General features: G+C 72.8%; 48 protein-coding genes and 2 pseudogenes (1 of these 50 running past the window's edge). 24 read left to right on the top strand and 26 right to left on the bottom strand.

From position 1 onward, the window contains the following. Window positions 1–718, top strand: partial view of an arginine deiminase gene (locus tag RKE29_RS02530; RefSeq protein ID WP_312003330.1) — the 3' portion only. Its footprint begins 509 nt before the window's first position; only the last 718 of its 1,227 coding nucleotides appear in the window; its start codon lies off the left edge, out of view; its stop codon occupies window positions 716–718. A 134-nt stretch (window positions 719–852) separates the two neighbouring features. Continuing rightward, on the top strand, window positions 853–1,854 hold the full coding sequence (gene argF / locus RKE29_RS02525) for an ornithine carbamoyltransferase (protein ID WP_312003329.1): 1,002 nt from the start codon (window positions 853–855) through the stop codon (window positions 1,852–1,854). Here the strand turns inward: argF and RKE29_RS02520 are convergent. Then, window positions 1,820–2,287 carry an ATP-binding protein gene (locus RKE29_RS02520; protein WP_312003328.1) on the bottom strand — a complete coding sequence of 156 codons (468 nt, stop codon included), beginning with the start codon at window positions 2,285–2,287 and terminating at the stop codon, window positions 1,820–1,822. The genes argF and RKE29_RS02520 overlap by 35 nt on opposite strands. Window positions 2,288–3,038: 751 nt before the next feature. Here RKE29_RS02520 and RKE29_RS02515 point away from each other — a divergent pair. Both RKE29_RS02515 and RKE29_RS02510 read left to right on the top strand, forming a co-directional pair. Beyond that, window positions 3,039–3,473 carry a hypothetical protein gene (locus RKE29_RS02515; RefSeq protein ID WP_312003327.1) on the top strand — a complete coding sequence of 145 codons (435 nt, stop codon included), beginning with the start codon at window positions 3,039–3,041 and terminating at the stop codon, window positions 3,471–3,473. A gap of 424 nt (window positions 3,474–3,897) precedes the next feature. Further along, window positions 3,898–6,714, top strand: coding sequence for a hypothetical protein (locus RKE29_RS02510; RefSeq protein WP_312003326.1), 2,817 nt, complete (start codon window positions 3,898–3,900; stop codon window positions 6,712–6,714). 94 nt (window positions 6,715–6,808) lie between these two features. Here the strand turns inward: RKE29_RS02510 and RKE29_RS02505 are convergent, their stop codons facing one another. Then, a complete protein-coding gene (locus tag RKE29_RS02505) occupies window positions 6,809–8,338 on the bottom strand; it encodes a UDP-N-acetylglucosamine 1-carboxyvinyltransferase (protein WP_312003325.1) in 1,530 nt (509 codons plus the stop codon). Window positions 8,339–8,652: 314 nt separating this feature from the next. Here RKE29_RS02505 and acnA point away from each other — a divergent pair, with 314 nt between their 5' ends. Next, window positions 8,653–11,394 carry an aconitate hydratase AcnA gene (gene acnA / locus RKE29_RS02500; RefSeq protein ID WP_312003324.1) on the top strand — a complete coding sequence of 914 codons (2,742 nt, stop codon included), beginning with the start codon at window positions 8,653–8,655 and terminating at the stop codon, window positions 11,392–11,394. Between the two features lie 75 nt (window positions 11,395–11,469). Here the strand turns inward: acnA and RKE29_RS02495 are convergent, their stop codons facing one another. Beyond that, window positions 11,470–12,351 (bottom strand): GNAT family N-acetyltransferase, encoded by an 882-nt coding sequence (locus tag RKE29_RS02495; RefSeq protein WP_312003323.1) that lies wholly within the window; start codon window positions 12,349–12,351, stop codon window positions 11,470–11,472. 420 nt (window positions 12,352–12,771) lie between these two features. On the opposite strand from RKE29_RS02495, the gene ngcE reads away from it, so the two are divergent. From ngcE to RKE29_RS02455, 8 genes are all read left to right on the top strand, one after another. After that, window positions 12,772–14,226, top strand: coding sequence for an N-acetylglucosamine/diacetylchitobiose ABC transporter substrate-binding protein (gene ngcE / locus RKE29_RS02490; RefSeq protein WP_312003322.1), 1,455 nt, complete (start codon window positions 12,772–12,774; stop codon window positions 14,224–14,226). A 40-nt stretch (window positions 14,227–14,266) separates the two neighbouring features. Beyond that, a complete protein-coding gene (locus tag RKE29_RS02485; protein WP_312003321.1) occupies window positions 14,267–15,190 on the top strand; it encodes a sugar ABC transporter permease in 924 nt (307 codons plus the stop codon). 54 nt (window positions 15,191–15,244) lie between these two features. Further along, window positions 15,245–16,165 carry a carbohydrate ABC transporter permease gene (locus RKE29_RS02480; protein WP_312003320.1) on the top strand — a complete coding sequence of 307 codons (921 nt, stop codon included), beginning with the start codon at window positions 15,245–15,247 and terminating at the stop codon, window positions 16,163–16,165. 181 nt (window positions 16,166–16,346) lie between these two features. After that, a complete protein-coding gene (locus tag RKE29_RS02475; RefSeq protein WP_312003345.1) occupies window positions 16,347–17,546 on the top strand; it encodes an ROK family transcriptional regulator in 1,200 nt (399 codons plus the stop codon). A gap of 163 nt (window positions 17,547–17,709) precedes the next feature. Next, window positions 17,710–18,810, top strand: coding sequence for a substrate-binding domain-containing protein (locus tag RKE29_RS02470; protein WP_312003318.1), 1,101 nt, complete (start codon window positions 17,710–17,712; stop codon window positions 18,808–18,810). A gap of 63 nt (window positions 18,811–18,873) precedes the next feature. After that, window positions 18,874–19,650: an ATP-binding cassette domain-containing protein gene (locus tag RKE29_RS02465; RefSeq protein WP_312003344.1), complete on the top strand. Its 777-nt coding sequence runs from the start codon at window positions 18,874–18,876 to the stop codon at window positions 19,648–19,650. Beyond that, window positions 19,647–20,906, top strand: a complete 1,260-nt coding sequence (locus tag RKE29_RS02460) for a sugar ABC transporter permease (RefSeq protein WP_312003317.1) — start codon at window positions 19,647–19,649, stop codon at window positions 20,904–20,906. The genes RKE29_RS02465 and RKE29_RS02460 overlap by 4 nt, the downstream gene beginning before the upstream one ends. Before the next feature lie 458 nt (window positions 20,907–21,364). Further along, on the top strand, window positions 21,365–22,087 hold the full coding sequence (locus RKE29_RS02455) for a response regulator transcription factor (protein WP_312003343.1): 723 nt from the start codon (window positions 21,365–21,367) through the stop codon (window positions 22,085–22,087). Window positions 22,088–22,240: 153 nt separating this feature from the next. On the opposite strand, the gene RKE29_RS02450 is transcribed toward RKE29_RS02455, so the two are convergent. Both RKE29_RS02450 and RKE29_RS02445 read right to left on the bottom strand, forming a co-directional pair. Continuing rightward, window positions 22,241–22,897: an antibiotic biosynthesis monooxygenase family protein gene (locus tag RKE29_RS02450; protein WP_312003316.1), complete on the bottom strand. Its 657-nt coding sequence runs from the start codon at window positions 22,895–22,897 to the stop codon at window positions 22,241–22,243. A 124-nt stretch (window positions 22,898–23,021) separates the two neighbouring features. After that, on the bottom strand, window positions 23,022–24,611 hold the full coding sequence (locus RKE29_RS02445) for an MFS transporter (protein WP_312003315.1): 1,590 nt from the start codon (window positions 24,609–24,611) through the stop codon (window positions 23,022–23,024). 135 nt (window positions 24,612–24,746) lie between these two features. On the opposite strand from RKE29_RS02445, the gene RKE29_RS02440 reads away from it, so the two are divergent. The 3 genes from RKE29_RS02440 (at window position 24,747) to RKE29_RS02430 (ending at window position 27,711) form a co-directional block, all read left to right on the top strand. Next, a complete protein-coding gene (locus RKE29_RS02440) occupies window positions 24,747–25,211 on the top strand; it encodes a MarR family winged helix-turn-helix transcriptional regulator (RefSeq protein ID WP_312003314.1) in 465 nt (154 codons plus the stop codon). A gap of 684 nt (window positions 25,212–25,895) precedes the next feature. Further along, window positions 25,896–26,819, top strand: a complete 924-nt coding sequence (locus tag RKE29_RS02435) for a VOC family protein (protein WP_312003313.1) — start codon at window positions 25,896–25,898, stop codon at window positions 26,817–26,819. 448 nt (window positions 26,820–27,267) lie between these two features. Continuing rightward, a complete protein-coding gene (locus tag RKE29_RS02430; RefSeq protein ID WP_312003312.1) occupies window positions 27,268–27,711 on the top strand; it encodes a Clp protease N-terminal domain-containing protein in 444 nt (147 codons plus the stop codon). Between the two features lie 553 nt (window positions 27,712–28,264). On the opposite strand, the gene RKE29_RS02425 is transcribed toward RKE29_RS02430, so the two are convergent. The 13 genes from RKE29_RS02425 to RKE29_RS02365 all read right to left on the bottom strand — a co-directional run bounded on the left by RKE29_RS02425 (window position 28,265) and on the right by RKE29_RS02365 (window position 40,904). After that, window positions 28,265–28,501: an acyl-CoA carboxylase subunit epsilon gene (locus tag RKE29_RS02425; RefSeq protein WP_312003311.1), complete on the bottom strand. Its 237-nt coding sequence runs from the start codon at window positions 28,499–28,501 to the stop codon at window positions 28,265–28,267. A 302-nt stretch (window positions 28,502–28,803) separates the two neighbouring features. Beyond that, on the bottom strand, window positions 28,804–30,228 hold the full coding sequence (locus RKE29_RS02420) for an MFS transporter (protein WP_312003310.1): 1,425 nt from the start codon (window positions 30,226–30,228) through the stop codon (window positions 28,804–28,806). Between the two features lie 222 nt (window positions 30,229–30,450). Further along, complete coding sequence (locus tag RKE29_RS02415; RefSeq protein ID WP_312003309.1) at window positions 30,451–31,215, bottom strand: SDR family oxidoreductase; 765 nt, start codon at window positions 31,213–31,215, stop codon at window positions 30,451–30,453. Window positions 31,216–31,295: 80 nt separating this feature from the next. Next, on the bottom strand, window positions 31,296–32,798 hold the full coding sequence (locus tag RKE29_RS02410; RefSeq protein WP_312003308.1) for an FAD-dependent monooxygenase: 1,503 nt from the start codon (window positions 32,796–32,798) through the stop codon (window positions 31,296–31,298). A gap of 2 nt (window positions 32,799–32,800) precedes the next feature. Further along, window positions 32,801–33,739, bottom strand: coding sequence for an aromatase/cyclase (locus tag RKE29_RS02405; protein WP_312003307.1), 939 nt, complete (start codon window positions 33,737–33,739; stop codon window positions 32,801–32,803). Window positions 33,740–33,798: 59 nt separating this feature from the next. Continuing rightward, the gene (gene fabG / locus RKE29_RS02400; protein WP_312003306.1) at window positions 33,799–34,593 is read right to left on the bottom strand and encodes a 3-oxoacyl-ACP reductase FabG; all 795 of its coding nucleotides are present in this window, start codon (window positions 34,591–34,593) and stop codon (window positions 33,799–33,801) included. Between the two features lie 53 nt (window positions 34,594–34,646). Beyond that, window positions 34,647–34,916, bottom strand: coding sequence for an acyl carrier protein (locus RKE29_RS02395; protein WP_312003305.1), 270 nt, complete (start codon window positions 34,914–34,916; stop codon window positions 34,647–34,649). A 54-nt stretch (window positions 34,917–34,970) separates the two neighbouring features. Beyond that, the gene (locus RKE29_RS02390; RefSeq protein ID WP_312003304.1) at window positions 34,971–36,185 is read right to left on the bottom strand and encodes a ketosynthase chain-length factor; all 1,215 of its coding nucleotides are present in this window, start codon (window positions 36,183–36,185) and stop codon (window positions 34,971–34,973) included. Continuing rightward, on the bottom strand, window positions 36,182–37,450 hold the full coding sequence (locus RKE29_RS02385) for a beta-ketoacyl-[acyl-carrier-protein] synthase family protein (protein WP_312003303.1): 1,269 nt from the start codon (window positions 37,448–37,450) through the stop codon (window positions 36,182–36,184). Before RKE29_RS02385 ends, RKE29_RS02390 begins: the two co-directional genes overlap by 4 nt. Further along, the gene (locus RKE29_RS02380; RefSeq protein ID WP_312003302.1) at window positions 37,447–37,773 is read right to left on the bottom strand and encodes a TcmI family type II polyketide cyclase; all 327 of its coding nucleotides are present in this window, start codon (window positions 37,771–37,773) and stop codon (window positions 37,447–37,449) included. The genes RKE29_RS02385 and RKE29_RS02380 overlap by 4 nt, the downstream gene beginning before the upstream one ends. Window positions 37,774–37,805: 32 nt before the next feature. Further along, window positions 37,806–39,329 carry an FAD-dependent monooxygenase gene (locus RKE29_RS02375; RefSeq protein WP_312003301.1) on the bottom strand — a complete coding sequence of 508 codons (1,524 nt, stop codon included), beginning with the start codon at window positions 39,327–39,329 and terminating at the stop codon, window positions 37,806–37,808. A 310-nt stretch (window positions 39,330–39,639) separates the two neighbouring features. Beyond that, entirely contained in the window at window positions 39,640–40,080 is a 441-nt protein-coding gene (locus RKE29_RS02370; protein WP_312003300.1) for a MarR family transcriptional regulator, read from the bottom strand. Between the two features lie 161 nt (window positions 40,081–40,241). Then, entirely contained in the window at window positions 40,242–40,904 is a 663-nt protein-coding gene (locus RKE29_RS02365) for a response regulator transcription factor (protein WP_312003298.1), read from the bottom strand. A gap of 526 nt (window positions 40,905–41,430) precedes the next feature. Between RKE29_RS02365 and dxs the strand changes: the two genes are divergently transcribed. Together dxs and RKE29_RS02355 are read left to right on the top strand one after the other, a co-directional pair. Then, window positions 41,431–43,368 (top strand): 1-deoxy-D-xylulose-5-phosphate synthase, encoded by a 1,938-nt coding sequence (gene dxs / locus RKE29_RS02360; RefSeq protein WP_312003297.1) that lies wholly within the window; start codon window positions 41,431–41,433, stop codon window positions 43,366–43,368. A gap of 344 nt (window positions 43,369–43,712) precedes the next feature. Continuing rightward, the gene (locus tag RKE29_RS02355; RefSeq protein ID WP_312003342.1) at window positions 43,713–45,152 is read left to right on the top strand and encodes an amino acid permease; all 1,440 of its coding nucleotides are present in this window, start codon (window positions 43,713–43,715) and stop codon (window positions 45,150–45,152) included. Here RKE29_RS02355 and RKE29_RS02350 read toward each other — a convergent pair. Further along, window positions 45,149–45,562 (bottom strand): NTP pyrophosphohydrolase, encoded by a 414-nt coding sequence (locus RKE29_RS02350; protein WP_312003296.1) that lies wholly within the window; start codon window positions 45,560–45,562, stop codon window positions 45,149–45,151. The two genes, RKE29_RS02355 and RKE29_RS02350, sit on opposite strands and share 4 nt — an antisense overlap. Window positions 45,563–45,629: 67 nt before the next feature. Between RKE29_RS02350 and RKE29_RS02345 the strand changes: the two genes are divergently transcribed. Continuing rightward, window positions 45,630–46,664: a hypothetical protein gene (locus RKE29_RS02345; RefSeq protein ID WP_312003295.1), complete on the top strand. Its 1,035-nt coding sequence runs from the start codon at window positions 45,630–45,632 to the stop codon at window positions 46,662–46,664. A 31-nt stretch (window positions 46,665–46,695) separates the two neighbouring features. On the opposite strand, the gene RKE29_RS02340 is transcribed toward RKE29_RS02345, so the two are convergent. After that, the gene (locus tag RKE29_RS02340) at window positions 46,696–47,442 is read right to left on the bottom strand and encodes an AAA family ATPase (protein ID WP_312003294.1); all 747 of its coding nucleotides are present in this window, start codon (window positions 47,440–47,442) and stop codon (window positions 46,696–46,698) included. A gap of 116 nt (window positions 47,443–47,558) precedes the next feature. Further along, window positions 47,559–48,182, bottom strand: a complete 624-nt coding sequence (locus RKE29_RS02335; RefSeq protein ID WP_312003293.1) for a hypothetical protein — start codon at window positions 48,180–48,182, stop codon at window positions 47,559–47,561. A 241-nt stretch (window positions 48,183–48,423) separates the two neighbouring features. Here RKE29_RS02335 and RKE29_RS02330 point away from each other — a divergent pair, with 241 nt between their 5' ends. The 5 genes and pseudogenes from RKE29_RS02330 (at window position 48,424) to RKE29_RS02310 (ending at window position 51,177) form a co-directional block, all read left to right on the top strand. Next, the gene (locus RKE29_RS02330) at window positions 48,424–49,281 is read left to right on the top strand and encodes a helix-turn-helix transcriptional regulator (RefSeq protein ID WP_312003292.1); all 858 of its coding nucleotides are present in this window, start codon (window positions 48,424–48,426) and stop codon (window positions 49,279–49,281) included. After that, on the top strand, window positions 49,268–49,519 hold the full coding sequence (locus RKE29_RS02325; RefSeq protein WP_312003291.1) for a DUF397 domain-containing protein: 252 nt from the start codon (window positions 49,268–49,270) through the stop codon (window positions 49,517–49,519). The genes RKE29_RS02330 and RKE29_RS02325 overlap by 14 nt, the downstream gene beginning before the upstream one ends. Beyond that, window positions 49,519–49,749, top strand: a complete 231-nt coding sequence (locus RKE29_RS02320) for a DUF397 domain-containing protein (RefSeq protein WP_312003290.1) — start codon at window positions 49,519–49,521, stop codon at window positions 49,747–49,749. The genes RKE29_RS02325 and RKE29_RS02320 overlap by 1 nt, the downstream gene beginning before the upstream one ends. 47 nt (window positions 49,750–49,796) lie before the next feature. Beyond that, window positions 49,797–50,324, top strand: a pseudogene (locus RKE29_RS02315) (GntR family transcriptional regulator); the annotation flags it as partial. A 274-nt stretch (window positions 50,325–50,598) separates the two neighbouring features. Continuing rightward, complete coding sequence (locus tag RKE29_RS02310) at window positions 50,599–51,177, top strand: HD domain-containing protein (protein ID WP_312003289.1); 579 nt, start codon at window positions 50,599–50,601, stop codon at window positions 51,175–51,177. A gap of 93 nt (window positions 51,178–51,270) precedes the next feature. Here RKE29_RS02310 and RKE29_RS02305 read toward each other — a convergent pair whose 3' ends face one another. The 5 genes and pseudogenes from RKE29_RS02305 to RKE29_RS02285 form a co-directional block, all read right to left on the bottom strand. Continuing rightward, on the bottom strand, window positions 51,271–53,403 hold the full coding sequence (locus RKE29_RS02305; protein WP_312003288.1) for a 3-hydroxyacyl-CoA dehydrogenase NAD-binding domain-containing protein: 2,133 nt from the start codon (window positions 53,401–53,403) through the stop codon (window positions 51,271–51,273). After that, on the bottom strand, window positions 53,400–54,617 hold the full coding sequence (locus tag RKE29_RS02300) for an acetyl-CoA C-acyltransferase (RefSeq protein WP_312003287.1): 1,218 nt from the start codon (window positions 54,615–54,617) through the stop codon (window positions 53,400–53,402). Before RKE29_RS02300 ends, RKE29_RS02305 begins: the two co-directional genes overlap by 4 nt. A 396-nt stretch (window positions 54,618–55,013) precedes the next feature. Beyond that, on the bottom strand, window positions 55,014–56,291 hold the full coding sequence (locus RKE29_RS02295; protein ID WP_312003286.1) for a ribonuclease D: 1,278 nt from the start codon (window positions 56,289–56,291) through the stop codon (window positions 55,014–55,016). Window positions 56,292–56,493: 202 nt separating this feature from the next. Continuing rightward, window positions 56,494–57,156: a response regulator transcription factor gene (locus RKE29_RS02290; protein ID WP_312003285.1), complete on the bottom strand. Its 663-nt coding sequence runs from the start codon at window positions 57,154–57,156 to the stop codon at window positions 56,494–56,496. Between the two features lie 382 nt (window positions 57,157–57,538). Next, a pseudogene (locus tag RKE29_RS02285) lies at window positions 57,539–57,671 on the bottom strand (DUF3000 family protein); the annotation flags it as partial.

Genomic DNA, 57,671 nt, shown 5'->3' with positions numbered 1-57,671 from the left:
CATCAACGCCATGCGCTGGCCGGCCCGCTGGCACGAGACGGTGCACTACGAGGCGGTCTACCGCCACCACCCGCTGTTCGCGGGCGGCGGCTTCCACGTCTGGTCGGAGGGGCAGGCCGCCTACCCGTCCACGATCGAGGGCGGCGACGTGCTGGTCATCGGCAACGGCGCGGTGCTGATCGGGATGAGCGAGCGCACCACCCCGCAGGCGGTGGAGATGCTGGCGCGCGGGCTGTTCGCGGCCGGTTCGGCCCGTACGATCGTGGCGCTCGACCTGCCCAAGAGCCGGGCGTTCATGCACCTGGACACGGTGATGACGATGGTCGACGGGGACACCTTCACCCAGTACGCGGGCCTGGGCCAGCTGCGCTCGTACACCATCGAGCCGGGCGCGGAGAGCCAGGAGCTGAAGGTCACCGACCACCCGCCCGAGCACATGCACCGGGCCATCGCGGCGGCGCTCGGCCTGGACTCCGTCCGCGTGCTCACCGCGACGCAGGACGTGCACGCGGCCGAGCGCGAGCAGTGGGACGACGGCTGCAACGTGCTCGCCGTCGAGCCGGGCGTGGTGGTCGCGTACGAGCGGAACTCGACGACCAACACCTACCTGCGCAAGCGCGGTATCGAGGTGATCACCATCCCCGGCAGCGAGCTGGGCCGGGGCCGGGGCGGGCCGCGGTGCATGAGCTGCCCGGTGGAGCGGGACGCCGTCCGGTAGCCGGTAGCCGGTGACCCGTAGCCCTCCGGGTCCTGCGGTCGTATATATGCGGCACTCCGTATACGATTCCATGGTTCGTGCCGCCGGTACGGCCGCCGTCGCGGCCGCCGCCGCTGTGACCTAGGAGCCCCCTCATGGCGTACGACCTGACCGGTCGCCACTTCCTCAAGGAGCTGGACTTCACCGCCGGGGAGTTCCGGCACCTGGTCGGCCTGGCCGCCGAGCTGAAGGCCGCCAAGCGCGCGGGCACCGAGCGGCGGCGGCTCACGGGGCGCAACATCGCCCTGGTGTTCGAGAAGACCTCCACCCGCACCCGCTGCGCCTTCGAGGTCGCCGCCGCCGACCAGGGCGCCTCGACCACGTACCTGGACCCGGCCGGCTCGCAGATCGGGCACAAGGAGTCGGTGAAGGACACCGCGCGCGTGCTGGGCCGCATGTTCGACGCGATCCAGTACCGGGGGCACGGCCAGGAGGTCGTGGAGGAATTGGCCGCGCACGCCGGGGTGCCGGTCTACAACGGGCTCACCGACGAGTGGCACCCGACCCAGATGCTCGCCGACGTGCTGACCATGACCGAGCACGCGGACAAGCCGCTGGACCGCGTCGGGTACGCCTACCTGGGCGACGCCCGGTCCAACATGGGCAACTCCATCCTGGTCACCGGCGCGCTGCTCGGCATGGACGTGCGCATCGTCGCGCCGCGGCCGCTGTGGCCGGACGAGGAGGTCGTCGGCCTGGCACGCGGCCTCGCACAGGACTCCGGCGCCCGGATCACGATCACCGAGGAGGTGGCCGAGGGGGTGCGCGGCGCGGACTTCGTGGCCACCGACGTGTGGGTGTCGATGGGGGAGAGCAAGGAGGTCTGGGACGAGCGGATCGCGCTGCTGCGGCCGTACGCGGTGACGGTGGACACGCTGCGCGCCACCGGCAACGACCGGGTGCGGTTCCTGCACTGCCTGCCCGCCTTCCACGACCTGGGCACGGTCGTGGCCCGGGAGATCCACGACCGGTACGGGCTGACCTCGCTGGAGGTGACGGACGAGGTGTTCGAGTCGGAGCACTCGATCGTCTTCGACCAGGCCGAGAACCGCCTGCACACGATCAAGGCGGTGCTGGTGGCGACGCTGGCAGGGTGAACCACACGACTTTGCCGTGCGCCGTGGCCCGGTAGCCGGAGTCGGCGCTGAGGGTGCGCAGCAGCCGCAGGCCGCGCCCGCGCTCGTTCATCTTCCGCTGCTCCCAGTCGTCCCGCAGGTCCCGGGCGGTGCGGCCCTCGCGGTCGGCGGGCGGGGGCAGGCCGCCGGGCAGCGACGGGTCCGGGTCGTGGACCTCCACCTGCCAGCCGGTGGCCGTGCGCGCCACGATCAGCTTCAGCGGCTCGTCGCCGTCGGTGTGCTGCACGGCGTTGGCGACGAGTTCCGTGGTCAGCAGCTCCGCCGTCTCCCGGTCCACGGCGGCGCCGGTGCGGGACAGGGCGAACCGTACCAGCGCACGGGCCAGGGGGACGGCCGCCGTGGTGTGCGGCAGGGCGAAGCGCCAGTGCGTCGCGGGCGGTGCGGGCTCGGACAACGTGTCGGTCCAGTCGGGCTGCGGGGCCGGCCGGTCACCCGTCGGTGAGCGGGGTGGTCCCTGTGGGTGCATGCTTCCCCTCATTCAACAGTAAAAGGTGCGAAAGGGAGTGTAAGGGGTGGCCGCTGTCGTCGTCGGCCGTACCGGCGTGCGCTCGCGGCGGACCGCCCGCGCCGGAACCCGCTGAGGGCGCGCGGCGGCGCGACACGGGTCGTTTCCGGTCAGCCGCGCGGTGGGGCGCGCGCCGCCGCGCGTCGCGCCGTCGAGGACGCCGCCGCGCGGGGTCGCCGGCGGCGTACGGGCACTCGCGTCCCACCGGCGACAGCGTTCACGGCGGCACCGCCTGTGCCGCCGGGCTCTCGCGGCACTTCCGGTGACCCGTGTAACCCGCGGCCTGCGCAGGGGCGGACTGGGGCGCGCCGGGGGCGAGGCCGGCGATCCAATCGCTTCGACGGGAATTATGACTTTCCGTCAGGCCCGTTCGCGGCGCCGTCCCGGCCTCCGGCCGCGGCCCGTGCACGCGCCCGGCGGGCGACTTCGCGGACGTGTCGGCGGTCCGCTTGTATGTCCGTCGCAGGGACATATTTTATGACCTGATTCCGCGTGGTTCCCGGCCGGTCGGCCCCTGTCGCGGATTTCTCGGAAGTCTTGATTACGCATTGTTTTCCCCGGCTCGGACGGCGGACGCTCGAATTGTTCGGTGCCCCCTTCACCGAACACACTCGACACCCGCACGAAAGAGGAGAGCGAGATGACGCAGGATCTGATCGCCAAGTACAAGCTCAGGCTGGAGGCCCACCGCGTCCCGATGGCCAACGGTTCTCACGAACTGTTGACCTTCGGCGAGGGCAGGATCACCTGCCACGCGGTCTTCATCGAGGTCACCTACCAGTCCCAGATTCTTCCCGACGGCTCGGAGATCGCCACGGTCAACGGCATCCTCCGTGCCAAGAAGAGCTGTGACTTCGCCATTTTCCAGGGCATCCGGTCCTGGCGCTGCGAGCCGTGCAAGAAGCCGCCCCTTCAGCTGTGGCGCGGTGCGGTGGCGGTGCAGAGCCAGTCGCCGAAGTTCGTCGAGCTCAACGCGCGGTCCTTCTGGACGGAGACGAAAATCGTGCCCGAGGGGCCGGTCATCGAGCGCTGGTGGGCCCTGGACGAGGAACTGGAAGTCGAAGAGGACGAGTGACCCCGAAACGCCGGCCGCGCCGCCTTTCGCACGCGTACGGTGCGAAAGGCGGCGCGGCCCGCTTTTCGGGGTCCGGGACATGCCCGTATCGCGGCGGGAAGAATTCCCGCGCCCGGCCCCGGGCCGCCGCACCGCCGCGTCGCGGTGCGGCGGCCCCGGGCCGGTCACCTCTGCCGTCGCCGAACCGCCCTGGCCGCCCTCGTCCCGCGTGACGCCCTCGACCGTACCGTCGCCCTCGACCGCACCGTCCTGGCGGCCTGGCGCGAGGAACCTGACAGAGGGACAGGACACGTGAGGAGTGCGCGGGTCGAGACAACCTGCGGGGCGCAGCCACCGTCCTCCGGTGCGGGACCCTGGCCGTGTTCGGCGCCTGCGGGGTCCTCATGACACGGCCGATCCGAGGCCGATGACGAGGAGGACCACTGTGATCCGTGTCCCGCGCCTGGTGACCGCCGCCGCGGCGGCGGTCATCGCGCTGGCGGTGGGAGCGCCGGGGCCGGCGCACGCGTCGCCGGGATCGGTGCCCGTGCGGCCGTCTGCCGCTTCGCCGCCGCCCGCACCGCCCGGCGGCTCCGACGAGCGGCTTCCGGAGGGCTGGGAGATCTCCGGTACGGGCGCCGGGAGGGAGCTGGTCTGGCACGCCGCGGCCCCGGTGCCCCCCGGGGACGCGCGCGTCGAGTTCCACGCCGGGCACCGGCTGCTGGGCGTGCCGGTGGCCGGAGCGGACCGGCGTACGTTCCGGCTCCGGCTGGGCGGCGCGCGGGTCGGGGCGGCGGCGGGGTTGCAGGTGCGGGCGGGTGGGCGCCGACTGGACGCGGCCGGTTCCGCGCCGCAGGCCCGGCGGCCGGCCGCACCGGTGCGCCCGGCTCCCGCCCTGCCCCCGAACCCGGTCGACCCCGGCCTTCCGGGGCCCTACCGGACCGTCGGCGGGGAGTACGAACTGCCGTCGGAGCCCCTGGCCGGCTACCCCGAACCGCTGGAGATGCGGGCCGCGGTCGTGGGGCCGGCCGATGCGCCGGGCCGCCGGCCGCTGGCGCTCTTCCTGCACGGGCGCCACTCCAGCTGCTACACCCCCGAAGGGCACCGGGCGCGGGAGGCGAGGGAGTCGGAGTGGCCGTGCGCGCCCGGAGACCGGGAGGTGCCGAGCTACCGCGGCTACCTGCACGACCAGCGGCTGCTGGCCTCTCAGGGCTATGTGACGGTGTCGATCTCCGCCAACGCCGTCAACGCCCAGGACTACCTCGACGAGGACGGCGGAGCGCAGGCCCGTTCGTCGCTGGTGCGACTGCACCTCGCCCGCTGGGCGCGGTGGGCGGCCGACCGGGACTCGGCGCCGGCGGCGGTGCGCGCAGTGGCGCGGGCCGACCTCTCCCGGGTACTCCTGGTCGGACACTCCCGGGGCGGGGAGGGGGTCGACCGGGCCGCGTTGGACAGCCTGTCCCGGCCGCCCGCCGGCCAGGACGGGTACCACGGCCCCGTACGGTGGCGTATCCGCGGCACCGTGCTGATAGGCCCCACGCTCTTCGGGCAGAACCCGGCCCCCGACGTACCGTCGGTCACGATACTGCCGGGCTGCGACGGAGACGTCTCCGACCTGCAGGGCGAGCTGTACCTCGACGGCACCCGCGGGGTGAGCCGGGGCGCGGCGCTGCACAGCGCGGTGTACATGACCGGGGCCAACCACAACTTCTTCAACAGCGAGTGGACCCCGGGGCAGGCGCAGGCTCCGGCCGAGGACGACTTCCAGACCGGTGACACGCCCGACGCCGTGTGCACGCCGGGCACGAAGACCCGGTTGACCGCGGCCCAGCAGCAGGCCGCGGGCTCCACGTACATCGCCGCGGCGGCCCGGCTGTTCGTCGCCGGTGACGACCGGGTGCTGCCGCTGCTGGACGGTTCGGGCCGGCGGGCGCCGTCGGCCGATCCCGCGCGGGTGCTCACCCACGCCGTCGGCGGGGGACGCACGCCGGTGGTCGTGCCCGACGACTCCGTCGCCGTGACGGGCGGGCGGCTGTGCGGGCAGGTGGACCGCGACCCGGCCACCGCGTGCCTGCCGCCCGACGGGACCCAGGCGTCGCCGCACTTCACGGCGTGGGAGCCGGCGCCGGAGCCGGGCCGGTACGCGGTGGCGACGCACTGGACGAGGGCGGGGTCCCCGGTGCGGATCCGGCCCGCCCGTCCGGTGTCCGTGGCCGGTGCGCGGGAGCTGGCGCTGCGCGTGATCGTGCCGCCCAACACCGCCGGGACCCGCCTGGACGTCGCCCTCACCGACGCGTCGGGCCACCGGGCGGCCCTCGGCGAGGCCCGCGTCGACGGGCTGCCGGGCACCGAGCGGACCACCTCCTACTGGGCCCGGGAGGTGCGGGTGCCGCTGTCCGCCGCGACCCGCGCCGGGCTGGACCTCCGGCACGTCACGGCCCTGGAGCTGACTCCCCGGAGCCGGTCGGGGCGGGCCTGGCTGATGGACGCCTGGGGATGGCGGCCGGGCGTCCCGGCCGTACGGCCCGCGGCCCTGCCCCGCATCGACATCGGCCGGCAGACCGTCGAGGAGGGCGACTCCGGGACCCGCACCCACCACGTCCCGGTACACGTCACCGGCCCCGGCCACGGCCAGGTCCGGATCTTCCTCTCCGCGCCCGACGCCGACCAGGCCACCTCCCGCGTCGTGACGGTCGGCCCCGGCCATCACGACATCGACGTGCCCATCGAGGTGCGGGGCAACACCCGCTACGGCTACGACGCCTCGTACGACGTGTTCGCCAAGGCCGTACGGGGCACGGTGGTCGGCTCATACCACGGCGGGCTGACCGTCAAGGAGGACGACCCGGTCCCCACGGCCCGCGTGACGCCGGTCGCGGACCGGGTCACCGAGGGGCAGAGCCTGACCTGGCGGGTGACGCTGTCGGAGACGGCCGACACGGACGTGCAGGCGGGTTTCGCCTTCCTGCCGGCCGGCCAGGGCCCGGAGCTGTCCACCACGGACGTCGACAGCACGTGGCTGCGGGACGTCTTCGGTGAAGAACCGACCCCCGCCCGGCCGCTGTCCGCGGTGGGTGAGGAGCCGACCCTGTGGTTCGCGGTCCCCGCCGGCGCGCGGACCGTCGACGTGTCCGTGCCCACGGTCAGGGACCGGGTGAGCGAACCGCCGGAGTCCCTGCGACTGCGGCCCCTCGTCTACGACTGGTCAGGGCAGCCGCACCCGGGACCGGAGTTCACCGGCACGGTGCGCGACGCCGCCTGACGCGGCGCCCGGCCGCAGGACTCCAGGGCGTGCCACCGGTCCGGCCAGGGCCGGTGGCACGCCCTTCGCGGTCCGCCAAGCCCGCGAACGGCGGTCAGATGTCGCGGAACGTCTCGATCTGGGCGCCGATGGAGTTCAGCCGCTCGGCCAGGTCCTCGTACCCCCGGTTGATGACGTACACGTTGCGCAGCACCGAGGTGCCCGGCGCCGCCATCATCGCCAGCAGCACCACCACGGCCGGCCGCAGCGCCGGCGGGCACATCATCTCGGCGGCGCGCCAGCGGGTCGGGCCCTCGACCAGCAGCCGGTGCGGGTCGAGCAGCTTGACGTGCGCGCCGAGCCGGTTCAGCTCGGTGAGGTAGATCGCCCGGTTGTCGTAGACCCAGTCGTGGATCAGCGTGGAGCCCTGGGCGGCGGCGGCGATGGCCGCGAAGAAGGGTACGTTGTCGATGTTGAGGCCGGGGAAGGGCATGGGGTGGATCTTGTCGATCGGCGCCTGGAGCTTCGAGGGCCGCACGGTCAGGTCCAGCAGCCGGGTGCGGCCGTTGTCCGCCGCGTACTCCGCGCCGCGCTCGTGGTCCAGGCCCATCTCCTCCAGCACGGCCAGCTCGATCTCCAGGAACTCCACCGGCACCCGGCGGATCGTCAGCTCCGACTCGGTGACCAGGGCCGCGGCGAGCAGGCTCATGGCCTCGACGGGGTCCTCCGAGGGCGCGTAGTCCACGTCCCGGTCGATGCCGGCGACGCCGTGGACGGTGAGCGTGGTGGTGCCCACGCCCTCGACCCGGACGCCCAGCTGCTCCAGGAAGAAGCACAGGTCCTGGACCATGTAGTTGGAGGAGGCGTTGCGGATCACCGTGACGCCGTCGTGCCGGGCCGCGGCCAGCAGCGCGTTCTCGGTGACGGTGTCCCCGCGCTCGGTCAGCACGATCGCGCGCGTGGGCCGCACCGACCGGTCGACCACCGCGTGGTACATGCCGTCGGTGGCGGTGATCTCCAGGCCGAAGTGGCGCAGCGCGGTCAGGTGCGGCTGCACCGTCCGGGTGCCGAGGTCGCAGCCGCCCGCGTACGGGATGCGGAACCGGTCCTCCCGGTGCAGCAGCGGGCCGAGGAACATGATCACGCTGCGGGTCCGGCGGGCCGCCTCGGTGTCCATGGCGTCCAGGTCCAGCTCGGCGGGCGGCACGATCTCCAGGTCCGCGCCGTCGTTGATCCAGCGGGTGCGCACCCCGACGCTGCCCAGGACTTCCAGGATGCGATACACCTCCTCGATCCGGGCGACCCGGCGCAGGGTGGTGCGGCCCGCGTTGAGCAGCGCGGCGCACAGCAGCGCCACGCACGCGTTCTTGCTGGTCTTGACGTCGATGGCGCCGGACAGCCGGCGTCCGCCGACCACCCGCAGGTGCATCGGTCCGGCGTAGCCCAGCGAGACGATCTCACTGTCCAGGGCTTCACCGATTCGGGCGATCATCTCAAGGCTGATGTTCTGATTGCCTCGCTCGATGCGGTTGACCGCGCTCTGGCTGGTGCCCAGGGCCTCTGCGAGCTGCGTCTGCGTCCAGCCCCGGTGCTGGCGGGCGTCGCGGATGAGCTTGCCGATCCGTACGAGGTAGTCATCGGTCATGATCCGAGGCTATCTCACATATGAGATCGTCGCCTTTTCCGCTCGCCGTACGGGCGTGCCGGGCGGCCCGTTCGAGTGACGGCCGCCACGCCGCCCGCGCCCGGGCGGGACATGACCGTGCGAAGGCGATGTACTAGAGTTATCTCGACATCGAGATATCTGTATGGACGGCGTACCGCCGCCGCGCCGCCAAGGCGGTGAGACGGTAAGGCAAGCCTAAGTTAGCCCTACCTTAGCTCATCGGCTCCGGTGCGCGGCGGCAGGATCGCGGTGGTAGGCGCGTACCCGCGCAGGAACGCATGAAGGAGATTGTCGTGTCGGCGAACAGCTTCGACGCCCGCAGCACCCTGACGGTGGGCGACGAGTCGTACGAGATCTTCAAGCTGGACACGGTGGCGGGCTCCGAGCGCCTGCCGTACAGCCTGAAGGTGCTGCTGGAGAACCTGCTCCGCACCGAGGACGGCGCCAACATCACCGCCGACCACATCCGAGCGCTCGGCGCCTGGGACCCCGCGGCCCAGCCCAGCCAGGAGATCCAGTTCACGCCGGCCCGCGTCATCATGCAGGACTTCACCGGCGTGCCCTGCGTCGTGGACCTGGCCACCATGCGGGAGGCGGTCAAGGAGCTGGGCGGCGACCCGTCCCGCATCAACCCGCTGGCGCCCGCCGAGCTGGTCATCGACCACTCCGTCATCGCGGACCGCTTCGGCACCCCGGACTCCTTCGCCCAGAACGTGGAGCTGGAGTACGGGCGCAACAAGGAGCGCTACCAGTTCCTGCGCTGGGGCCAGACCGCCTTCGACGAGTTCAAGGTCGTACCGCCCGGGACCGGCATCGTCCACCAGGTGAACATCGAGCACCTGGCCCGCGTCGTCATGGTCCGCGACGGCAAGGCCTACCCCGACACCCTGGTCGGCACCGACTCGCACACCACCATGGTCAACGGCCTGGGCGTGCTGGGCTGGGGCGTCGGCGGCATCGAGGCCGAGGCCGCGATGCTCGGCCAGCCGGTGTCGATGCTCATCCCGCGCGTGGTCGGCTTCAAGCTGACCGGCGAGCTGCCGACCGGCACCACCGCCACCGACCTGGTGCTGACGATCACCGAGATGCTGCGGCAGCACGGGGTCGTCGGCAAGTTCGTGGAGTTCTACGGCGAGGGCGTCTCCGCCATCCCGCTCGCCAACCGCGCCACCATCGGCAACATGTCGCCCGAGTTCGGCTCGACCGCCGCGATCTTCCCCGTCGACGGCGAGACCATCAACTACCTGCGGCTCACCGGCCGCACCGCCCAGCAGCTCGCCCTGGTCGAGGCGTACGCCAAGGTGCAGGGCCTGTGGCTGGACCCGGCCGCCGAGCCGGCGTTCTCCGAGAAGCTGGAGCTGGACCTGGCGACGGTCGTGCCGTCCATCGCCGGCCCCAAGCGCCCGCAGGACCGCATCGTGCTGGCCCAGGCCGCCGAGAAGTTCGCCCAGGACGTACGCGCCTACGTCAGCGTCGCCGACCTGGACCAGGCCGGTGTCGAGTCCTTCCCGGCCTCCGACGCCCCGGCGGTCAGCAACGGCGTGCCCGCCAACCCGGTCCCGGTGACCGCCCCCGACGGCACGGTGTACGAGATCGACCACGGCGCCGTCACCGTGGCCGCCATCACCTCCTGCACCAACACCTCCAACCCGTACGTGATGGTCGCCGCCGCCCTGGTGGCCAAGAAGGCCGTCGAGAAGGGCCTGACCCGCAAGCCGTGGGTCAAGACCACCCTGGCCCCGGGCTCCAAGGTCGTCTCGGACTACTACGACCGGGCCGGCCTCACCCCGTACCTGGACAAGCTGGGCTTCAACCTCGTCGGCTACGGCTGCACCACCTGCATCGGCAACTCCGGCCCGCTGCCGGAGGAGGTCTCCCAGGCGGTCAACGACCACGACCTGGCCGTGGTGTCCGTGCTCTCCGGAAACCGCAACTTCGAGGGCCGCATCAACCCGGACGTCAAGATGAACTACCTGGCGTCCCCGCCGCTGGTCGTCGCCTACGCCATCGCGGGCTCCATGAAGGTGGACATCACCCGGGACGCGCTCGGCACCGACAGCAGCGGCAACCCGGTGTACCTCAGCGACATCTGGCCCTCCGAGAAGGAGGTCGAGGACGTCGTCGCCTCCGCCATCGGCCAGGAGATGTTCAGCTCCAGCTACGCCGACGTCTTCGCGGGCGACGCGCAGTGGCAGGCGCTGCCCATCCCGACCGGCGACACCTTCGAGTGGGACCCGGAGTCCACCTACGTGCGCAAGCCCCCGTACTTCGAGGGCCTGACGCTGGAGACCTCCCCGGTCACCGACATCACCGGCGCGCGCGTGCTCGCCAAGCTCGGCGACTCGGTCACCACCGACCACATCTCCCCGGCCGGTGCCATCAAGGCCGACACCCCGGCCGGGAAGTACCTCACCGAGCACGGCGTGGAGCGCCGCGACTTCAACTCCTACGGCTCCCGCCGCGGCAACCACGAGGTCATGATCCGCGGCACCTTCGCCAACATCCGGCTGCGCAACCAGATCGCGCCCGGTACGGAAGGCGGCTACACCCGCGACTTCACCCAGGAGGGCGGGCCGGTCTCCTTCATCTACGACGCCTCGCAGAACTACCAGGCGGCGGGCATCCCGCTGGTCGTCCTCGCGGGCAAGGAGTACGGCTCCGGCTCCTCCCGCGACTGGGCGGCCAAGGGCACCGCGCTGCTGGGCGTCAAGGCCGTCATCGCCGAGTCGTACGAGCGCATCCACCGCTCGAACCTGATCGGCATGGGCGTGCTGCCGCTCCAGTTCCCGGAGGGCGCCTCCGCGCTGTCGCTGGGCCTGACGGGTGAGGAGTCCTTCGAGATCACCGGGATCACGGCGCTCAATGACGGCGAGATCCCGCGCACGGTGAGGGTGAAGGCCGCCCGCGGCGGAGCCGCTGACGAGCAGAGCGTGGAGTTCGACGCCACGGTGCGCATCGACACGCCGGGCGAGGCGGACTACTACCGCAACGGCGGCATCATGCAGTACGTGCTGCGGTCGCTGATCCGCAAGTAAGTCCGCACGTCAGAAGGCCGCCGTCGGGGGCCGCGCCCGAAGCGCCGGGCGCGGCCCCTCGCGCGCAGTCAGACGTCACAGGAACGTGCCCGAGGGGACGTACGGCGCCGGCGGGCGCATCCCGCGCAGGCACACGTACCCCTCGTTGACCAGCTCCAGGCCCGCCTCCAGGCCCACGTCGACCGCCCACTCCTGCTCCGCGGTCAGGTGCGGCACGTACGCCCGGGTGCCCGCCGGCAGGCTCAGCAGCGCCGCCGTCAGCAGCCGCCGGGCCAGCCGCCGCGAGGTCGCGGCCAGCAGCTCCACCCGCCCGTCGTCGCCCACGTAGGCGTACCCGCTGCCCGCCAGGTCGTCCGCGACGAACAGCCGCCGCTGCCCCAGCAGCAGCCCGTGGTCGGGGCCGTGCGCGCCGCCCCGGGTGCGCCGGTCGACGGAGTCCATCAGGTCCTGGTGCCGGGCCACCCCCTCGTGCACGGCCCCGTCCGGAGGCGGCAGGCGCTCCTTCAGGGCCGCGTCGACCGTGCCGCGCAGCGCCATCGCCGGGTGCAGGGTGAAGCCGGCGCGCCGGTACGCGGCCGCCGCACGCGGGTCGGGCGAGCCGCAGATGATGCCGCGCAGGCAGCCGCGGCCGTAGGCCAGCGCGGCGGCCAGCAGCTCGCGGCCCAGGCCCCGGCCCTGCGCCCGGGGCAGCACGGCGAACAGCGCCAGCCCCCAGGTGCCCTCCCGCCGGGTGGACAGCGCCGTGCCCACCGGCGTGCCCGCGTCGTCCACGGCGAGCCAGCAGCCGCCCGGGTCGGTCCTGGCCAGGTGCCGGTTGCGGGCCAGGACGCGCGGATCGCCGGGCCCGGGCAACTCGGGGCTGCCGGGCAGGGCGCGCCAGGGGCCGAGGGCGGCGCGGGCCACCCGGTGGACCGCCTCGGCGTCCTCGTCGGTGTCGCGTAACGGGCGCAGGATCACCCGTCCATCATGGCGGGCCGCATGTCGCGGCCACGAGCGAGGGGGCCGTGGCGGGAGGATGGTACCGGTGCCGCCGCGGGACGGACACGATCCACGGCCGGAAGCCGCCGGACCGCACCGTACGGAAATCAACGCCGCACAGGTATCAACTCGGGAAAGACTGCCATCGGATGGTCGTTCGATCTTGCCCGCCGGGCCTGAGTGGACTATACCTGTCGGCCCAGGGAGAGGACGCCGCGCGCGTCGGACCGCCTCCCTGACCACATCCGCGCCTCCGGCGCGCGCACACCCCCCCGCTCACCACTCTGCTCGACAGCGTCAACCACCCGCGGTGCCGGGCCCCGCGCCGCGCGGCCACGCGCGCGTACGGGGAGACCACCCCACCGCCCCGAGCCCTGACGAAGGCGAGGACGCCAGCGCATGAGACCCACGAGCACGAGACCCGCCGCCGGCATCGCCCGGCGCGACCTGATCAGGCGCTCCGCCGCGCTCGGCCTCGCCGCCGCCCCGGCCCTGGGCGCGCTGACCGGCTGCGCCACCGGGTTCGGCGGAGCGAGCGTCAGCGACAACGTCGCCAAGAGCCGGGGCCAGACCAGCCCCGCCAACCCGCTGGGCGCCAAGCGGGGACTGCCGGTGGAGGCGTTCATCTTCAAGGGCGGCCTCGGCGACAGTTACGCGCGGGACGCCGAGGCCGACTACACCGCGACGTACGGCGCGCGGGTGGTGCACACCGGCACCCAGCAGATCGGGCCGAAGCTCCAGCCCCGCATCGCCGGCGGCGACCCCCCGGACGTCATCGACAACTCCGGCGCCGACCACCTCGACATGAACAACCTGTCCCAGCAGGGCCGGCTGGTGGACCTCGGCCCGCTGCTGGACGCGCCCACCTTCGACGACCCGGCGAAGAAGGTCCGCGACACGCTCTTCCCCAGCACCCTGGCCAAGGGGCGGCACGGCGACACCTTCGACGTGCTCTACTACGCCTTCACCGTCTACGGGACGTGGTATTCGCAGAAGCTGCTGGACGACCGCGGCTGGGAATACCCCACGTCCCTGGACGGCATGCTGGAGCTGTGCCGCGAGATCAAGAAGGACGGCATCGCGCCCTGGGCGTACCCCGGCAAATACCCGTACTACACCCACTGGAACATCTTCGGGCAGATCGCCAAGATCGGCGGCCTGGAGAAGTGGCTGGCGATCGACAATCTGGAGCCGAACGCCTGGACGTCGAACGACGCGGCGCGCCGGGTGATCGAGTTCTACGAGGAGATGGCCGCCAAACGCTATTTCCTGGCCGGCAGCGAGGGCCGCACGCACACCCAGACGCAGACCAAGTGGAACCAGTACGAGGCGGTCTTCATCCCCAACGGCTCCTGGGTGGAGAACGAGGCGGAGCCGACCACGCCGAAGGACTTCCGCATGGCCGTCGGCGTGCTGCTGGACGGCGGGGCGCACGACGCGATGCCGCGCGGCACGGTGTACGCCGAACCCAGCGAGCCGTACGTCGTCGCCGCCGACGGGAGGAACCCGACCGGCGGCATGGAACTGCTGCGCATCATGCTGTCGAGGAAGCACGCGCAGAATTTCGCCCGCAAGGTCAAGTCGCTGACCTCCGTCAAGGACTCCACCGCGGGTCTGGCCCTGTCGCCGGGACTGGCCTCGGCCAGCAGGGCGGTCGCCGAGGGCGGCGACAACCTGATCATGGCCCAGTTGCGCGACTGGTACCCCAAGCTGACCGACGAGCGGATCGGCGGCCTGACCAGCGACCTGCTCACCGGCGACATCAGGGCCCGGGACTGGATCCGCAAGGCCCAGAAGTACGCGGACGAGGTCGCCGCCGACCGGTCCGTCACGAAGTTCACCCGGTCCGCCTGAGCCCGGCGGCGCGGCGCACGAGGAGGGTTGGTCAGCGGCCATGCATCACGGCAAACACCGGTTCATCGCGGGGTTCCTCGCCCTGCCCGTGGCGATCTACGGAATCTTCGTGGTCTCGCCGTTCGTACAGGCGTTCCAGATCTCCCTGACCGAGTGGAAGGGCGTACGGGGCACCGCCCGGTATATCGGTCTTGACAACTACGACACGCTGCTGCACAGCGACGAGTTCTGGAACGCGCTCAAGCACAATGCGATCATGCTGGCGATCGTGCCGCTGATCACCCTGGCGCTCGGCCTGTTCTTCGCGTTCATGCTCAACGTCGGCGGCCGCTCGCGGAAGGGCGCCGTCGTCGCCGGGGTGCGCGGCAGTGCCGTCTACAAGTTCGTCTTCTTCTTCCCCCAGGTCATCTCGATCACCATCATCGCCGTCATCTGGTTCAACGTCTACAACCCGGACCCGCACGACGGCATGCTCAACGCGCTGCTCGGCGCGGTCGGCCTGGACTCCTGGCAGAGCTCCTGGCTCGGCGACAAGGGGCTCGCGCTCGCCTGCATCATGGCGGTGATGGTCTGGGCGAACGTCGGCTTCTACGTGGTGCTGTTCTCCGCGGCCATGGCCAACATCCCCAGGGAGATCTACGAGGCGGCGCTGCTGGACGGCGCCGGCCGGTTCCCCACCTTCTTCCGCGTCACCCTCCCGCTGCTGTGGGACACCGTGCAGACCGGCTGGGTGTACATGGGAATCATCGCGATGGACGGCTTCGTCTTCGTGCAGATCATGTCGGTCAACATGGGCGGGCCGAACGGGGCGACCGACGTCGTGCCGCTGCGCCTCTACCAGACCGCCTTCTCGGAGAGCAGGTACGGCTACGCCTCGGCCATGGGCATCGCCATGCTCGTCGTCACGCTGCTCTTCGCCGTGCTCACGATGCGCTTCGCGCGCCGCGAGCGCATCGAGTACTGAACACCACCGAAAAGGCGGAAAAGTCGTGGGAAAGACTGGAAGGGGGACGCACGGATGACGACGGAGATCGACGCGGCGCCGCGGCGGGAGGCCGCCCCCGGCGGGCCGGAGCGCACCGGCGGGCGGGCCGGCCGGGCGGGCGAGGGCGGCGTGCTGAACGTCTTCTCGCACGGCATCCTGCTGGTCTGGGCGCTCATGGTCGGCTTCCCGCTGCTGTGGGTGCTGGGCAGCTCGTTCAAGACCAGCGGCGACATTCTGAGCCACCCCTGGTCGCTGCCGGGGGAACTCCACTTCGAGAACTGGGGGAACGCCTGGCGGGAGGCGAAATTCGGCGACTACTTCCTGAACACGCTCATCGTGGTCGGCGGCTCGGTGACCGGCACCATGGTGCTGGGCTCCATGGCCGGATACGTCCTGGCCCGCTACACCTTCCCGGGCAACCGGCTGATCTACTACCTGTTCGTCGGCGGTATGGCCTTCCCGGTCTTCATGCTCGTCATCCCGCTGTTCTTCGTCCTGCGGAACTTCCCCGGCGAGAACCTGCTGGCCACCTACCACGGGCTGATCCTGGTCTACATCGCCTATTCGCTGCCGTTCACGGTCTTCTTCATGACCGCCTTCTTCCGCACCCTGCCCACCACCGTGGCCGAGGCCGCGATGATCGACGGCGCCTCCCACACCCGGACCTTCTTCCAGGTGATGCTGCCCATGGCCCGGCCCGGCCTGATCAGCATCGGGATCTTCAACTTCCTCGGGCAGTGGAACCAGTACCTGCTGCCGATGGTCCTCAACCAGAAGGAGGACAAGTACGTCCTCACCCAGGGGCTGGCGGAGATCGCCCTCAACCAGGGCTACAAGAGCGACTGGGGCGCGCTGATGGCCGGCATGACCATCGCCATGCTGCCCGTCCTCCTCGTCTACCTCGTCTTCCAGCGGCAGGTGCAGGCGGGCCTGACCGCGGGCGCCGTAAAGTAGTCCGACCCGCCGCCGTGTGAGCTTTCCCGCGCTGTGATCTGGCACTCCGGGCCTTGACGGGGGATCGGCCGGGCCGATCAGCTTGGACTTCACATGTTGGAGGCAGCCGGGCCCGAAGACCGCGGGCCCGGCCTCGGCGCGGCGGGGGTCGGGCCACGGGCGAAGGCGGTAGTGGATGGGTGTGGAGACTCCGGGGTCGCAGTCGTCGCTGCACCGGGCGAACCTCGAACGGGTCGTGCGCGCGGTACGGATGGCCGGCTCGCTCACCCAGGCGGAGATCGCCCGCGCCACCGGCCTGTCCGCCGCCACCGTCTCCAACATCGTCCGCGAGCTGAAGGACGGCGGGACCGTCGAGGTCACGCCCACCTCGGCGGGCGGGCGCCGGGCCCGCAGCGTCGCGCTCAGCGGCGGCGCGGGCATCGTGGCGGGCGTCGACTTCGGGCACAAGCACCTGCGCGTGGCCCTGGGCAACCTCGCCCACCAGATCCTCGCCGAGGAGACCGAGCCGCTGGACGTCGACGCCTCGGCCGCCCAGGGCCTGGACCGCGCCGAGGCCATGGTGGGCCGCCTCATCGAGGCGGCCGGCGTGGACCGCTCGAAGGTCATCGGCGTCGGCCTCGGCGTGCCCGCCCCGATCGACGTGGCGTCCGGCGCGCTCGGCTCGACCGCCATCCTGCCGGGCTGGGCGGGCACCAACCCGCGCGACGACCTCGCCGCCCGCCTCGGCGTGCCCGTCCACCTGGACAACGACGCCAACCTCGGCGCGCTCGGCGAGCTGGTGTGGGGCGCCGGGCGCGGCGTGCAGGACCTGGCGTACATCAAGGTCGCCGACGGCGTGGGCGCCGGGCTCGTCATCAACGGGCAGATCTACCGGGGCCCGGGCGGCACGGCGGGCGAGATCGGGCACATCACGCTGGACGAGTCGGGCCCGGTGTGCCGGTGCGGCAACCGCGGCTGCCTGGAGACCTTCGCCGCCGCCCGGTACGTGCTGCCGCTGCTGCACCCCAGCCACGGCGCCGGCCTCACCGTCGAGGGCATGGTCCGCCACGCGCGCGACGGCGACCCCGGCTGCCGCCGGGTCATCGCCGACGTGGGCCGGCACATCGGCAGCGGGGTGGCCAGCCTGTGCAACCTGCTCAACCCCAGCCGGGTGATCCTCGGCGGTCACCTGGCCGAGGCCGGGGAGCTGGTGCTGGGCCCCATCCGCGACTCCGTCGCCCGGTACGCCGTGCCCAGCGCCGCCCGCCAGCTCGCGGTGGTGCCCGGCGCACTCGGCGCGCGGGCCGAGGTGCTGGGCGCGCTCGCGCTCGTCCTCAGCGAGATGGGCGACGCGGCGCTGCTCGACGGGACCCTGGCGGCGGGCGCCCCGGCCCTGGCCTGAGCCTTCGGCCCGACGCCCTGGCCGAATCCGGCCGGGGCGGGCGCACCGGACGTATGACATCGTTGCCATCTCGTTGCGGATTAACTTCTTGACGTCATACATGCGGGCGAGTTGACTTCCGGGCACTCGGCCGCGACGAAGCGGCCCAGGGAGGTCATCCCGCATGAACGCGAACCCCCGCCGCGTCGTCATGGCCACGGCAGCCGTTTCCCTGGCCCTCGTCCTCACCGCCTGCGGCGTCGCCAAGGAAGCGCGCCCGCGCCCGCACCACCCGAAGAAGACCGGGCCCCTCACCATCGCCCTGCTGCTGCCGGAGAACGAGACCGCGCGCTACGAGAACTTCGACCGGCCCCTGATCAGAAAAAAGATCCACCAGCTGTGCGCCGAGTGCGAGGTCCTGTACAACAACGCCGAGTCCGACCCGTCCGTCCAGCAGCAGCAGGTCGACACCATGATCACCAAAAGGGTCGACGTGATCGTGGTGGACGCGGTGGACTCCGAGTCCATCGCGAGCTCGGTCCGCAAGGCCGACGAGGCGGGCATCCCGGTCGTCGCCTACGACCGCCTCGCCCTGGGCCCGGTGTCGGCGTACACCTCCTTCGACAACGAGCAGGTCGGCCGGGTCCAGGGCCGGGGGCTGCTGAAGGCCCTCGGGAAGAAGGCCGGAACCGGCCAGATCGTCATGCTCAACGGCTGGGAGGCCGACCCCAACGCCGCCGAGTTCAAGCGCGGCGCGCTGTCGGTCCTCAAGGGCAAGGTGCGCATCGGCCGGTCCTACGACGTGGACCGCTGGCTGCCCGACAAGGCCCACGACGACATGAACGGCGCCATCTCCAGCCTCGGCAAGGACGCCATCATCGGCGTGTACGCCGCCAACGACGGCCTCGCGGGCGGCGCCATCACCGCCCTGCGCGGCGGTGGCTTCGACCCGCTGCCGCCGGTCACCGGCCAGGACTCCGAACTCGCCGGCGTCCAGCGGGTGCTGGCGGGCACCCAGTACATGAGCGTGTTCAAGCCGTACGAGCCGGAGGCCACCGCCGCCGCCGAGATGGCCGTCGCCCTCGGCCGCGGCCGGCCGGTCCCGGCCCAGCGCACCGTCGACAGCGCGACCACGAGGGGCATCCCCGCCACCCTCATCACGCCGGTCGCGCTCACCAGGGACAACGTCAAGGACACCGTCCTGCGCGACCGCCTCTACCCGCTCGGCAAGATCTGCACGCCCCGGTACCGGGCCGCGTGCGAGCGCGCCGGGCTCCTGCCCTAGCCACCGCCCGAAACCCCCGCCCGCACGCCCCCGACGAACGGAGAAACCACCGTGGCAACCACCGTGGACGACGCGCCCGTCCTGGCGCTGCGCGCGGTCTCCAAGCGGTTCGGCGCCGTCCAGGCGCTCGCCGGCGTGCACCTGGAAGTCCACGCCGGCGAGGTCGTCGCCCTGGTCGGCGACAACGGCGCCGGCAAGTCCACGCTCGTGAAGGCGATCGCCGGCGCCGGACCCGCCGACGACGGCGTCCTGGAGTGGTACGGCCGCCCCGTGCAGGTCGGCCGCCCGCACGACGCCCAGGCCCTCGGCATCGCGACCGTCTACCAGGACCTCGCCCTGTGCGACAACCTGGACGTCGTCGGCAACCTCTTCCTCGGCCGCGAGATCCGGCGCGCCGGCGTGCTGGACGAGGTCGCGATGGAGCGCCGCGCGCGTACCCTGCTGGACTCCCTCGCCATCCGCATCCCCAGCGTGCGCCTGCCCGTCGCCGCCCTCTCCGGCGGCCAGCGGCAGACCGTCGCCATCGCCCGCTCCCTGCTCGGCGAGCCGAAGCTGGTGATCCTGGACGAGCCCACCGCCGCCCTCGGCGTCGAGCAGACCGCGCAGGTCCTCGACCTGGTGGAGCGGCTGCGCGACCGCGGCCTCGCCGTCGTCCTCGTCAGCCACAACATGGCCGACGTCAAGGCCGTCGCCGACCGGGTCGCGGTGCTGCGCCTCGGCCGCAACAACGGCACCTTCGACGTGCGCACCACCACCCAGGAAGAGATCGTCGCCGCCATCACCGGCGCCACCGACAACGCCGTGACCCGCCGTCAGGCCCGTACGGAGGCCGAGAAGTGACCACCGACACCACCCCGGAACCCGCCGAGGGCGCCCTCACCCCCGCCGACCCCCGGCTGCTGCCGCACCGCCGCGGCCCGCGCGGCTACCTGGAGGAGTTCGTCCGCAGGCTGCGCGGCGGCGAGCTGGGCTCCCTGCCGGTGGTCGTCGGCATCGCCGTCATCTGGGCGGTCTTCCAGTGGCGGGATTCGGCGTTCCTGTCCCCGAAGAACCTCTCCGACCTGTCGGTCTACGTCGTCGGCACCGGCCTGATCGCCGCGGGCGTCGTCTTCGTGCTCGTCCTCGGCGAGATCGACCTCTCCGTGGGCTCGCTCAGCGGCCTGGCCGCGGCCGTCGTCGCGGTGCTGAACGTCCGCCAGGGCATGCCCGAGGAACTCGCCGTCCTGGTCGCCCTGGCCGTGTGCGCCGCGCTGGGCGCGGCCCACGGCTTCTTCTTCGCCTACGTGGGCGTGCCCGCGTTCGTCGTCACCCTCGCCGGGCTGCTCGCCTGGAACGGGCTGATGCTCCAGGTGCTCGGCACCACCGGCACCATCGGCCTGGACGAGCACGGCTTCGTCGTCACCCTCACCAGCCGCTACTTCGTCCACGTCGCGGCGGCCTACGGCGTGGCCGGCGTGGCCGTGGCCGGGTTCCTGGCCGCCCAGCTGCTGGACGCCCGGCGCCGCCAGGCGGCCGGCGTGCCCTTCCGGCCGCTGCCGGAGATCCTGGTGCGCACCGCCGTGCTCGCCGCTCTCGCCTTCACCGCCGCCTGGAAGCTGAACGAGTACAAGGGCCTGCCGCTGGCCCTGCTCGTCCTCCTCGCCGTCCTGGTCGTCCTCGACTTCGTGCTGCGCCGCACGGCCTACGGGCGCAGGGTGCTCGCCCTCGGCGGCAGCGCGGAGGCCGCCCGCCGCGCGGGCGTCAACGTCGCCGCCGTCCGGGTCTCGGTGTTCGCCCTCTCCGGCCTGCTGGCCGGGTGCGGCGGCGTGGTCATCGCCTCCCGGGTCGCCGCCGCCAGCCAGACCGCGGGCACCGGCAACCTCCTCATGGAGGCGATCGCCGCCGCCGTCATCGGCGGCACCAGCCTCTTCGGCGGCCGCGGCTCGGTGTGGTCGGCGCTGCTGGGCATGCTCGTCATCGGCTCTATCGCGTCGGGCATGTCGCTGCTGGGCATCGCGCAGTCCGTCAAGTACATGATCACGGGCGGGGTGCTGCTCGCGGCGGTCGTCCTCGACTCGGTCACCCGCAGGACCCAGCGCTCGGCCGGCCGCCGCTGACGCCCGCGGCGGCCCGGCCCGCCCGTGAACGGGCGCCGGAGGCCGCCGGGGCCGCGTCGGCGTGGCACTCGCAAAGAAACCTCCGGGCCGTGCGGTGCCGGTGGCACCCGGCGGTGCCCTGGCGATCGCCCCCGGTGAGAGCGGGCGGCCCCCGGCGTTCTCCGCGGCGGTTGTCCGGACCTGTACTTGGCATGCCAATTATATTAATTGGCCAGTCAATTTCCTGCCTTGTATGGTTGTCGCCGAGATCCCGGAGGCCGTCGTGGTGCAGCCGCGCGGCGGTGCCCCGGTGCGCGAGGAATGGATTTATCCGCCCTGAGTCGATTCAGGGCGGAGCGGGCGCAGATTATTCCTGGCGGTTATTTCTTCCTCTCGGGGGGATAGTCGCACCGATCTCGCGGGCGTCGGCTCGGAGCCGGTCCGCGCGGCACGACTGGAGTGGCACGTTGAATGTACTCGTGGTAGACGGCGGCGGCGCCGCACCGGTGATTCCTCTGGAAGGTTTCGGGCGGCACGGGCATACGGTCGAGGTGATCCGCACGGGCAAGGCGGCGCTGCGAAGACATCACAGAGCCGATCTCGTCCTGCTCGACACGGATCTCCCCGACGTCGACGGGATCGAGGTGTGCCGCCTGATCCGCGCGCAGTCCGATGTACCGATCATGATCCTTGCCAGCCGCGGCAGCGAACTCGACCTGGTGCGCGGTCTGCGCGCCGGTTCCGACGACTACCTGGTCACACCGGTCGGTTTCCGGGAGCTGGTGGCCCGTATGGAGGCCGTCACCCGCCGCAGCCGGGTGTGCGTCGCGCCCCGGCGCAGCGCCGACGACATCGTGCTCGGCAGGCTGCGGATCGACGTCTGGACCCGCGGGGTCCTGGTCGACGGCCGCCCGGTCGACGTCACCCGCAAGGAGTTCGACCTGCTGCACGTCCTGGCGTCGCAGCCGCGGACGGTGATCTCGCGGCACCAGCTGATGACCGCGGTGTGGAACACGGCCAGCCGGGCGACCGGCAGCCGCACGCTGGACACGCATGTCAACAGCCTGCGCAGGAAGCTGGGCGGGCGGGACTGGATCGTGACCGTGCGGGGTGTCGGCTTCCGTATGGGGACCGGCGCCGACGGGAGCGGCCGGGGTGCGGCCGGGCCGGGATCCGGCGGCGTGGTGCTGTCCGTCGGCTGATCCGCGGACCGCGTCCGCGGTCCGGGTTTCCAGGGCCTGGTTTCACACGTGAGGGTGCGGCCGCCCTCCGGCAGCCCCGCCGGAGGCCGGCCGCGTCTGTGTCCTCGCCGCCGGGTCGGGTCACCGGGCGCGAGGCCGTACGTCCGGCCGCCGCTACTGCCCGGCCGCCTCGGAGACGTACACCACCCGCAGCTCGAAGCGCTCGACCGCGCCGACGGCCCCGGCGTCGGGCTGGGTGCCGCGCTCCACCTGGTCGGCCTGGAACGCCTGGTAGGCCGCCTGGCTCTCCCACTGGGAGTAGTTGACGACGGCCGTGCCGTCGAAGGCGCGGTGGATGCTGTGCGAGACGTACCCGGGGGTGGCGGCGAGCGCTTCGTTCGGCTTGGTCACCAGCTCCAGCAGCTCCTGCTGGCGGTCCGGGGCGACCCGGGCCACCTCCAGGACCACGTGGCGGCCGTCCTGGCGGATCTCGGTCGCCGGCCCGCTGAGGGCTTCGTTGCGCTCGGCGGCGACCACCTCGCAGTGGATGCTCTCGAAGGTGGAGAAGGCCAGGACCTCGTCGAAGCGGTCCTGGCGTCTGGGGTCGCTGAGGATGGCCGCCCAGTCGGCCTTGGCGCGCCACTGGTTGTAGGCGACGACCGACGTGCCGTCGAGGCCGACGTGCGCGTTGAGCGAGACCAGGCCGGGGGCGATGCCGGAGGCCGGACCCCGGCCCTGCCACAGGTCGATCAGGCGCTGCTGGTTGGCCGGGGTGGTGTGGAAGATGTTCACCAGCACATAGCGGTTGTCTTCGACTGCGATGCGGGGCATGGGTTCCTCCGGTTGTACGGCGCGAGGGTGGTGTCCGCGGCGGCCGCCGGGGGAACGGGCCGCGGACACCACCCGGCTGGGTTCCCGCACGCCTCCCTGCGGCGTACGGGGGCTTGGGCCCGCCTCAGGCTTCCGAGAGGCCGGCGGGGACGTCCTTGGGCGCGGGCGCGGGGCTCTCGCCCTCGCCCTCGCCGACGGGGGCGGGAGCCAGCCCCCGCAGGACGTAGGCCACCAGTCCCGCCATCGCCAGCAGCAGGCAGACACCGACCACGGCGCTGACCGCCATGCCGTGCGCGAAGGCGCTCTGCGCGGCGTCGATCAGCCGGCTGCCGGCCGTGCCGGGCAGCTTCGCGGCCTCGCCCTCGGCGCCGCCGAGGTTGACGCGCGCGTGCTCGGCGGCCTTGGCGGGCACCTCCGCGGGCATCAGGTCGCCGACGCGGCCGCGGTAGGCGGCGGTGGCGATGCTGCCGACGACGGCGATGCCGAGGGCCCCGCCGAGTTCGTTGGTCGTGGAGGCCAGGCCCGAGGCGGCACCGGCCCGCTCGACCGGGGCGGTGGAGACGATGGTCCCGATACCGAGCGCCATGACCGGTGCCAGGCCGATGAACATGATCGCGGAGGCGGTGACGACCAGGGCCGTGCCCGAGTCGCCGTCGACCTGGGTGAGCAGGCCGAAGCCGACCGCTCCGATCACCAGGCCGGTGGTGATGACCTTGGCGGGCCCGACCTTGGTGACGATGGTGGAGCCCACCATGGCCGCGACCATGCCGGGGATGATGACCGGCAGCTGCCACAGGCCCGCCTTGGCCGGGGACATACCGAGGACGGACTGCATGTAGGTCGCGATGAGGTACTGAACGCCCATCAGGATGCCGGTGGTGAACAGCAGGCTCGTGAGCGACACGCTGAACCGCCGCCCGGCGAAGAGCCCGATGTCCATCAGCGGCGTCTCCAGGCGGCGCTGCCGCAGCACGAAGAGCACGCCCACCGCGAGGCCCAGCACGATGGCGACGGCCGGCGCGGTCTCCATGCCCTCCCGGGCGGCCTCCTTGATGCCCCACACCACGGACAGGATCGAGGCCAGCGACAGCACCACGCTCGGCAGGTCCAGCGGGCCGCCGCCGGGAGCGCGGTACTCGGGGAGCAGGATCGGGGCGGTGACCAGCAGGAGCACCATCACGGGCACGGCGAGCAGGAACGGGGAGCCCCACCACCAGTGGTCGAGCATCACGCCGCCGATGATGGGCCCGACGACACCGCCGATCATGAAGGACGTGGTCCAGATGCTGATCGCGGTCTTGCTCTGCGCGGGGTCGTGGAACATGCTGCGCAGCAGCGACAGCGTCGAGGGGGCGAGCGTCGCCGCCGAGACGCCCAGCAGCGCGCGGGAGGCGATCAGCATCTCCGCGTTGTCGGAGAACGCCGTCAGGACGGAGGCGGCGCCGAAGACGGTCGCACCGATCATCAGCAGGCGGCGCCGGCCGATGCGTTCGCCGAGCGATCCCATGGTGATGAGGAAGCCGGCGATCATGAACCCGTAGATGTCCGTGATCCACAGCAGCTGAGAGCTGCTCGGATGCAGGTCGGACACCAGCTGCGGCACCGCCATGAACAGCAGGGTGAGGTCCATCGTGACCAGCAGCGCCGGGAGACAGAGGACCGCCAGCCCGATCCACTCCCGTCGGCCCGCGGTGGCCGGGGCAGTTGCGTTCACACCGAGTCCCTTTCGCGTGAGTCGGCCAACTTACTTGGCGTGCCAAGCGTATTAGTTGGCGGACCAAGTGTCTAGCGGGGTGCCCCGAAGGCCGCCCGCTGGTAGACTCGTTGGGATAGTTGGCATGCCAACCGGATGGGTGGTGAGGTCGTCGTGGAGGAGACCGAGGACGTCAGCCGGACGGTGGGGCGGGTGGGGCGTCTGCACGCGGGCGTCGCGGCGACCCTGCTGCACGACCTGGGGCTGTACCCGGGTCAGGAACTGCTGCTGATGCGCCTGTGGGAGCGCGACCACCAGACCCAGACCGAGCTCACCGTCGCCCTCGGCCTCGACCCGTCCACCGTGACGCGCACCGTCCAGTGCCTTCAGCGCTCCGCCCTGGTCACCCGCACGCCCTCGCCGACCGACCGGCGTGCCGTGATCGTGTCCCTGACCCCGGAGGGCGACGCGCTGCGCACCCGGGTGGAGGAGTTCTGGCGGCAGCTGGAGGCCGCGACCACGGGCGAGATGTCGGACCGCCAGCGCGACTCCGCGCTGCGCCTGCTGCGCCGCGTCGAGGCCAATCTGACGTCGTCCCCGCGCGCGGAGACCACCCGGTAGCCGACCCGGCGGCCCGCCCGGCGCCCGGACCCGCCGCCGCGCGGCCGTCCGGGCCGCCCACCCGCACGACCTCACCGCACGACCTCACCGGGCGGCCCGACCGCGCGGGCCCTCCCCGGCGCCGTGACGCGCGTGTTCGCGACGTGCGCGGGTCCGGGGAGGGCCCGCGCGTTCCCGTCCCCGCGCCGCCCCGACGCGTAGGCGGCCGGTACGACGCCCGACCGCCGTGCCCGGAGCCGTCGGCCTCGTACGCCCGAGTGCCGCCGCGCCGCTCCCGCGTGCCGCCGCGCCCGTCCGCACGGCCCTCCCGCGGGGAGGCGAAGCCGGAGAGCACACCGGGGCGCGGAACGACCCATGGCTCTTATTCACTCTGCCGAGCCGCGGGAAAAGGGTGTGAAAAATTTGACACGGATTTGTAGTACGCCACTTCCCGGACGGTCCGGGAAGAGTGCCGGGATATTGTCAGCGGACTCGGCGGACAGTATTGTCAAAGCTATTCCCCGTCGAGTGGGAAAGCTCACTGCCGTACGCGGCAGACGCAGCGCCCAGCCGATCGCCATCGGTTCGCCGGCGTGGCCGCGCAGAACGTGGCGGAGGCATTGGCAGGGCAAATACATTCAACCCTTGATTTTGCCGCTGTGAGCGGTAAGCCAAGCGTACCGGGTCATGTTCGGGAGGAGCGCCATGCCACTGCACAGGCTGACGGGCATCACGATGGGGGTGCCGGACCTCGCCGCGGTGCGGGCCTATTACCGGGAATGGGGTCTGGGCGAGGACACCGACGGCGGTCTGTCGACGCTCGAAGGCGGCCGGCAGCTGGTCCTCAAACACGCGGACCGGCGCCGCCTGCTGGGTCTGGAACTGGGAGCGGACGACCCGGACGACCTGAGACGGATCTCGTCCAGACTGGCGGCGCTGTCCCTGGAGTCCCGGCTCGACGGCGACGTGCTGACCGCCCGGGAGCCCGTCTCCGGCATGGAGGTCACGGTCTCGGTCGCCCCGCGCGAGGAGAAGTCGGTCCTGGACCCCATCGGGTACAACCACCGTGGCACCGTCGAACGGGTGGACAAGCGCGCGCCGGTGATGGACCGGGAGGGGCCGGTGCGGCCGCGCAAGCTCGGCCACCTGCACCTGGGCTCCCGGGACGTGACCGCCACCCAGCGCTTCTTCATCGAGGGACTCGGCTTCAAGGCCAGTGACTACATCGAGGACAAGCTGACGTTCATGCGGTGCTCCACCGACCACCACAACATCGTGGTCCAGCAGGCGCCGGTGGACTTCCTGCACCACACCGCCTGGGAGGTCGACGACGTCGACGAGGTCGGACGCGGCGCGATGGCGATGCTGGCGGAGCACCCGGAGCGGCACGTGTGGGGGCTGGGCAGGCACCACATCGGCTCCAACTTCTTCTGGTACCTTCGCGACCCGGCGGGCAACTTCTCCGAGTACTACTCGGACCTGGACTGCATCGTCGAGGACCACCTGTGGGACGCCGAGGTCTTCAACGGCGGCCGGGGAGCCCTCTCCTGGGGCCCGCCGCCGCCTCCGTCGATGATCCAGCCCGAGGACCTGGCCTCGCTGATGGCCGGCACGCACGCCTCCGGGTGAGACCGTTCCCGCCGGGCTCCGCGGTGAGTTCCGGCCCGTCGGTGCCGGCCGCGACCGCCGCGGCCGGCACCGGCGCGCCACGTCCGCCACGTCCGCCGAGGCCCTCGCCGGGCCCGGCGGCACCGGCCGCACGAGGCGCCGTCCGCCGCCGGCGAGGCGGGCCGTCCGCCCGGACGGAGGGCGAGGCCGCGGGTAGACTGCGGCCCGTCCGGCGGTGATCGTCGGCCGGCGCTCTCCCGGCGGGCCGCGGGTCACGGTATCTTCCAGCCCGTCAGCCCGGTCCCCACTCCGCCCGGTTCCCGCGCCCGACAGCGCGGGCGCCGCGTCGGCGGTGCCCGGCGGACCGTTCGATCGCCCGGTCTTCCGGCAGGCCCACGCTCGACAGGGCCAGGTACGGCAAGGCCGGGGCCGGTAAGGCCAACTCCCACCGAGTCAAGGAGGAGCCCTCGTGCAAGGGCAGTTCACTCAGCGCATGGCGGCGGCCATGCAGGCGGCGGGCGATCTCGCCGTCGCCCAGCGCTGTCCCGAATTATTCACCACCCATTTGCTGACGGTGCTCAGCGCCCAGGACGATTCGACGTTCTCGGCCCTGCTGGTCGCCAACGGCGTGGATCTCAAGAAATTCCACGATTACTGCGCCGACCGCAGCCGGACCCTGCCGCCGGTTTCGGGGACGCCGGTGGTGAGTGTCCAGCCGAGCCAGGAGAACGCGGCTCTGCTCCAGGGGGCGTCTTTCGAGATGCGGGAGCTCGGTGACAGCCGGATCGGCACCGAGCACGTGCTGCTGGCCGCCCTCAAGTACCGCGGCGGCAAGAGCGCCTGGGCGCTGTTCAACCTCACCTACCCCGCCGTCCGCGACAGCCTCGCCTCGGTGCGGAACGCGACAGCGTGACCTGAGCGCCGTGAGGTGACCCCGGTGCCCCTGCCGGAGCCCGTGGTCCCGCCGCACGGCCTGTGCGCCGCTGTCACGGGGCGGTGAGCGTAGCCCCGCGCTCACCCCACCCGCGGCGGCCCCTTCCCGGTCCGTACGGCCCCCCTTCGGGACGAGGCGCCCGGACCGGCTGCCGGCGGCGACCGGACGCCGCCGGAATCCCGCCGCCCGCGAGGCGGCGCCGACGCGTGCCCGGACGGCTAGGGCGTGTCTGGTGGATCAGGGCGGGCTCGCGACGCCCGGCACTCCCCCAGCTACCGCTGGGGGTGCCCCCGCCCCCGGCTACCGCCGGGAGGTGCCCCCGTGCGGCGTTGTCGTCGTCGCACGCAGTGCCTCCCTGGGGGAGCACCGGACGCCGCTCCCTGATCCACCCTGATCCACCAGACACGCCCTAGCGGTCGCGGTCCCGCGGCGCGACGCCCGCCGCGGGCGACTCGGACAGTCTTTCCCGCGCGCCGTGCGGACGTGCCGCTGTGCGCGGCCGGCCGGCGCGGTCCGCCCGCCCGGCACGGCTCTACGACGGGCCCTGGCCGGTCCGGGACGGCGCTGCCGTCCAACTCGGCCCCCGGTAGCCGGTGACCCGCTCCGGGCGCGGCCACGAGGCCGGCTGGTGCCGGCCGGCCGCCTCGACGGAGCCGGCGGAGCCCGCCGTCAGGATCCGGGCGAGCAGGTCGAGCGTGCCGACAGCCATTTCCTCGTGGTCCGGTTCGTCGTGGTGCACGCGGATGAGGCCGGTGGCCGGGAGGGTCATGGTGGTCCTTCCGTGTCGTGGTGGTGGTCCCCGGGCGCGCCGCCGTTCGGTGGCGGCGGCGGGGTCCGGGCCCGATCTGGCCGGGGCCCTCAGCGCGCGGCTGCTCCAGGCGCTCGCCGAGGGGCGGCGGGGCGGCGGTTCGTGCGGTGCCGGGGGCGGCACCGGTCGGATGCCGGGCATGGCACCCGGCGAGAGCCGGGCCGTACGCCGCCGCGGGCGGTGGTCCGCGGCGGCGGTGGTCGGCGCGGTGCGGTCGTCGCGCCCGCAGGGCGCGGCGGCAGGGGCCGCGGGCGGGGGTGCCTTCAGGGCTCCCGGTGGTCGGGGGCGCCGGGCGCCGGATCCCGTCCCGGGCTCGCGGGCCGCGGTTTCGGTACGCCGCCGGCGGCGGGCACGCGGCCCCGGGCCGGCGCGGGCAGCACCCCGGTGAGCGCGACGCACAGGCCGGCCGCGCTGACCGCGGTGACCAGCAGCATCGCCCGGTGCGCCGAGACGGCGTCCAGCGCGGCGACCGCGGCCACCGTCAGGGCGCCGCCGACCTGTACGGCGGTCTGGTACACGCCGCTGACCGCTCCCTGCTCGGCGGCCGGCACACCGGTGACGGCCTGGACGTGCAGCGCGGAGAAGGCGCACACGAAGCCGAGGCCGACGAGCACGGTGGTCGGCAGGACCTGCGGGAGATAGGCCGGGTCGGTGCCCGGACGCAGGTACAGGGCGTATCCGACGGTCGCGCAGGCGGCGCCCGCCGCGATCAGCCGGGCAGCCCCGAACCGTCTGATGAGCCGTCCGGAGAACGGCGCGGAGGCCGCCAGCAGCAGGCTGGCGGGCAGCAGGGCGAGCCCGCTGTCCAGCGGACTCCAGCGCCCTTCCGTCTGCCACCGCACCATGGACACCAGCAGGAAGCCCCAGAACGTGCCGTTGAGCACCGCGGCGCCCAGCGCGGACCGCAGCAGGGCCGGCCGGCCCAGGACCGCCGGCGGGACCAGCGGGTCGGCGGCCGCGCGCTCGACGGCCGCGAAGGCGGCCAGCAGCGCGGCGCCGGGCAGCAGGGCGAGCGGGGCACGGGCGGTGATCGCGTACAGCACCAGCGCGAGCCCGCCGGCCAGGGCCGCCGCGCCGGCCGCGTCGTACCGGCGGCGCGGCCCGGTCGGCCGCGGCTCCTCGCGCGGGATGAGGCGCAGCGCGTACGCGAACAGCAGCAGGGCCACCGGCGCCGGGAAGGCGAAGGTCCACCGCCAGCTCGCCTGCGTCAGCAGCCCGGACAGCAGCAGTCCGACGGTGAATCCGCTCGCCCCGAACAGCGAGTAGACCGACACGGCCCGGACGCGGGCCGGCCCCTCCGGATAGGCGGAGCTGATGATCGCGAGTCCCGTCGGCGCGGTCAGGGCGACGCAGAAGCCCTTGACGGCCCGGGTGGCGATCAGCACACCGGCGGTCGGCGCCACCCCGGCGGCCAGGGAGGCGGCGGCGAAGGCCACCAGCCCGGCCAGGTAGACCGGGCGCCGGCCGAGGATCGCGACGAGCCGCCCGCCGAAGAGCAGCAGCCCGCCGAAGCCGAGGGCGAAGCCGACGACCAGCCAGCTCGCACCGGTGACGGACAGGTCCAGGTCGGCCGCGATGGACGGCAGGGCCACCATCGCCACCGACACCTCCAGGGCGTCGATGAGCATGTTCCCCGACAGGACGAACAGCAGGCCCCGGCGCGCCGCGGCGGACTGGCTGGCGGTCATGGTGCTCCTTTCCCGGCTGAGGTGAGGTTCGGACCGCCCGGGAGGCGGCCCCGCGCGGGGCCGCCTCCCGGGGCGCGTACGGGCACGGCCGACGCGTACGGCGCGCCGGCCGGGTACGTACGGCGGTACGCACGGCGTGTACGGGCGGGCGGCGGACGCCGGGCGGCGCTTCGGCGGCGCCGCGCGGGCCCGGCCCGCCCGTACGGCCGGGGGTGTCCCGGCTCAGCCGCCCAGCAGCGTGCCGCCGCTGGCGTCCACGAACGTGCCGGTGATCCAGCGGGCGTCGTCGGAGGCCAGGAAGGCCACCACGTCGCCGACGTCCTCCGGCTCGGCCACCGCCTTGAAGGCGTTGAGGCCGGACATGAACTCGACGGCCTCGGGGATGTCGAAGACGGGGCTGCCGTTCTTGGTGATGCCGGGGGCGACGCTGTTGACGGTGATCCGCCGCGGGCCCAGGTGGCGGGCGAAGTGCAGGCTGATCTGGTCGACGGCCGCCTTGCTCATGGAGTAGGCGATCTCGTCGGGGTTGGCGTAGCGCACCAGGCCGGTGGCGATGTTGATGATCCGTCCGCCGTCGGGGATGATCGGCAGCGCCCGCTGGACGATGAACAGCGGCGCCTTGGCGTTGACCGCCATGACGCGGTCGAAGTTGTCCGGGGTGATCTCCTCGGGCTTCTGACCGCCCATCGCACCGGCGTTGTTGACCAGGATGTCCAGCCGCACCTCGCCCGCGTGCTCCTTCAGGCCGGCGGTGAGGCCCTCGAAGAGGGTGTCCACGTCGCCGGGGACGCCCAGCTCGGCCTGGACGAGGAAGGCGCGGCCGCCCTCCCGCGTGATCGCGTCGAGGGTGTCGCGCGCCGCGTCCTCGTTGCTGGAGTAGTGCACCGCGACCAGCGCGCCCTCGCGGGCCAGCCGCAGGGCGGTGGCCCGGCCGATGCCGCGGCTGGAGCCGGTCACCAGGGCGGTCTTGTTCGCAAGCTTGCTCACCGGAATCTCCTCGTGACGGGTGGAAAACTGATGGACTGAAGAATCGGAGGACTGGTGCGCGGGCGTGGCCGCGGCGGCGGTCACCGGTCGCCGAACCAGCGGCGCAGCGCGGCGCCGGCGTCCGACAGCCGGCCGTCGTCGACCCACACCACCCAGCCGTCCGGCCGGACCAGCAGGGCGCTGATCCCCGCCAGGTCGCCGCCGGCCGGGGCCGCGGCGGCGACCACGTCGACCCGGCCGGCCCAGCGCCGGGCGGTGGCGTGCAGCCCGGCGTGGCCGGGGGCGTCGGGCGCGAGGTCGAGCAGGACCCCGCGGGCGCCGCGCAGGAGCCGGGCGGTGCCGGACGGCCCGTCCCGGGTCAGCAGCCTGGTGGGCGGCAGCCGGGCGCCGACCAGCGGGTGGTGGGCCGGGCCGACCGGGTAGCGCACGTCGAGCCCGCTGATCCGGCCGGCCAGACGGGCCCGTACGGTGGGCAGGCCCAGCAGCTCGGCGGTGACCTGGCGCTGCGCCTCGACGTCGTGGCCGCCGAGCAGCAGCAGCGCCTGCGCGGAGATGTTCGCCAGCACCCGGGCGCCGACCGGCCGCCGCTCCTCGTGGTAGGTGTCGAGCAGCCCGGGGGCGGCCCGGCCGCGGACCTGGGCGGCGAGCTTCCAGCCGAGGTTGGCCGCGTCCTGGAGGCCCAGGTTGAGCGCCTGGCCGCCGACCGGCATCTGCACGTGCGCGGCGTCGCCGGCCAGCAGCACCCGGCCCCGGCGGTACCGGCTCGCCTGGCGGCTCGCGTTGCCGAACGCGTTGAGCCAGACCGGGGTGCCGCCGGAGAGGTCTTCGCCGGTGACCCGGGACCAGGCCTTGACGACTTCGGAGAACTCCGGCTCGCCGGCCCGCCCGGCGGGTGCCCGCCCGAACTCGTGCACCATGACCCGGGTGAGCCCGTCCGGCCGCCGGGAGGCGATGGCCAGGCCGTCCGGGAGGCGCTGGAAGCGGCGGTCGGGGATGCCGACGCCGGCGACGTCGGCGCGCAGCATCTCCCGGTCGGCGTCCCGTCCGGGAAAGCCGAACCCGGCCAGCTCCCGTACGGTGCTGCGCTCGCCGTCGCAGCCGACCAGGTACGCCGCCCGGAGCCGGACCGTACGGCCGTCGCCGGTCACCGCCTCGGCCTCCACCCGGTCGTGCCGGGCGGTGATCCCGGTCAGCCGGTGGCCGCGGCGGATGTCGGCGCCGAGACCCGCCGCCCACCGGCCGACGACCTCCTCGATCCGGGTCTGCGGGATCTTCCACTGGCCCGGGTACGGCGTGGGCAGCCCGTCCAGCCGCAGCGGGATGCCGCCGAAGTGGCCCACGGGGTCGTTCGGCGGGGTGCCGAAGTGCTCCAGCAGCCCGCGCTGGTCCAGCAGCTCCATGGTGCGGGCGTGCACCGTGGTCGCGCGGGACTCCGTGATCGGCGCCGCCCGCTGCTCCAGGACGACGACGTCCGCGCCCCCCAGCCGCAGCTCGGCGGCGAGCAGCAGGCCCACGGGCCCCGCGCCGACCACGACGACCTGGGTGCGCTCGGGCCCCTCGGGCCCCTGCCCCTCGCCGGTCACGGTCAGGCCCGGGACTCGGCGTAGGCCTTGGCGTGGCCGAGGGTGGCCAGGCTGTTGGTGCTCAGGGCCGCCTGCACGTAGTCCCGCGCCTCCTTCACGCCCGCGGTCTCGCCCAGCACGCGCGTGATGTTGGCGGTGTTGATGACCACGGTGTGCTGGGAGGTGGCGGTGACGCCGCCGCCCGGGGCCTCGGCGAAGGTCCAGCGGCCGGTGTGCAGGGTCATCAGCGCGGGCAGCGTGATCTGCTTGTAGACGATCCGGTGGTGCGGGAAGCACACGCGGACGGACTTGGTGGTGTGCGTGGAGCCGTCCCTGGCGCGGGTGTCCATCTCCAGCGTCTGGAGGCCCGGGGCGTGCTCGTCCAGGCGTACGGTGGCGACGTGCGGCAGGCGCTCGGCCCACAGGTGGGCCTCGTCGACGAAGTCGTACACGTCCTTGGCCGAGCCGTCGACGTGCACGGAGTCCTCGAAGGACAGCAGCAGGTCGGCCGCCGCGGTGGCCAGCTCGACGTTGGCCTTCAGCGCGGCCAGCTCCGAGCGGGAGTTGCGGTCGACGGCCTGGTCGATCCACGCCAGGCCGGCCGGGTCGTCGTCGACGGCGCGGTAGTCGTGCAGGAGGCGCACCCGGGACCCGTTGCCGGGCGCCGGTTCGATGACCCAGGTGCCGCCCATCGCGGCCACCGGCGGGGTGGACACCTCCTGGCGGAAGGTGATGCGGCGGGCGGCCGGGTCCAGGGTGCGGCGGGAGGTCCAGTTCTTCGGCTCGCCGTTGGCGGTCGCCCAGATGCGGATGCGCTCCTCGGAGCCGCTGCGCTCGGCCACCTCGACGTGGACGGTCGGGGGGAAGATCCGGGGCCAGTTCTCCACCTCGGCGATCAGCCGGTAGACCTCGGCCGCGGGCGCCTCGATGATGATCTCGTGTTCGGTCTCGCGCACGGTCATGCGGGTGTCTCCTCGGGTTCGCGGGAAGGGGCGGGGCGTGCGCGGGCTCGGCCGCGGCGTCAGAAGTTGCCGAGGCCGCCGCAGACGTTCAGCGCCTGGGAGGTGATGGAGGCGGCGGTGTCCGAGACGAGGTAGCCGACCAGGCCGGCGACCTCCTCGGGCGTGGAGTAGCGGCCGAGGGGGATCTTGGACTGGAACTTCTGCAGGATCTGGTCCTCGGTGGTGTCGTAGGCGGCGGCGTAGCCCTGCCGGACCCGCTGGGCCATGGGGGTCTCCACGTAGCCGGGGCAGACGGCGTTGACGGTGATGCCGGTCGGCGCCAGCTCGTTGCCGAGCGCCTTGGTGAAGCCGACGACGCCGTGCTTGGAGGCGGAGTACGGGGCGCCGAGCACGACGCCCTGCTTGCCGGCGGTGGAGGCGATGTTGACGATCCGGCCGCGCTTCTTGTGCCGCATGCCGCCGGTGGTGAGCGCCGCGCGGGTCATGCGGAAGACGCTGTTGAGGTTGGTGTCGATCACGTCGTCCCACAGCTCGTCGGAGAGCTCCGCGGTGACGCCCCCGCCGCTGCGGCCGGCGTTGTTCACCAGTACGTCCACCGGCCCGTACCGGTCCACGGCGGCCTGGACGAACGCGGTGACGTCGGCGGCCGACGTGACGTCGCAGGCGGCGCCGTCGACATCCAGCCCCTCTTCCCGCAGCTCCTTGACCGTCACCTCCACGCGCGCGGCGCCTCGGGCGCACAGGAACACCCGGTACCCCTGGCCGGCCAGCAGCCTGGTCACGGCCAGTCCGATGCCGCTGGTGGCCCCGGTCACCAGGGCGACCGGCGGTGCCGCTTGTGTCGTCGTCGTCATGTCCTTGTCTCCTTAACGGCTTAACGGCTTAACGGCTTGGCGGCGGGGGAGGGTCAGACGCCTCTCGGCGCCAGCAGGTGGGCGTTGACCAGGTCGACGAGCATGCGCGGGGTGCGCGCCTCGGACAGCAGCGAGTCGTCGAGGCTGATGCCGTACTCGCGTTCGATGCGGCCGCCGGTCTCCAGCAGGGCCAGGGACTCGTATCCCAGCTCCTCGAACTCGCGGTCGAGGATGTCTCCGTCGAGGTCGACGGACTCGTCGGCGCCGGCGCCTTCCCGGAGAATGCGCGTGAGATCGGCGAGAGTGAATTCCTGCTCGGACATGGGGATTTCTCTCCTCTGGTCGGGGAATGGCCGGGGAATGGCTGGGGAACGGCCTCAGTCGGCGGACCGCACGACGACAGCCGAGTTGAAGCCGCTGTAGCCGCGGGCGAGCACCAGGGCCGCGTTCAGCGACGCGGGCCGGGGCCGCTCGGTGACCAGGTCGAGGGCGTACTCGGGCGCCGGCCGGACGCCGGTGGTCGGCGGGATCACGCCGTCCCGGATGGCCAGCAGCGCGGTGACCACGTCCAGCGGGCCCGCCCCGGAGTTCAGCCGCCCGGTCATGGTCTTGGGCGCGGTGACCGGCACCTGCCCGGGCCCGAAGACGTCGCTGATCGCGGCGGCCTCGATCCGGTCCAGCTCCGGTACGGCGGCGGCGTCGGCGAAGACCACGCCGATGTCCGCCGGAGCCATCCCGGCGTCCTCCAGGGCGATCCGGATGGCCCGCTTCAGACCGGGCTCACGGCCGCTGCCCGGCCGGGGGTCGAACGTGGAGCCGTAGCCGGCGATCTCGCCGTAGACCCGGGCGCCGCGCTCCGCCGCGGAGGCGGCGTCCTCCAGGATCAGCAGGGCGCCGCCCTCGCCCGCCACGTGCCCCGCGGCGTCGGCGTCGAAGGGCAGGTACGCGGTGTCCGGGTCCTCGCCGGTGCTCATCCGGCCGGAGGTCAGCAGCGCCGCCCAGCCCCACGGGCAGACCGAGGCGTCCACGCCGCCGGAGACGATCAGCCGGCTGCCCTTGCGGATCTGGCGCCGCGCCTGCGCCAGGGCGTCCAGGCCGCCCGCCTGGTCGGAGACCACGACGCCGCTGGGGCCCTTCATGCCGTTGCGGATGGAGACCTGCCCGGTGTTCACCGCGTAGAACCAGGCGAAGGACTGGTACGCGCTGACGTACTGGCTGCCCTGGCTCCACAGCGCCTGGAGCTCCTTCTGGCCGAACTCGAAGCCGCCCGCGGAGCTGGCGGTGACCACGCCCATGTCGAACTGCCGCCACCGGTCCGGCTCGACGCCCGCGTCGGCGAGCGCCCAGTCGGCGGCGACCAGGGCGAGCCGGGTCATGTGGTCGGTCTGCGGCAGCAGCCGGCCCGGCAGGTGGTCGCGGGCGTCGAAGCCGGGGATCTCGCCGGCCAGCCGGGCGGGGTAGGGCTCCGGGTCGAACCGGGTGATACGGCCGATGCCGCTGCGGCCGGCCGTGGTGGCCGCCCAGTAGTCGCCGGTGCCCAGGCCGTTGGGCGCGGTGACGCCGACCCCGGTGACGACGACCGGCGCGCTCATGCCGGCACCTTTTCCGGGCGGGTGAGCACCATCGCGCTCTGGAATCCGCCGAATCCGCTACCGACGCTGAGGACGGTGTCGGTCCGCCACTCCCGGGCGGTCAGCGGCACGTAGTCCAGGTCGCACTCGGGGTCGGGGGTGTGCAGGTTGGCGGTCGGCGGGACGACGTTGTTCTCCATCGCCAGCACCGACGCGGCGATCTCGATCGAGCCGATCGCGCCGAGCGAGTGCCCGACCATCGACTTGATGGAGCTCATCGGGGTCCGGTAGGCGTGCTCGCCCAGGATCCGCTTGACGGCCGCCGTCTCGTGCCGGTCGTTCTGCTTGGTACCCGAGCCGTGGGCGTTGATGTAGTCCACGTCCGACGGGTCGATCCGGGCCTCGTCGAGCGCGGTGCGGATGGCCTCGGCCATCTCCAGGCCGTCGGGCCGCAGGCCGGTCATGTGGAAGGCGTTGCAGCGGGAGGCGAAGCCGGCGATCTCGCCGTAGATGTGGGCGTCCCGCCGCCGCGCGGCCTGAAGTTCCTCCAGGACGAACACGGCGGAGCCCTCGCCGAGGACGAAGCCGTTGCGGGTGCCGTCGAACGGCCGGGAGGCGTGCTCGGGGTCGTCGTTGCGGGGGGTGGTGGCCTTGATGGCGTCGAAGCAGGCCAGGGTGATCGGGGAGATCGGCGCGTCCGTGGCGCCGGCGATCATGATGTCGGCGGAGCCCTCGCGGATCAGCTCCACCGCGTGGCCGACCGAGTCCAGGCCCGAGGTGCAGCCGGTGGACACCACCGTCGCCGGGCCCTCCGCGCCGATCGACCAGGCCACTTCGGCCGCGAAGGAGCTGGGGACGAAGTAGTTGTACAGGTGCGGCGGGGCGTAGGCGTGGTCCACCAGGTCCAGCCGGCCGCCGTCGCTGACCACCCGGTACTCCTGGTCCAGGCCCATGGTCGCGCCGACCGCGCTGCCGATGGTCACCCCGGTGCGCGGCGCCTGGAGCTCGCCCGCCTCCAGGCCGCTGTCGGCCAGCGCCTCGCGGGCCGCGACCACGGCGAACTGCGCCGCGCGGTCCATCCGGCGGATCTCCTGCGGGGTCAGCCCGTGCTCCTCCGGGTCGAAGTCGGCCTCCGCCGCGACCCGGGAGCGGTACGGGGCCGGGTCGAAGAAGGTGATGCCGCGGGTCGCGGTGCGGCCCTCGCTGAGCAGGCTCCAGAAGTTCTTGGTCCCGAGGCCGCCGGGGGCCAGCACCCCGACGCCGGTGATGACCACGCGGCGGCTCACCGGGCGCTCCAGTGGTAGAAGCGGGTCGCCATGGCGTCGGCGGGCGACCGCCAGGTGGCCGGGTCGTACGCCTCGATGAACGGCTTGAGGTCGGCGCTGATCCGTACGAACGACGGGTGGGTCTTGGCCTGCTCGATGGCCTCGCCGCCGTGCTCGTCGTCGAAGTCCTGGAGGTGGAAGTACAGGCCCTGGTAGGAGAAGAGCTGGCGGCGGCGGGTGCCCATCAGGTGGGGCATCTCCGTCTCGTCGAACTTCTCGAACAGGCCGGCCACGTTCTGGCTCCAGCCGGGCTCCATCCGGGCCACGATCAAAGTGCTGTGCACGAGTTGCCTCCTTGGGATCGTGAAGGGGTCCGTCACGCCGTCGCGACGGCGCCGGCCGGCTCGGCGGCGGCAGCGGCGGGAGCGCCGAACCAGCGGCTCAGGGCGTCCGCCACGTCCGGGGCCGCCGGTCCGCCGACCCAGGCGACGTAGCCGTCGGGGCGGATCAGCAGGGCGTCGGCGCCGGACAGGTCGGCGTCCTCGGCGCCGGGGCGCTTGGCGGCGGTGACGGTGGCGGTGACCACGTCCACCCGGTCCGCCCAGCCGGCCGCCCGGACGCGCAGCGCGGGGTCGTCGGACAGGTCGAGCAGCACACCGCGGGCCGGGTGCAGCAGCTCCCGGACGGTGGTCGTGCCGCCGGCGGTGGACAGTTCCAGGTTCGGGGCGCGCAGGCCCAGCAGCCGGTGGTCGCCGGGACCCGCGGGGTAGCGGATGGACAGCCCGCTGACCATGCCGGCCAGGTGCCGGCTGACCTCGTCGTGGGTGATGAGTTCCGACATCACGTCGCGCAGCGGCTGCACCTCCTCGCCGCTGAGGAACAGCAGGCCCTGGGCCTGGGTGTTCATCAGCAGCCGCTTGCCGATCTCGTGCCGCTCCTCGTGGTAGCTGTCCAGCAGGCCCTCGGGCGCGGTGCCCCTGAGCGTGGCCGCCAGCTTCCAGCCCAGGTTGGCCGCGTCCTGGATGCTGGTGTTCATCCCCTGGCCGCCGGCCGGGAGGTGGATGTGCGCGGCGTCGCCCACCAGCAGCACCCGGCCGCGCCGGTACTCGGTGGCCAGCCGGGCGGCGTCGCCGAAGGCGCTGAGCCACAGGGCGGTGCCGCCGCCGATGTCCTGGCCGGTGAGCCGCTGCCAGGCACCGGCGACCTCGTCCCAGGCGGGCGGCTGCGTGCGGCGCCGGGGCGGGGTGCCGCGCTCGCAGACGATGATCCGGGTGACGCCGTCGCCCAGCGGGCCGGCCATGACCATGCCGCCGGGCACGGTCTCCCCGATCATCCGGGTCTTGATCTCCACGCCCCGGACGTCGCCCAGGAACATCTCCATCGTCGAGGCGGTGCCGGGAAACGCGAAGCCCGCCGCCTTGCGCACCGCGCTGCGCCCGCCGTCGCAGCCCACCAGGTAGGCGGCGCGCAGGCGGCGGGGGCCCGCGGGGCTGTCCGCCTCGACCGTGACGCCCCCGCCGTCGTCCTGAAGTCCGGTGAACTCCCAGCCGCGCCGGATGTCGGCGCCCAGCTCGGCCGCCCACTCGCCGAGCATCTCCTCGGTACGGGCCTGGGGGATGCCCTTGGCGCCGCCGGCGTTCGGGACCCCGAGGACGGCGAAGTCCACAGGCAGGCCGCCGAAGTGGCCGAGGTCGGTGGTCTCCACGTCGCCCAGCCGGGGCATCAGCCCGCGCTGGTCGAACGTCTCCAGCGTCCGGGCGGTGAACCCGAGCCCGCGGGACTCGCCCGTCGGCTGGAGAAGCTTTTCCAACACGATGACCCTGATTCCGGAAGTCCTCAGCTCACCGGCGAGAAAAAGTCCTGACGGGCCGGCTCCGATGATTATGACGTCGGCGTCCATTCAACTCTCCAAACGGCGGTCCGGAAATGGAGGCGCAGGCTGGGCCATTCATTCTGAAGGGCACTCCGGAAATCATTTCCGTTCCCGCGTGCAGCCGTCAACAAGTCGTTTGGAACTCTTGGATGAACTAGCGAAAATCCGTCGTCAGAGCGTTAGGGAAAGGGAAGGGAAATGTAAGGCGCAGGAAAATTCGGCAGCTCGGGAGCCGGTCCGGAAGGCCGGGAAGGAGCGGACGGGCGCCCGGGTGCGCCACACGCTGAGACGGCCCCGCCGGGGTGCCCGGCGGGGCCGTCTCGTAGGTCGGGGGAGGTCAGCCCCGCGGTACGGAGAGGAGGTTGCGCTCGATCCGGCGCAGCAGCCGCAGGACCTCGGCGCGCTGACGCTCCGACATGCCCCGGGTGGTCTGCTCCTCCAGCTCGGCCCACGCGTCCTTGACGGGGCCGATCAGACCGCGGCCGGCCTCGGTGAGGCAGACGATCACCGAGCGGCCGTCGGTCGGGGAGGGCATCCGCTCCACCAGGCCCTGCCGCTCCAGGCGCTGCACGGTGCGGGTGACGGTCGAGGCGTCCAGCCGCAGCCCGTTGGCCAGGTCGCTCAGCGACTGGCAGCCGGAGTCCGACAGGCGCATCAGCAGCAGCTCCTGCCCCGGGTAGAGGCCGAGCTTGGCCAGGAGCGGGGCGGCGGCGCTCCAGTGGGCCCGAGCGATCCGCGCGATGAGGAGACTGATCTGCCCGCAGTCTTCCATCAGCATGCCTTCCACCAGCCCCTCAACCGCCGAGCCCTACCGTGACAGTATCAGGCACGACGGCTGTACCAGGCACGGATACGTCCCGGCAGGGGCGACCCGGTGGCCCGCGGCCGGCCGCCGCGAAAGGACGCACCGGTCACCCGTCACCCCTCACCCGTCACCCCTCACGCGTCACCCATGCGGAAGCCGATGCCGCGCACGGTGCGGATCCAGGTGCGCGCCCCGAGTTTGGCGCGCAGGCTGCTGATGTGGGTGTCGATGGTGCGGCTGCCCCGGGGGCAGTTGCCGTTCCAGATCTTCACCGTGATCTCCTCGCGGGACACCACCGCGCCGGGACGCGACGCCAGCATGCGCAGCACCTCGAACTCCTTCCTGGTCAGCAGCACCGACCGGCCGTGCAGCCGCACTTCGCGGCTGGCCAGGTCGATGTGCAGCGGCCCGCGGAAGATCACCTGCCCGGGCTCGGCCGCCCGCGGGCTGACCCGGCGCATCACGGCCTCGATCCGGGCGACCAGCTCCCACTCGCCGTACGGTCCGCTGACGCAGCTGTCGGCGCCGGCCTGTAGGGCCAGGACCCGGTCCAGCTCCGTGCCGCGGTCGATGGTGGCGATCACGGGAACCTGGCCGGCGCCCCGTATCTCCCGGCACACGGTCAGGCCGTCCAGGTCCGGCAGCTCCAGGGCGAGCAGCACCAGATCGGCGTCCGCGTGCGCACCGATGGCCTCGGCACCGGTACGCACCGTGTCGACGTGATAACCGTGGAGTTGCAGAAACCTGCCGAGTGATCTACCGACTTCTTCGTCCTGCTGGACAACGAGTACACGCACCACTGGCCCCCAGCCCTTTTATCGCACCGCTTGCCCCGGGTGCGCCGCGGCCGGGCCGAAGCCCTCCGGCCGCGCACCGGCAAGCACCCGGTTCGATCAGTCCGAATCGGGTGGACATTCTTGGGGGGTGGCAGCCTATTTCCGTCATGTATTCCTCGAAACTTTGGCGCGAAACTACCGGGAAGTCCCGGGCGCGTCCCGGGCTCGCGCCCCCCCGCCCGGAATTACCGGCTCCGCCGCCGTCCCCCGCCGGACGGCCCGCCCTCCCGTGCGTACGGCCGTCCGCTCACCCGCGCGCGCGGCCTACGCCCCCCGCGCGGACAACCCCGCCGCCGCCCGCGCCCGTCCCCGCCCGTCCGCCCGTGCGTACGGCCGTCCGCTCAGCCGCGTACCGGAGCGCGCGCCCGGCCCTGCCGCTCCCGCGCGTGACACAGCTCGCACCGGCCGCGCTCCCGCGCCACGGGCGGAACATTAGACTCATCGGACCGGCACGGCACGACGCGCTCACGAGCTCAAGGAGGCACGGGTGGAGCTGCTGACCCGTATCACCGGACCCCGCGACCTGGACCGGCTCGGTCCGGGAGAGCTGGTGGCGCTGGCGGGGGAGATCCGGGCCTTCCTCGTCGACGCGGTGTCCCGGACGGGCGGCCACCTGGGCCCCAACCTCGGAGTGGTCGAGCTGACCATCGCCGTGCACCGCGTGTTCGACTCCCCGCGCGACCGGGTGCTGTTCGACACCGGCCACCAGGCCTACGTGCACAAGCTGCTCACCGGCCGCCAGGACTTCTCCAAGCTGCGCGGCAAGGGCGGCCTGTCCGGCTACCCCTCCCGCGCGGAGTCCGAGCACGACGTCATCGAGAACAGCCACGCCTCCACGGTGCTGGGCTGGGCCGACGGCCTGGCCAAGGCCGACCAGCTGCTCGGCCGCACCGACCGGCACGTGGTCGCGGTCATCGGCGACGGCGCGCTGACCGGCGGCATGGCCTGGGAGGCGCTGAACAACATCGCCGCCGCCAAGGACCGCCCCCTGGTCATCGTCGTCAACGACAACGAGCGCTCCTACGCGCCCACCATCGGCGGCCTCGCCGACCACCTGGCCACCCTGCGCACCACCGACGGCTACGAGCGCTTCCTCGCCCGCGGCAAGGAGATGCTGGAGCGCACCCCCGTCGTCGGCAAGCCGCTGTACGAGACCCTGCACGGCGCGAAGAAGGGCCTGAAGGACTTCATCGCCCCGCAGGGCATGTTCGAGGACCTGGGCCTGAAGTACGTCGGCCCCATCGACGGCCACGACGTCGAGGCACTGGAGTCCGCGCTGCGCCGCGCCAAGCGCTTCGGCGGCCCGGTCATCGTGCACTGCCTCACCGAGAAGGGCCGCGGCTACCGCCCGGCCCTGGAGGACGAGGCCGACCGCTTCCACGGCGTGCCGCCCATCCACCCGGACACCGGCCTGCCCCGCTCGCGCGGCGGCGCCGACTGGACGTCGGTGTTCGCCGACGAGATGGTCCAGCTCGGCAGGCGGCGCCGCGACGTGGTCGCCATCACCGCGGCCATGCTGGAGCCGGTGGGCCTCGGCCCGTTCGCCAGGGAGTTCCCCGACCGGGTCTACGACGTGGGCATCGCCGAGCAGCACGCCGCCGTCTCCGCCGCGGGCCTGGCCACCGGCGGCCTGCACCCGGTGGTGGCGCTGTACGCCACGTTCCTCAACCGCGCCTTCGACCAGGTCCTGATGGACGTGGCCCTGCACCGCTGCGGCGTGACGTTCGTCCTCGACCGGGCCGGGGTCACCGGCAGCGACGGGCCCAGCCACAACGGCCTGTGGGACATGTCGGTCCTCCAGGTCGTGCCCGGCCTCCAGATCGCCGCCCCCCGGGACGCCGACCAGCTGCGCGCCCAGCTGCACGAGGCGGTCGCGGTCGGCGACGCGCCGACCGTCGTGCGCTACTCCAAGGGCGCCGTGGGCCCCGCCGTACCGGCCGTCGCCCGGGTCGGCGGCATGGACGTGCTGCGGCGGCCGTCGGACGGCCGGGACGCGGACGTGCTGCTGGTGTCCGTCGGCGCCCTCGCCCCCATGTGCCTGGAGATCGCCGACCTCCTCGACAAGCAGGGCATCTCCGCCACGGTCGTGGACCCCCGCTGGGTCAAGCCCGTCGACCCCGCCCTGCCCGGGCTGGCCGCGCGGCACCGCGTGGTGGTCACCGTCGAGGACAACAGCCGGGTGGGCGGCGTCGGCTCCGCCGTCGCCCAGGCCCTGCGCGACGCGGAGGTGGACGTGCCGCTGCGCGACTTCGGCATGCCGCCGCGCTTCCCCGACCACGCCTCCCGCGCGCAGGTGCTGGCGGAGGCCGGGCTGACGGCGCCGGACATCGCCCGGCAGGTCACCGGCCTGGTCGCCGGGATCGACCGGGCCGAGGGCCCGTACCCGGCCGACCCTCAGGCGGCGGCGGAGCCGGTACGGGACTGAGACGGGCGCGCGGGTACGGGCCGGGCCCGGCCCGTACGGCCGGACCCGGCGCTTGGCGGTGGCCGCCCGCCCACCCGCCCACCCGCATCTATACGCACGCCCCTCTGGCCGATAGCCCGACCGGCGCAGTGCCCGCCCCCTCCCTCACCCCCATCGGGTGAAACGCCGGGCGCGCGGCTGCGCGTCAGCCGCCGCCGGCCGGGCCGCCGCCAACCATGGCGCGGACAGGCGAGCGCGGAGGTGTACCGGTGGGCGCGAGGCAGTCCGGCCGCGGCGGCACGGGCGGAGGCACCCGCCCCCGCGCCCGTACCCACTACTTCCGTACGAAGCCGGTCGAGCAGTCCATCGCCGACACCGAGGAGCCGGACCGCGCGCTCCAGCGCTCCCTGTCCGCCCTGGACCTCACCGTCTTCGGCGTCGGCGTCATCATCGGCACCGGCATCTTCGTCCTCACCGGCACGGTCGCCCGCGACCAGGCGGGCCCGGCCACCGCCCTCGCCTTCCTGGCGGCGGGCGTCGTCTGCGCGCTGGCGGCCCTGTGCTACGCCGAGTTCGCCTCCACCGTCCCGGTGGCCGGTTCCGCGTACACCTTCTCGTACGCCTCGCTCGGCGAGCTGCCCGCCTGGCTCATCGGCTGGGACCTGATGCTGGAGTTCGCCCTGGGCACGGCCGTCGTCGCCGTCGGCTGGTCCGGCTACGTACGCTCCCTGCTGGACAACGCGGGCTGGCACCTGCCCGACGCGCTGGCCGGGCCCGAGGCCGCCGACGGCGTCGGCTTCGACCTGCTCGCCTTCCTCCTGGTGCTCGCGCTCACCGGCATCCTGGTACTGGGCGTGAAGCTGTCCGCGCGCGTGACGGCGCTCGTCGTCGCCGTCAAGGTGACCGTCGTGCTGCTGGTCATCGTCGCCGGCGCCTTCCTGGTCCAGGCGGGCAACTACGACCCGTTCATCCCCCCGGCCCGGGGCTCGCTGTCCGGCTCGGGCGTGCACGCGCCGCTGATCCAGCTCATCGCGGGCTACCGGCCCACGACCTTCGGCGTGCAGGGCGTCTTCACCGCGGCCGCCGTCGTCTTCTTCGCGTTCATCGGCTTCGACATCGTGGCCACGGCCGCCGAGGAGACCCGCCGCCCGCAGCGCGACGTGCCGCGCGGCATCCTCGGCTCGCTGCTGGTGTGCACCGCCCTGTACGTCGCGGTGTCGCTGGTGGTGACCGGCATGCGCCACTACACCGAGCTGACCGTCGACGCGCCCCTGGCCGACGCCTTCAAGGCCACCGGGCACCCCGGGTTCGCGGGCCTCATCAGCTTCGGCGCCGCCGTCGGCCTCACCTCGGTGTGCATGATCCTGCTGCTGGGCCAGACCCGGGTGCTATTCGCCATGAGCCGCGACGGCCTGCTGCCGCGCGTCTTCTCCAAGGTCCACCCGCACTACGCCACTCCGTACCGCTCCACCGTCCTGCTCGGCGCGGTCACCGCGGTGGTCTCCGGCTTCACCACCGTCTCCCAGCTGGCGGAGCTGGTGAACATCGGCACGCTGTTCGCCTTCGTCGTGGTCGCCGCCGGCGTGGTCGTCCTCCGCCGCACCCGCCCCGACCTGCACCGCACCTTCCGCGCCCCGTGGGTGCCGGTGCTGCCCGCAGCGTCGGTGGCCGCGTCGCTGTGGCTGATGCTGAACCTGCCCGCGCAGACGTGGCTCCGGTTCGCGGCGTGGATGGCGGCGGGCCTGGTGGTGTACGGGCTGTACGGGCGCACCCACAGCCGCATGAGCCCGACGACCCGGCTCTAACCGGCGCGGCCCCGTACGGCCCGCGGCCCCACCACCCCGGCCCCCAGCGCCGCCACCCGCGCCCGCAGCCCCCGGTCGGCGGTCACCACCAGGCACGGCCGTCCCGGCGCGCGCCCCGCCGCCAGCTCCACGATGTGATCGTCACCGCTGCCGGACGCGGACTCCACCCGTACGCCCTCCACAGACGCCACCCCGCGCGCGGCGCCCTCGACCACCAGCACCAGCTCCAGCGGCCCCCGGGCGGCCCACCCGGGCACGCCGGGGCCTTGCGGCAGCCCGCCCTGGTGGCCTTGGACGAGCGCGGCGAGCCGGTCGCGCAGCCGCTCGGCGGCGCCACGCCGGTCGCGCCACCAGCCGTCCGGTACCGACCCGATCACATTCGCGGCGTCCACGAGCACGAGACCTTCCATGATGGAGGCAAAATACAGGGGAGTAGACGATCGGTTACGACGCGGTGTGGAAGGTTGGCGGCAGGCCATGGCGTTGCGGTTGTTCCGCGGCAAGGACGGCAGGCTCACGGCCTACGCGGCGGTGCCGGGCGGCACCCACCGCTGGACCGAGAACCGGCCGGGCGGCCCCGACTGGACCGGCCCGCTGCACACCGACACGCCGGGCCTGGCGGCGGTGACCACGGCGCAGGGCGCGGACGGCTACCTGCACCTGGTGGGCCTGCGCTTCCGGCACGACGGCAGCCGCACGCTCACCGACGTGCTGCACGCGACCCAGTTCCAGACCGGCCGACCCTGCACGGCCTGGCACGCGCTGGGCACCCCGCGCCCCCCGAAGGACAGCCCCGCCGCCCGCCGCACCGGCCCCCCGGCGGCGGCCGTGGACGGCGAGGGCCGCCCGCACCTGTTCGTCCGCAACGCCGACGGCGGGGTCAGCGTGCGCTGGCAGGACACCAAGGGCACCTGGAAGGACTGGACCGACCTCAAGGGCGAGGGCGTCGTCGGCGGCCTGGCCGCGGCGGCCATGCCCGACGGCCGCGTCGAGGTGTTCGCGGCGGCGGGGGACAGGGTCCTGCACTGGCAGCAGCCCAAGCCCGCCGCCGCCTTCGAGCCCGACGACGACATCCCGGCCCGCCCGCAGCAGGATTCGCTCTCCGCCGTCGCCGTCGGCGGCGAGACGGTCACCTGCTACTGGCGCGACGCGGACGGCGGCGGCCTGCGCGCCTGGCGCCCCGGCGCCGAGCCCGCTTCCTTGGGCGGCGAGACGGGCACCGGCCCGGTCGCGGCGGCTCGCGTCGAGATCGACGGCTTCGCCTGCACCGTGCTGGCCCACGCCGACGCCAAGACCGGCCGTATCGCGGTGGCCGCCCACCCGGCGGAGGACGAGTCGGCGGGCGTGTGGTGGACCCCCACCGGCGACCCGGGCGCCCGCGAGCCCGCGCTGGCGCTGGACGGGACGGGCCGGGTGGTGCTGGCGGCGCTCGGGCCGGGCGGGGAGCTGCGGGTGACGCGGCAGAAGACGGACGAGTCGGGGCTGGCGCTGCGGGCGTGGGTGCGAGTGTGAGCCTGCGGCTGCGCCCGGCCCGGAGCCCGGGCTACCGCCCGTCGGGTCCGGCCTCGCCGAGAACGCGGCGCAGGTACTGCTCGGGCCCGGCGAGGTAGCGGCGCCAGTGGTCGACCAGGAGCAGGTCGTCCCACGCGACCGGTTCGATGCCGTGGTCGCCGAGTTCGAGAATCCGGGCGCCGGGCAGCGCGGTCAGCAAGGGGGAGTGGGTCGCGCAGACGATCTGTCCGCCTGCCGTAGCGAGCCGGTCCATGAGGCCCACGAGGCTCAGGCACGACGTGAAGGACAGGGCGGCCTCCGGTTCGTCCATCAGGTAGAGGCCGGGCTGGTCGAACATCGTGTCCAGCACGGTGAGGAAGCCCTCGCCGTGGCTCTGCTCTGTTAGGTCGGCTTCCCAGAACCCGAACCGCCCCGAGACGTTCTGAGCCAGGTTGAACAGCGTCTCCGCGCGGAGGAAGAACCCCTGCCGCTGACGGCGCGGTCCGGTGAGGAGCCGGTGACCGGCGCTGGTGAAGTCCGCCCGGAGGGCGTCGCCCAGCAGGGTGGGCGCGCCGGTGCTGGAGTACTTCGTACCGGCCTTGCCGCCCTCGGAGCTGATCTTGCAGAGGTCGGCGACGGCCTCCACGATGGTGGACTTGCCTGAGCCGTTCTCTCCGACCAGGAAGGTGACGGACCGGTCGAACCGCAGGCCGTCGCCGCGCAGGTGCCGTACGGGCGCGAGGGTGAACGGCCACGTGTCCGGGGGTTCGGCGTCGAGGTGGATACGGGTGAGGAACATCAGCGGCCTTGGGTGAGACTCGGTCGGCGAGGTGGTGGAGGGGTTACCGGCACTGTGTGACTGGGGCGGCCGACATCGATCGGAGTACGTACCGGTGATCAGGTGTCCACATCAGATCAACGATCTGAACGGGCGTCGCGTTCGGCTTCCAGGTCCACGAAGACCCACTTGCGCAGGGTCACGACGGCCTGGGCGGCCCGTACCCAGCGGATCGCGTGGTCGTCGTAGGCGACGGTCGCGTCCGTCGCCGGTCCGCCGGGAGGGTAGAGGACGCCGTACACGCCGTACGGCTGCGGGTCGCGTACGCGGAGGGTGACGAAGTCCCGGCGCAGGTGGGGACATTGCAGGGTGGCCTTCTTCGCGCAGGGCAGGCATACCGGGGGATGGGTGGTCCGGAGGTTTTCCTGCCAGCTCGGGTCGTTCGGGTCGAGGTCGTCCTTGAGCAGCCACAGCACGCCCTGCTCGGTGCGGTCGGCAGGCCCGCCGCAGACCTGGCACAGCAGCTTGCGCATCGCCCGGCACTGGCGGCGCGCGTGGACCCGGCCGAACTCAGGGCGCCCCCGCATGTCCTTGGGCAGGATCGACAGCCGCGACCACAGGACCCCGTCGAGACGGTCCTGCGGGACCTCGTCTCGATAGGCGATCCCCCAGGGAAGCCTGACCACCCCGGCGTCGACGTGCCGCTCCCGGCTCCACGCAGTGATGTAGGGAACGGTGCCCGGGCGATTGGTGATCGACATGCTGCCTCCAGACGGTGCTTCCAGGCGCAGGCAGTCGCCCAGCGGCGCCAGGTGCGCGCGCTGTGTGACCGATCCCACGGTGGACCTGAAGCTGGCATCCCGTCAAGTCCAAGGACTGACTGTGGACTATTCTCTAGACAGTCTTAGGACACGAACTCGGGGCTGACTACCTGTTGGTACCCTCGGTTCACACTCCGTGGGAGGGGAGGAACCCATGCCTGGGGGCGCGAATACGCAGCTCATGTCACGCATCGGCCTGGGACGGGCGCTCAAGAGACTGCGCGAGGGCAAGGGGTTGGTGATCACTGAGGTGGGCGCGCGCCTTGGGTGCGATCCCTCGATGATCAGCAAGATCGAACTGGGGCGGAGGGCTTGCTCACAGGCACTCATCACTGGGCTGCTCGACCTCTATGACGTTCCGTCGGAGCAGCGGGAGAGCCTGATTGAGCTGCACACGGACACGAAGGATCGACGTCAAGGCTGGTGGCACAGCTACAGTGATGTGATCAGCGCCGCCTACGAGCGCTACCTGGCGTTCGAGGACGCGGCGGCGCAGGTCCGTGAGTACCAGTTGGGGATCGTCCCCGGCCTACTCCAAACCGAGGACTACGCCAGAGCCGTCATGTCGGTCGGCTTCGCATCGCTCGGCCCTGACCAGGTTGACGGCCTGGTCGAAGTCCGCATGCAGCGGCAGCGTAACCGTCTGTTCGAGGCGCGCGTCCCCATGCAGTGCCATTACGTGGTCACCCAGGCGGCGTTGGAATTCCAGGTCGGAGGGCCGCGTGTTCAGCGTGCGCAGCTCCAGCACCTGCTGGACGTCTCAGAACGAGACCATGTCAAGCTTCAGGTGATCCCGTACGAGAAGGGTGATGAGGGTTCGCAGCTCGCGGGCTTCTATCTCCTCTCGTTTGAAGATCCAGATACTCCGGACGTCGGCTTCGGTGACTCCCTCGCGGGTATCTTGACGATGGACGAACCACGCGACGTCCGCCGTCTCAACAGGCTCTTCAGGAGTCTGTCGCAAGCCGCACTCCCAGATGACGAGACTCGCGACCTCATCGAACGCATCAAGAACAGGAAGAACGATGGACAAGGCTGAGCTGTACGCGCTCGACGTCGAGGGGCTGGACTGGCGGAAGAGCAGCCTCACCTCGGACAACGGGACCTGCTTCGAGTTGGCCGCTCTGCCGGGTGGCGGTGTGGCGGTACGGGACTCGAAGAACCCCGCAAACGGTCACTTGTGCTTCACTCAGGTCGAGTGGCAGGCGTTTAAGGGCGGTGTCCTACTCGGGGACTTCAACCACCTCGACCAGACCAGGCGGACAGCGGAGAGCTGATGGACAAGGCTGAGCTGTACTCGATCGATGCCGAGAGACTGAACTGGAAGAAGAGCAGTCTCACCGCCAACAACGGCGCTTGCTTCGAGTTGGCGCCTTTGCCGGACGGCGGTGTGGCGGTTCGGGACTCGAAGAACCCTTCGAACGGTCACCTGTGCTTCACGCAAGCTGAGTGGAAGGCGTTCAAGGGTGGACTGCTGCTCGGGGACTTCGACCACCTCGACCAGTGAAGGTGAGCCCGATCAACCAGCAGGGCGACGGATCGCTGCCGCATCCCCGGCCGCTGCGGCGCCGTGGCATCCAGCGCCTCTCACAGGAGCACTGGGGCAGCGGCCGCTCCCTGTGGGCCGCCGACGAGGAGAGCCGCGCGCTCGTGGTGGACCAGTTGTCGGTCACCGAGACGGCGGCGTCGGCCGGGATTGCCGTCGTGCTCGCGCTGGACGAGGGAGCCGCCGTCTGCGTCCGGCGGCGGCGGTACGTGTTGGACGGCAAGCCCGTCCTCCTGGCCACCTCGTACCTCCCCGCCGAACTGGTCGCGGGTTCTCCCGTCACGCAGGAGGACCCCGGACCGGGCGGCATCTACGCCCGTCTGGCTGACCTCGGCCACAAGCCGGTGCACTTCCGGGAGGAGATCCGCTCGCGCATGCCGTCCCGGGAGGAGGCGGAGCGGCTGGAGCTGTCGACGGGAACTCCGGTCGTACTGGTCTGCCGTACCGCCTTCCGTGATGATGGCCGCGCGGTCGAGGTCAACGAGATGACGCTGGACTCCGCGTCCTTCGTGCTCGAATACGACTTCGACGCCTGACGATTCGGTTGGTCTGTGTCACTGGTCTGCTGACCCTCGCGGCCGGGTCGGAGACACCCGACCCGGAGTCAGGTTTCCGTGAGACCCGCGCGGGCGCTGTCCGGCGCCGCCACCACGTTCTGACCGTTCCGACACTCGCGGGCACCTCGCCGAGCGGGCCATCCGACTCCTGGACTGCGGAGGACTCGCCCTCGCCCCCAAGTCCCGGCGTGACCTCAGCGCTGTGCAAGACGTTCTACGGGAACCACGCACGTGACCTACTGGAGGGCATGACATGACGGACGACACCGCGCAGGCGAAGGGCACCGCCGGGTTCCTGATGGAGATGGGCATGCTCAAGCGGGCCAAGCGGTCTGGCTGGTGGATCGCCGGGGTCAAGGACCCGGAGTCGATCGCCGAACACTCCTTCCGGACGGCGGTGATCGGCTCCGTGCTCGCCATGATGGAAGGCGCCGACCCCGCGAAGGTCGCCCTGATGTGCGTGTTCCACGACACTCAGGAGACGCGCGTCGGTGATATCCCGCACATCGGTCGGCGTTACCTGAGCGCCGCGTCGAACGAGGAGGTCACCGCCGACCAGGTATCCGCCGCGCATCCCGCCGTCGCCGCCGGAGTGCAGCAGGTCGTCGAGGAGTACGAGAACGGCAGCAGCCAGGAGGTGGTCGTTGCCCACGACGCCGACAAGCTGGAATGCCTCATTCAAGCCGTCGAATACCGTGAGCAGGGGTGTGCGAACGTCCAGAACTGGATCGACACCAGCCTCGCCAGCCTGAAGACGTCTTCCGCCCAGGCTCTCGCCGAGGCCGCCCTGACCATGACTGCCGTGGAGTGGCAGCAGACCTATCTACGCTGACCCGGGGCCCCGGCAAACGCCACGGCGGGCCGTACGGAACCCCGAGGTCCCGTACGGCCCGCCGTCGGCGGAAGACCCGCGTCGCGCGGAGCGCTACGCGGCCGGCACGCTCGCCACGCCCGGGGCCAGGAACGTCTTGCCGACGATCCGCTCCGAGACGCCCTCCCGGTCCAGGCAGGGAATGACCCCGCCCAGGTGGAACGGCCAGCCCGCGCCCGTGATCAGGCACAGGTCGATGTCCTGCGGCTCGGCGACGACGCCCTCGTCCAGCATGAGGCCGATCTCCTGCGCCACGGCCTCCAGCACCCGCGCCCGCGCCTGCTCCTCCGTGAGGACGTTGTCGCCGCGCACGAGCAGGGCCTCGACCTCCGGGTCCAGCTCCGGCTTCCCGGAGTCGTGGACGAAGAAGCCGCGCTTGCCCGCCTTGACGACCCGCGAGAGGTTCTCGGAGACCGTGAAGCGGTCCGGGAACGCGGCGTTCAGGGTCTCGGAGACATGCAGGGCGATGGCCGGGCCGACCAGCTCCAGCAGCTCCAGCGGGGACATCGGCAGGCCCAGCGGCTCGACGGCCTTCTGGGCCACGTCGATCGGGGTGCCCTCGTCGATGACGTTCTGCACCTCGCCCATGAAGCGGGCCAGGATGCGGTTGACCACGAAGGCCGGGGTGTCCTTGACCAGGACGGCGGTCTTCTTCAGCTTCTTGGCGACGGCGAAGGCGGTGGCCAGGGACGCGTCGTCGGTCTTCTCCGCCTTGGCGATCTCCAGCAGCGGCAGGATCGCGACCGGGTTGAAGAAGTGGAAGCCCACGACCCGCTCGGGGTGCTTGAGCTTGGCGGCCATCTCGGACACCGACAGGGACGAGGTGTTGGTGGCCAGCACCGCGTGCTCCGGGGCGACGGCCTCCACCTCGGCGAACACCTGCTGCTTGACGCCCATCTCCTCGAAGACGGCCTCGATGACGAAGTCCGCGTCGTGGAAGCCGGCGGCCTTGTCCAGGGTGCCGGTGACCAGGGCCTTCAGGCGGTTGGCCTTGTCCTGGTGGATGCGGCCCTTGAGCAGCAGCATGTCGATCTGCTCGTGGACGTAGCCGACGCCCTTGTCGATGCGCGCCTGGTCGATGTCGGTCAGCACGACCGGCACCTCCAGGCGGCGCGCGAACAGCAGCGCGAGCTGCGAGGCCATCAGGCCCGCGCCGACCACGCCGACCTTGGTGACCGGGCGGGCCAGGGACTTGTCCGGCGCGCCGGCCGGGCGCTTGCCGCGCTTCTGGACCAGGTTGAAGGCGTAGATGCCGGACCGCAGCTCGCCGCTCATGATCAGGTCGGCGAGGGCGTGGTCCTCGGAGTCGAAGCCCTGGCGCAGGTCGCCGTTCTTGGCGGCGGCGATGATGTCCAGCGCGCGGTAGGCGGCCGGGGCCGCGCCGTGCACCTTGCTGTCGGCGATCTCGCGGCCGCGCTCCACGGCGCGGTCCCACGCCTCGCCGCGGTCGATCTCCGGCCGCGCGACCTCGATCTCGCCCTTGAGGACGGCGGCGGTCCAGTGCAGGGACTGCTCCAGGAAGTCGGCGCCCTCGAAGATCGCGTCGGCGATGCCCAGCTCGTGCACCTGCTTGGGCTTCAGCTGCCGGTTCTGGCTCAGCGAGTTCTCGATGATGACGCTGATCGCGCGGTCCGGGCCGATGAGGTTCGGCAGCAGGGTGCAGCCGCCCCAGCCGGGGACCAGGCCGAGGAAGACCTCGGGCAGCGAGAAGGCGGCCGCGGAGGCGGCGACGGTGCGGTACGTGCAGTGCAGGCCGACCTCGACGCCGCCGCCCATCGCCGCGCCGTTGTAGTACGCGAAGGTGGGCACGCCCAGCGACGCCAGGCGCGTGAAGACGGCGTGCCCGCCCTGGCCGATGACGAGGGCGTCCTCGCGGGTGGCCAGCAGCTCGACGCCCTTGAGGTCGGCGCCGACGGCGAAGATGAACGGCTTGCCGGTGACGCCGACGCCCACGATGGAGCCCTCGGCGGCCTCCGCCTCGACCTGGTCCAGCGCCGCGTCCAGCTTCAGCAGGGAGCCGGGGCCGAAGGTGGTGGGCTTGGTGTGGTCGAAGCCGTTGTCCAGCGTGATCAGGGCGAACCGGCCGGCGCCGCCGGGCAGGTCCAGGTGGCGTACGTGCGCCGAGGTCACGACCTCGTCGGCGAACAGCTCCGCCGCGCGCGCCAGGGAGTCTTTGGTGGTGGTCACTTGGTCCCCTCGAAGTGCGGGTTCTCCCAGATCACGGTGCCGCCCATGCCGATGCCGATGCACATGGTGGTCAGGCCGTAGCGGACCTGCGGCTGCTCCTCGAACTGGCGGGCGAGCTGGGTCATCAGGCGCACGCCAGAGGAGGCCAGCGGGTGGCCGAAGGCGATGGCGCCGCCGTACTGGTTGACGCGCGGGTCGTCGTCCGCGATGCCGAAGTGGTCCAGGAACGCCAGGACCTGCACGGCGAACGCCTCGTTGACCTCGAACAGGCCGATGTCCTCAATGGACAGGCCCGCCTTGGCCAGCGCCTTCTGCGTCGAGGGGACCGGGCCGTAGCCCATGACCTCCGGCTCCACGCCCGCGAACGCGTAGCCCACCAGGCGCATCTTCACCGGCAGGCCCAGCTCCCGCGCCACGTCCTCGGCGGCGATCAGGGAGGCGGTGGCGCCGTCGTTGAGGCCCGCGGCGTTGCCCGCCGTCACCCGGCCGTGCGGGCGGAAGGGGGTCTTCAGGTTGGCCAGGTTCTCCAGGGTGGTGCCCGGCCGCATCGGCTCGTCGGCGGTGGCCAGGCCCCAGCCGGTCTCGCCGCCTTCAGGGTTGGTACGGCGGATCGCGATCGGCACCAGGTCCTGCTGGATCTTGCCGTTCGCGTACGCCTTGGCGGCCTTCTCCTGGCTGCGCACCGCGTACTCGTCCGCGCGCGCCTTGGTCAGGTGCGGCAGCCGGTCGTGCAGGTTCTCCGCCGTCATGCCCATGAACAGGGCGGACTCGTCCACCAGCTTCTCGGCCACGAACCGCGGGTTGGGGTCGACGCCCTCGCCCATCGGGTGGCGGCCCATGTGCTCCACACCGGCGGCCACGGCGATGTCGTACGCGCCGAAGGCGACCGAGCCGGCGGTGGTGGTCACGGCCGTCATGGCGCCCGCGCACATGCGGTCGATCGCGTAGCCGGGCACCGACTTGGGCAGGCCGGCCAGCAGCGCGGCCGTGCGGCCGATCGTCAGGCCCTGGTCGCCGATCTGGGTGGTCGCGGCGACGGCGACCTCGTCCACGCGCTCGGGCGGCAGGTTGGGGTTGCGGCGCAGCAGCTCACGGATGCTCTTGACGACCAGGTCGTCGGCGCGGGTCTCGTGGTAGATCCCCTTGGGACCCGCCTTGCCGAAGGGGGTCCGGACGCCGTCGACGAAGACGACGTCCCTAGCGGTACGAGGCACGTTGGCTCTCCTCCAGGTGCGGGACGGCACAGCTGGCGGAACGCGCCCGCGGCGCGCCCCGCACACCGCCATGCTACTCATGGGTAACCAAGCTGCACAGCCCTCGCCCGGCAAGCGGCGAAGCTCACATGGCGCGGGTCGGGGGACTGGGGTACGGGGGGCTGCCGTCCGCGCGCTCCCGGTCGGACGGGCGGCGCGTACGCCGGGCGCGGGCGCGCTCGGGGCGCCCGGCGCGCTCCGGGGACGGCCCGTGCGCCGGGTGCCGTACGGAGGCCGGGGCCTGGCCGGGGGGCCTGGCCGGGGTCCGGCTTGGGGTCCGGCTTGGGTGTCCGGCGGCCGGGCCCGATACGGGTCCGGCCCGCGCGTGCACGGCCGCGCCGCTCCACGCGCGTCACGTCACGCCGAGGCGGTCCCCAGCGCCGCCGTCAGGGCCGGAGCGACCTGCTCGACCTGCCACGGCCGCGCCCCGTGCCCGGCCAGCGCGGCGGCCACGGACTCCGGCGTGGCCGGCGCCGGGGGCTCCCAGCACAGGCGGCGGACGGTGTCGGGAGAGATCAGGTTCTCCTGCGGCATGGCCAGCCGCTCGGCGAGGGCCGTCACCGCCGCGCGCGCGGCCGACAGCCGGGCCGCCGCGACCGGGTCCTTGTCGGCCCAGGACCGGGGCGGCGGAGGGCCGGTCACCGGCTGGGCCGGCAGCGGCAGCTCCGACTCCGGCAGGGCGCGGGCCCGGTCCACCGCCGCCTGCCAGTGGTCGAGCTGGCGGCGGCCCATGCGGTGGCCGAACCCGGGCAGCGCGGCCAGCGCCCGTACGTTCGCGGGCAGCGCCAGCGCGGCCTCCACGATGGCCGCGTCACCCAGCACCTTGCCCGGCGAGACGTCCCGGCGCCGCGCGACGCCGTCCCGGGCGGTCCACAGCTCGCGCACCACCGCCAGCTGGCGCCGCCGCCGCACCTTGTGCATGCCCGACGTGCGCCGCCACGGGTCCTTGCGCGGCGGCGGGGGCGGGGCCGCGGCGATGGCCGCGAACTCCTGCCGCGCCCACTCCCGCTTCCCCTGCCGCTCCAGCTCCTCCTCCAGCGCGTCGCGCAGGTCGACCAGCAGCTCCACGTCGAGCGCCGCGTACCGCAGCCAGGGCTCGGGCAGCGGGCGGGTGGACCAGTCGACGGCGGAGTGGCCCTTCTCCAGGCTGTAGCCCAGGACGTTCTCCACCATGGCGCCCAGGCCCACGCGCGCGTACCCGGCCAGCCGGCCGGCCAGCTCGGTGTCGAACAGCCGGTCCGGCACCATGCCGATGTCCCGCAGGCAGGGCAGGTCCTGCGTGGCCGCGTGCAGCACCCACTCGGTGTCGCCCAGCGCGGCGCCGAGGGCGGACAGGTCGGGACAGCCGACCGGGTCGACCAGGGCCGTGCCCGCCCCGGCGCGGCGGAGCTGGACCAGGTACGCCCGCTGCCCGTAGCGGTAGCCGGAGGCGCGCTCGGCGTCGACGGCGACCGGGCCGTGCCCGGCCGCGAACGCCGCGACGATCCCGGCCAGCTCCTCGGGTCCGGCCACGACGGGCGGGATGCCCTCGCGGGGTTCGAGCAGGGGGACCGGCGCCGGGGGGAGGTGGGCCTGAGTGGCGTCCCCGGGGGCTCGCAGTGTCGTCTCGGCTGCGGTCTCTTGGGCGTCGGTCACCTGTCAAGGGTAGCTGTGCCGCGCGGATATGCTCCGGCGCCCGTCTCCGGAACGTCACGACGCGGACGCCGCGGCGCCGGGTGCGCGGGCGGGGATACGGGCAGGCGGGCGGTCCGTCGGCCCGCCTGCCCGTCAGTCCGTCGGGCAGGCGGGCGGGCGGACAGACGGCCGGGCAGGCGGGCAGGCGGAGTGCGCGGCCGGGTCAGTGGATGATGCCGGTGCGCAGGGCCACGGCGACCATCCCCGCCCGGTCGCCGGTGCCCAGCTTGCGGGCGATCCGCGCGAGGTGGCTCTTGACGGTCAGCGCCGACAGGCCCATCGAGACGCCGATCGCCTTGTTCGACTGGCCCTCCGCCACCAGCCTCAGCACCTCGACCTCGCGGCCCGACAGCTCGCGGTAGCCGCCGGGGTGGCCCGGCGCGCCCGGTGGACGCCGGTGCATGCGGGCGGCCGCGGCCCCGACGGGGGTCGCGCCCGGTCTTCCGGGCAGGCCGAGGTTGGTGCGGGTGCCGGTGACGACGTAGCCCTTGACGCCGCCCGCGAGGGCGTTGCGCACGGCGCCGATGTCGTCGGCGGCGGACAGGGCCAGGCCGTTGGGCCACCCCGCCGCCCGGGTCTCGGACAGCAGGGTGAGGCCGGAGCCGTCCGGCAGGTGGACCTCGGCGACGCAGATGTCGCGCGGGTTGGTGATCCGTGGCCGGGCCTCCGCGATGGACGACGCCTCGATGACGTCGCGCACCCCGAGGGCCCACAGGTGGCGGGTGACGGTGGAGCGGACGCGGGGGTCGGCGACGACCACCATGGCCGTCGGCTTGTTCGGGCGGTAGGCGACCAGGCTGGACGGTTGCTCAAGGAGAACAGACACCAGGCCTCCTGGGGAGAGTGGTGGGACGGGTCATCACGTCCTTCGGCACGGATCCGGCCAGGCTTTAGAGAAAGATCACGATTTGGTGAGTAACAATTCCGGCAATTAGGACGGCTGATCGAGTGCTGTGACGCCGGTGGCGCCGGTGGCGTGGGTGGTTTCGGCGCGGCGGGCCCCGGGACGGTGCTCGCGGGGGCGGCCAGGGGCAGGCGCGGCGGGCCGACGGCACGCGCGGGCGGCCGGCAGCGCGTACGGCGCAGGAGCGGTCGGCCGACGGGGCGTACGGCACGCGCGGGCGGCCGACGGGGCGTACGGGCCCGGGGGCGGCGTACGAGGGGCGGTACGGCGCGGGGGGCGGCCGACGGGGTGGTACGGCGCGCGGTCAGCGGGCCAGCGGCCCCCGGCGCTGCGGCAGCGACACCACCCCCGCCTCGCTCGGGCCGCCCGGCGGCAGGCCCGCCACCTGGCACAGCAGGTCGCACCACGCGGCCAGGTGGGCCGCGGTGTCCGGCGCC

This window comes from Streptomyces sp. B1866, from assembly GCF_031932565.1.
GTDB lineage: Bacteria > Actinomycetota > Actinomycetes > Streptomycetales > Streptomycetaceae > Streptomyces.
This window is presented reverse-complemented; position numbering and strand designations above follow the sequence as displayed.

Bases quoted from the DNA above. Each gene is read 5' to 3' on its own strand.
- argF (WP_312003329.1), top strand. From the start codon at position 853: ATGGCGTACGACCTGACCGGTCGCCACTTCCTCAAGGAGCTGGACTTC.
- RKE29_RS02515 (WP_312003327.1), top strand. From the start codon at position 3,039: ATGACGCAGGATCTGATCGCCAAGTACAAGCTCAGGCTGGAGGCCCAC.
- RKE29_RS02505 (WP_312003325.1), bottom strand. From the start codon at position 8,338: ATGACCGATGACTACCTCGTACGGATCGGCAAGCTCATCCGCGACGCC.
- ngcE (WP_312003322.1), top strand. From the start codon at position 12,772: ATGAGACCCACGAGCACGAGACCCGCCGCCGGCATCGCCCGGCGCGAC.
- RKE29_RS02485 (WP_312003321.1), top strand. From the start codon at position 14,267: ATGCATCACGGCAAACACCGGTTCATCGCGGGGTTCCTCGCCCTGCCC.
- RKE29_RS02480 (WP_312003320.1), top strand. From the start codon at position 15,245: ATGACGACGGAGATCGACGCGGCGCCGCGGCGGGAGGCCGCCCCCGGC.
- RKE29_RS02470 (WP_312003318.1), top strand. From the start codon at position 17,710: ATGAACGCGAACCCCCGCCGCGTCGTCATGGCCACGGCAGCCGTTTCC.
- RKE29_RS02450 (WP_312003316.1), bottom strand. From the start codon at position 22,897: ATGCCCCGCATCGCAGTCGAAGACAACCGCTATGTGCTGGTGAACATC.
- RKE29_RS02440 (WP_312003314.1), top strand. From the start codon at position 24,747: ATGGGTGGTGAGGTCGTCGTGGAGGAGACCGAGGACGTCAGCCGGACG.
- RKE29_RS02435 (WP_312003313.1), top strand. From the start codon at position 25,896: ATGCCACTGCACAGGCTGACGGGCATCACGATGGGGGTGCCGGACCTC.
- RKE29_RS02425 (WP_312003311.1), bottom strand. From the start codon at position 28,501: ATGACCCTCCCGGCCACCGGCCTCATCCGCGTGCACCACGACGAACCG.
- RKE29_RS02420 (WP_312003310.1), bottom strand. From the start codon at position 30,228: ATGACCGCCAGCCAGTCCGCCGCGGCGCGCCGGGGCCTGCTGTTCGTC.
- RKE29_RS02405 (WP_312003307.1), bottom strand. From the start codon at position 33,739: ATGACCGTGCGCGAGACCGAACACGAGATCATCATCGAGGCGCCCGCG.
- fabG (WP_312003306.1), bottom strand. From the start codon at position 34,593: ATGACGACGACGACACAAGCGGCACCGCCGGTCGCCCTGGTGACCGGG.
- RKE29_RS02395 (WP_312003305.1), bottom strand. From the start codon at position 34,916: ATGTCCGAGCAGGAATTCACTCTCGCCGATCTCACGCGCATTCTCCGG.
- RKE29_RS02390 (WP_312003304.1), bottom strand. From the start codon at position 36,185: ATGAGCGCGCCGGTCGTCGTCACCGGGGTCGGCGTCACCGCGCCCAAC.
- RKE29_RS02375 (WP_312003301.1), bottom strand. From the start codon at position 39,329: ATGGACGCCGACGTCATAATCATCGGAGCCGGCCCGTCAGGACTTTTT.
- RKE29_RS02370 (WP_312003300.1), bottom strand. From the start codon at position 40,080: ATGCTGATGGAAGACTGCGGGCAGATCAGTCTCCTCATCGCGCGGATC.
- RKE29_RS02350 (WP_312003296.1), bottom strand. From the start codon at position 45,562: ATGGAAGGTCTCGTGCTCGTGGACGCCGCGAATGTGATCGGGTCGGTA.
- RKE29_RS02345 (WP_312003295.1), top strand. From the start codon at position 45,630: ATGGCGTTGCGGTTGTTCCGCGGCAAGGACGGCAGGCTCACGGCCTAC.
- RKE29_RS02340 (WP_312003294.1), bottom strand. From the start codon at position 47,442: ATGTTCCTCACCCGTATCCACCTCGACGCCGAACCCCCGGACACGTGG.
- RKE29_RS02335 (WP_312003293.1), bottom strand. From the start codon at position 48,182: ATGTCGATCACCAATCGCCCGGGCACCGTTCCCTACATCACTGCGTGG.
- RKE29_RS02330 (WP_312003292.1), top strand. From the start codon at position 48,424: ATGTCACGCATCGGCCTGGGACGGGCGCTCAAGAGACTGCGCGAGGGC.
- RKE29_RS02325 (WP_312003291.1), top strand. From the start codon at position 49,268: ATGGACAAGGCTGAGCTGTACGCGCTCGACGTCGAGGGGCTGGACTGG.
- RKE29_RS02320 (WP_312003290.1), top strand. From the start codon at position 49,519: ATGGACAAGGCTGAGCTGTACTCGATCGATGCCGAGAGACTGAACTGG.
- RKE29_RS02310 (WP_312003289.1), top strand. From the start codon at position 50,599: ATGACGGACGACACCGCGCAGGCGAAGGGCACCGCCGGGTTCCTGATG.